We start from the raw sequence: 54,899 nt of genomic DNA, 5'->3' as shown, positions 1-54,899 counted from the left end.
GTGTCTGGCTGGATCGTCGAGCTGACACTGGGCGGCGTGGTGGTGGGTACCACCACCTCTGGCGCCAATGGTGCTTACAGCTTCCCCAGCGTGGCACCTGGCTCTGGCTACCAGATCCGTTTCCGCGAACCCACCAGCGGCCGTATCTATGGGCGCCCGGTGCCCAACGAGACCGGATTGCCCTATACCAATGGACAGGTCAATTCGACCTCCAATCCGGCAGGCGCCACCAATGCGGATGGAACACTGCGTGAACTGACATTGACTGCCGGCACCACGACCTTGGCCCAGAGCCTGCCGCTGGATCCGAGCGGGGTGATCTATGACGCGGTGAGCCGTCAGCCTGTGCCCAACGCCATCGTCACACTTTCAGCCCCCGGCCTGACAGCTGCCGATGTGATTGGTGGCAGCCTGAGCCAGACCACAGGCGCAGACGGCGCTTACCAGTTCCTGCTGCTGGGTGGTGCGCCTGTGGGAGGCACGCTGTACACGCTCACCGTGACCTCGCCGCCCGGTTACCTGCCCGGCCCCTCGGGGATGATTCCTGCCTGCACAGCGACCTTGGGTGTTGGCCTCGCACCGCCCAGCCCCGATCCGGCGCTGGTACAGAACAGCAACTTCGCGCCGGGTTCCGGCGTGCCGCTGCACAACCCCGCAGCCTGTCCCAACAGCACGCTGGCCCTTGCAGGAGGCGCGGCCACGACGCAGTACTTCTTCACATTCACCTTTGCCGCGATTCCCGGTTCCGCCAACGTGCTGAACAACCACATTCCGCTGGACCCGGTGCTGGGCGGTGCGATTGTGATGACCAAGAGCACGCCGCTGGTCAACGTGGTTCGCGGCGACCTGGTGCCCTACACCATCACGGCGACCAACACGCTGAATGCGGTGCTTGGAAACATCAATATCGTGGATGTGATCCCGGCGGGCTTCCGGTACCGCACCGGCTCGGCATCACTCAACGGTGTGGCACTTGAGCCCACGGTAAGCGGGCGCAACCTCACCTGGGCCGGGCAGACATTTGCCGCAGGTGAACGTAAAACCTTGCGCATGCTGCTGGTGGTCGGTAGCGGTGTGTCGGAAGGCACGTACATAAACCAGGTCGCTGCCCGCAATGCACTTGTCAATGCACAGGTGTCCAACACGGCCACCGCGACGGTGCGCGTGGTTCCCGACCCCACCTTTGATTGCTCCGACATCATCGGCAAGGTCTTTGACGACAAGAACGCCAACGGATACCAGGACGAAGGGGAACCAGGTATCGCGAATGTCCGCATCGCAACGGCGCGCGGTTTGCTGGTCACCAGCGACCACGATGGACGCTTCCATGTGGCTTGCGCGGCGATCCCGAACGCCGATCGGGGCTCCAACTTCGTGATGAAGGTGGATGAGAGAACCCTACCCTCGGGTTATCGCTTGACCACGGAGAACCCGCGCGACGTCCGGGTCACACGCGGCAAGATGGTGAAGCTCAACTTCGGTGCGACGGTTCACCGTGTGGTCCGGCTCGAGCTCACCGGCGCTGCATTCCTGAGCGACAGCACGCAGTTGCAGCCCGCGTATCTTGCGACGCTGGAAAAACTGCCTTCACAACTGGTGGCGCGTCCATCCATCCTGCGCATTGCCTATCGCCGCGGCGCGGAGGCGGCCGGGCTTGCGGAAAAACGCGTGTCGGCGATCAGTGACCGGATACAGGCCTTGTGGAAGGAAAGACGAAAGAAGGAGCGTGCGGAAACAGACAGTGAACCCCTCCATCCCTTGATGATTGAAACCGAGCTGGAGGCGGCGAAATGAACTTCCGTACACACACCATTGCCGTAGCCGTCAGCGTCCTCTGTGCGGGGTCTCCTGCTTTGGCCGCCACTGAAGTCAGCGGAAAACGGATTGACAATGGCCGCATCGACCTGTTCTCGGTTCCGCCTCCTGCGGAAGTGCAGCCGGCTATCCACTATCCACTGCCTTCGGGCATTACGCGGGAAGAGGCGGCAGGCATGCGCAGCCGCGCAGCGCAGGTGCCGCAGAGCATTGCTTCCGTCAACAAGGCACTGGAAGAAGCCAGCGGCCTGAGCCTTTTTGTGTCGGGCAAGGCCGAATTGATGCCTGCCGCCAAAGCATCTATCGAAGCACTGGCTGCCGAGATACGTGCCAAAGGTGCAACGTCTCCGGGCATGCGCATTGCCGTTGTCGGGCACACAGACAACCAGCGGCTGGCGCCGGAGACCAGACGGATTTTCAAGGACAACCAGGGGCTCTCCGAGGCCCGTGCCCTGGCGGTTGCAGCCTATCTGAAGCAACAGCTGAACAATCCCGCCGTCACCTATTCGATCGAAGGTGCGGGCGAGAACAAACCGCTTGCATCAAACGCAACATCCGAAGGAATGGCGCGCAATCGCCGTGTTGAATTGCGCGTGTGGTTCGGAGCCGCAGCGCCGACCGCCGTTCCCGTTCCGCTGGCGGCCGCCAAGCCTTGCGCACCGCAGTCCGTCGGGCAGTCCACTGTGCCGTTTCGCATCACGATTGATGGCGAGCCCATCAATGCCTCCGAGATCCCCAATGAGGCAGACGGCCAGCGGTGCGCTGACATTGCGCTTGAGAAGGCTGACATCCAGGTGCGCTACGACAGCCTGGCCATTGCGCCGGTGATGAATGCCTGGGCCACACCCAATGCAGCCGTCAAGGGCGAGGCGGTGGAGTTTCGGGCCTGGTCGAACTACATTCCCTGGATCAAAAAAGCCGAGCTGCGGTTTTTCCGTGCAGGGCAGAAGACACAGGAGCAACCTTTTGAGATCGTGCCCATCACATGGTCAGGCGCGCTCAACTGGACCGTTCCGGCCAACACGGCAGGCGACCAGGTGTTCTACCTTTTGCGTGTTTATGACGCCCAGGGGCGTTTCGACGAGACCAGTCTGAAATCGCTGAACCTTTTGACGCGCGCCATGCCGGTCAATGCAGACGCGGAGAAGCTGGAGCGCGAGCGGCTGACAGGCTATGGCGAAAATAGCCTGGCCCTGCGCAACATTCCGGTGACAGGCGGCACCGTTACCGTCAACGGCACCAACCTCAAGCCGGGCCAGCGCATTGAAGCGCTGGGGCTGGAACTGCCGATCGACGCGCAAGGCAAGTTCGCCATGAAGCAGATCATGCCGGCAGGCCCGCAATCTGTGGAGGTAACGCTGAAACAACCTGATGGGCGCGCAAGCACTTTCCGCCGCAACCTCAACATCGCAGCAGATGACTGGTTCTACCTGGCACTGGGAGATTTGACGGTCGGGAAAAACAATGTCTCCGGCCCCGCCAAACTGGTGACCGGTGACCTGAATCACTACGAAGACAAGGTGTATGTCGATGGCCGCGCCGCTTTTTACCTTAAGGGAAAAATCAAGGGCGAGTGGTTGTTGACGGCTTCGGCGGACACTCGCGAAGGGCCCATCGAAGACCTGTTTTCCAACTTTTCCAGCAAGGACCCCAAGTACCTTCTGCGCAGCATTGACCCCAACCTCTATTACCCCGTCTACGGCGATGACAGCACGACGGTGGACGATGCGCCAACGCAGGGCAAGTTTTTTGTCAAGCTGCAAAAAGGCGATTCGTACGTCATGTGGGGCAACTTCCAGACCTCGTGGAGCGGAACGGAGCTGATGCAGTACTCGCGCGGCCTCTATGGTGCGCAAGTGCGCTACCGCTCCGAAGATGCCACGACTTATGGTGAGAAGCAGACCCAGATTGATGCCTTTGCCGCTGATCCGGGAACGCTGGCTTCGCGTGAGGAATTCCGCGGTACGGGCGGCTCGCTGTATTACTTGCGCCATCTGGACATCACGCAGGGCTCAGAGCGCGTCTGGATTGAAGTTCGCGACAAGGACTCCGGTATGGTGATTGAACGCCGCGAACTCGCGCCCACGCAGGACTACGAGATCAACTACCTGCAAGGCCGCATCCTGCTGCAGTCGCCCTTGTCCGCAACGGGCACAGGCGCAGGCTTGATCATGGCGTCGGCGGTGGGCGGCCAGCCGGTCTACCTCGTGACGACATACGAATTTGCGCCGGGGGTCACCGCCATCAGCAACCTGTCGACCGGTCTTCGCGCCAGCCAATGGTTGAGCGACCATGTGCAGCTGGGTGCCAGCAGCTATCACCAGGGCGAAACCGGATCCAGCCAGACGCTCAAGGGAATTGACGGGACGCTGCGCTACAAGCCAGGTACCTGGCTGAAATTTGAAGCGGCCCACTCCAAAGGCCCGGGCAATGGTGCTCAGACCTCTATTGATGGTGGTTTCGGATTCAACACGCTGAGTAACGGCGGCATCCAGTCCGCGGGTGCGGAACGCGTGGAAGGCTCGGTGGACCTGGCCGAAGTCACGGACAGCATGAAGGGGAAAATCACTTCTTATGTCCAGAACAGGGACCGCGGGTACTCGGCCCCGGGGCAGATCGGCATAGGCGGCGAGGCGGTTCGGCAAGCGGGTGCCGCCGCTGATGTAGAGGTTGCCGTCGGTACACGCGTCGTGGCCAAGGCAGACAAACGCGAAGGCGATCTGCAGAACAGCGAGAACGCCGAGCTTGCTGTGCGGCAGGCGCTGAACAGCGAATGGGAAGTCGCTGTCGGTGTCCGCGCGGATGACCGTTCCAATGTCACACCGAATGCCAGCCCGCTGCTCTCCCAGACTGGATCCCGGACGGACGCGCAGGTGAGGGCGGATTACCGGCCCGACCGCACGGACGGGAAACCTGGCGAAAAGGAAAACTGGGAAGCTTACGGTTATGTCCAGGGCACGCTGGAGCGCGACGCTACGCGCGACCCCAACAATCGCGTGGGCCTGGGTGGTGCATTGCAAGTCAGCGAACGCGTGAAGCTCAGCGGCGAAGCATCCAGCGGCAGCATGGGCGTTGGCGGCAAGCTGGGCGCCGACTACCGCATCTCCGACCGGAGCAATGCCTACCTTGCCTACACGATGGAAACCGAAAGCCCGGACGTGGCATGGCGCGGCCGCCAGGGAACGTTGGTCTCTGGCGCCAGTACACGTGTGTCGGATCAGCTGCGTGTCTTCGGCGAAGGCCGCGCAGTTAATGGTGCCGGCCCGCAAAGCCTGACGCAGGCTTTCGGCATGGACTGGTCACCCAATGACCGCTGGAACTGGGGCGGCAAGGTCGAGTTCGGAACTGTGTCTGACCCGTTGGCCGGTGACCTCAAGCGCCGTGCACTTGGCGGCTCGGTCGGCTATAAAAAAGGCGGCCTGAAGTACGGCGGCAACCTCGAGTGGCGCAATGACCGGAGCAAAGTGTCCGGGGAGCGCACAACCTGGCTGATGCGCAACACGGTAGGGATGCAGGTAGACCCTGCCTGGCGTGTTCTGGGCAAGCTCAATGTCTCGCGCTCAAGCAACAGCCAGGGCGCATTTGTGGATGGCAACTACCATGAGTTTGTCCTGGGCAGTGCCTACCGGCCGGTAGACAACGATCGCTGGAACACCTTGTTCAAGTACACCCATCTGCACAACGTGCCGACCTCGGGCCAGCTGACTCCTTCGGGCCAGGCGGCCGACTACGCGCAGCGAAGCCAGGTGTTTTCTGTGGACACGATTTACGATGTGAAGCCATGGCTCTCCGTCGGCGCAAAATACGCCTTCCGTATTGGCGAGCTGAAAACGCCGGTGGCCAGCGGGCAATGGTTCTCCAGCCACGCTGATCTCCTGATCTTCCGGGCGGACCTTCACCTGGTCAAGGAGTGGGACGCATTGATGGAGTGGCGCAATCTGCGAGCCACAGAGGCGCAGGATGCGAAGGCCGGCATGCTCCTGGGCGTCTACCGCCACCTTGGCAAGGGGGTGAAAGTGGGCGTGGGGTACAACTTCACCAGATATTCGGATGACCTGACCGATCTGTCTTACCGCAGCCGGGGCTGGTTCCTGAATGTGCTTGCCAGCTATTGAACGGAACGGCCGGCTTCGCACGTGTCATCTGCCCTGCCGTCAGTGCGCTGCCTTGAGCGCACGGCGGTACTGCACGGCTTCCGCAACATGGGTCACCTGGACAGCTTCAGCACCCGCGAGGTCAGCAATGGTCCTCGCCACTTTCAGGCAGCGATGGATGCTGCGGCCTGACCAGCCTAGCCGCGCTGCCGCGGTGTTCAGGAATTTTGCGGCCGCGTCATCGAGTTGGCATTGCGCGTCAATGGCCTGGCCTTCCAGTGCCTGGTTGGCAATGCCCTGCCGCGCGATTGCGCGATCACGTGCCGTGGCAACCCGGATCCTGATGACGGCGGTGCCCTCACCCGGTGGCGCGTTGACCAGTTCGTCCGCTGCAAGCGCTCCCACCTCCACATGCAGGTCGATGCGATCCAGCAGCGGGCCACTGAGCTTGCCCTGGTAGCGCGACACCTGGTCGGGCGAACAGCGGCAGGCCCCCAAGCTGGAGCCCAGATACCCGCAGGGGCAGGGGTTCATGGCCGCAATCAGCTGAAAGCGCGCCGGAAATTCAGCACGCTGGGCGGCCCGCGAAATGGTGATGGTGCCGGACTCCAGCGGTTCACGCAGCGCTTCCAGCGCCGCCCGTGGAAATTCGGGCAGCTCATCAAGAAACAACACGCCGCGGTGTGCCAGGGAAATTTCACCAGGCCGCGGCGGGGAACCGCCCCCGACAAGGGCCACGGCGCTGGCAGTATGGTGCGGTGCGCAAGTGGGGCGTATCGCCCATTTGTCGAGCGTGAACCGGCCACCCAGTGATGCCACCGCTGCGCTTTCCAGCGCTTCTTCGGTGGTCATGGCGGGCAGCAGGCCTGCAAAGCGTTGCGCCAGCATGGATTTTCCGGAGCCGGGAGCCCCCATCATCAAAATGCTGTGTCCGCCGGTCGCGGCAATTTCCAGGGCACGCCGGGCTGCCGCCTGGCCTTTGACATCAGCCAGGTCAGGGTAGGGGGCCTGCCCCGAAGACACGACAGGCTTGACGAGAGACCAGCCTTCTCCCGCTTCAACCGGAGTGTCCCCCGGCAAAAACTGCCTCACCACATCCAGCAAATGGTGCGCCATAAAGATTTCGGCCCCGGGGACAAGCGCAGCTTCCTGGGCGCTGGCATCGGGCAAGACCAGTTTCGGCAGTTTCTCGGCGGCCAGCCGCTGCGGGCGCGCCAAGGCAAGGCTCATGGCAAGCGCTCCCCGAATGGGCCGCAGATCACCGCCCAGCGACAACTCCCCGGCAAACTCATAGCCTTCCAGCTTTCGGGGGTCTATCTGGCCGCTGGCCGCCAGGATTCCCAGGGCGATGGGTAAATCAAACCGGCCGGAATCCTTGGGAAGGTCGGCGGGCGCCAGATTCACGGTGTTCCACTGTGTAGCATCAGGCATGAAAAGAGTAGCACTTCCCCAATAATGGTTAGAAGTTAGTTACCTTTCTCGAACAAGGCAAATGAAAACACTTATTCAAACCAGTGCGAAAGTTCATAAGACTACTTATTTGAAGACATTTGAAGTGCCATACGACAAATTGTCAGAAAAGACAGCTGCTTGGCTTGCGCCTGCCTTCGAGGCGTTGGCGGAAAAAGCTAGCTTGCGACCAATTGGTAAAACTAAGTGGAACCTCATAAGTGCCGGAATATTGCTTCTGGACTCGAATGTGTGGTGGGGCGCGATCTGCGACGCGCCAGTAAAGGCTCTCAGCCTCGAAAAGATGATTCGCTTCTTCTCAGAAATGGAGCAACAACTATCTGAAGTCTATGCAGAGAAACCTCAAGTCGCGTCAAGAACGTCCAGTGAGTTGCGTAAATTTTTAAAAGCCTACTTTTCTGAACATAGCGACGATCAGCGCTTAAAGAATAAATCCTCTTATAGGACCGTATTGCCGATAGTTATTGGGGGACGACAGCTAATTAGTGATCTCACAAGTGTTTCGGAGCATCAAGAGAACAGCCTACCGATTGGTGCAATTGAGCACACTGATGCGGTAGATCTCAAAAATCAAACTCGCGAAAAAATGAGGAGGGATGTCGATGAGATCAAGCGCGTATGCATGGATGTGCTGACACGTTATCTTGCATCTTGCGAAAGTCTCCGAACATGCAGACAAAGAATCATTGATACAGAGGTTGAAGAGGCGCTTAGAGCAAAAATTCGTCACCTTAGCAATCACAAGCTTCAAGCGAATTTCACTGAGGCTGAGAAGATCGACTTGATCACGCTATACCTGCGCATTGATTCGAATCTGAGACCTCCAATCGAGTTAGGTCGCGGTGGCTATCCTTATTGCAAAGCCATAGCAGATAACTTTCTCGAGAGGATCGCGCTTAAAAAAACGACATTTCGAGCTGCCATGCGTATAGAAATTTCGCCACCGGTTGAAGTCTTGGTGGCTTGCACCTTGCTAATTCAAATTCATACAGCGTGGAATATCAGTTCTGTCCTGGACTTGAATAATCGGGATATTCGCTCGACTGTTGCTCCGTACGAAATTCAGTCGCGTAAGTGGAAAGTTTTGGAAGAAACACCGGTTTCTTTCGTGGAAAAAGTTGATGTTGAGATCGCATTGGCTATTTCGGTTTTGAAAGGGAGACTGGAGGCATTAAAGGCACGGGGCTGGGTTAACTCTAATGAGGATTCCCTGTGGCTTAGTTGCGGCGACACTCGCAGGAAAAAACTCAAACCAATTGTTGGCTGGAGTGCTGCTTTGCGGAAATTCCAGGAACAGTACAAGTTGGCTCATTTCAGCCATGAGGAGGTGAGGAATCAGATGCTCGGCTTGGAGAGTTTGGAAAAAGGAAGCGTGTTTGCGGCTATGCACTCAGCGGGGCATAAGTCCATCGCAACCACGGGAGGATACATAGACAAAATACTCTTGCAACGGGTCAACTCTGCCGTCAATTTGGAGTTTCAGCGTAGGTGGGAAACGTCTATCACTTACGAGTTTTCAAATTCCGCCGCACGGTTGAAAAGAGTTCCCATAGGTGACGGCTCGTCTTGCGCCGACATGAAGGCCCCACCTAAAGCCGATTGGATGGAGTTCGGAATTTGCACAGCCAAACGGTGCCATTCTGAGGGAGGGTGCTCAAACCGGCAGATTGTTATTGACTTGCTGCGGATTGAAGAGGTTGCAAAGACAAAGAGATACTTCGAGAAGAATTGGGAACGACTGCTCAATGCAAACCCTCAAGCATTTGAGGCATATCAACTGCCGGCGATGCTATTCAATATTGGTTTGTTTGGAGCGTTAAAAAATGGACCATACCGGCACCTCTTGAAGGAATCCGAATGAGGGCCGCTGCCATCTCCATGGCCAACCAACCGGTGGCTCTGCAGGAGACAATTTCGCCAGGAACCTACTTACCTCTAAGCGCTGCACTTAAGGTGAGCGAAACTTGGGTTCTCAAGGTAAAAAAGACTTACGTGGAGCGAGATCAAGAGCCGTGGAAGTCATTTGACCTCAGTTGCTTTTGTCTTCCCCCCTCCCCATTTAACAGCCAAACTATTCAATTAACGCAAAGACCCAAATTTTGCATGACTATCGTCATGGCAATTGACACCTATCTGATCCGAAACGAGCGCTCAAAGTCGATTCATGTTCAATGCTCACACATTGTTCGGGCTCTGGTCAAGCTCTTCGAGTACAGCTGGTTAATTGGTTTGTATGATCTTTCTGATTGGAGTCAATTTCATTGGGATGAACTCAAACAGAAGCTCGCAGTAGGGTTGTGGGACGAAGCCTTGGATTTAGAGGCTCGATCCTTCAGCGCAGTCAAGAACCTAACGGCGACGCAGATTTCGGCCTTCCTTTCTTTGAAAAAGGCGCGTGGCCAAGAAAAAAACTGGGGTCTTTCAGCCTCGTTCCTTAAGACCATCGGCACGAACACAAGATTGAGTGCCAGTGCAACGATTCTTCGTGCTGTCCTAGTTGCGAAAAGCATGAATGGCGATCAAGACCTTAACGGTTCAGCTACCGTAGAAAAAACGTTTTCATCCAGCACGCTACAAGGCATCCTTACGCATCTTGCGATTGTCAGTGAGCTTTCACCGCCTTACGGCTGGAGCCACATCGACACTTCTGGATCCTATCAATTCGCGGAAAGGAACCCTAGCGCTACAAGCCGCCCGGCTCAGAGAACTCCCAGCATGAGCCCAGAGTCAGTCTCGGCCATTCTCACAGAGGCATTTCGTTGGGTCTTAGAGTACGGCCCAATTGCGATTCAATTGCTAAAAAACCTTTGCAGAGAATGTGCACCGCATGCAAGCCGCTCAGTCGCCGAAAAGTGGCGAAAGCAGGCTAAGGTTTTACTCAACTGCAAGGAAGCTCGAGAGTTAGACGCTCTTCTTGGAATCAAGCTGACTACGTATTCGGTTCCGAAAGGGGACGGCGCATCTGTGAGTCAACTGATTAACAAGTTGCAAACCTCATGCTTTGCCATTATTGCGATCATGAATGCTAGGCGAAAGGATGAGATCGGTGGAAAAGCTGTTGGTCTCCATACTACTAGCATGACTGTGCTTGATCGTGAGTTAGGGCTGTATGAATGCCTGTTCTACATAGAAAAAACTACGAAAGACTATGTTCCGTTCCTGATAAATAACATTACCATGCGGGCGATTTCACTTCTTGAGGAAGTATCAGAGATTGCTTGGGAATATCATGAGCTGTGTGGTGGGAAAAGAATTCCAGAAGCCAGCTATCGGGACAGAAAACTATTCTTCTATCCTAGCTTCTCAAACAAACAAGGGATCCCGAGTTGGTATGAATTTTCAACCAATAAGGGAGGAATGGCACGGGCGTTCTTTGTGGATGTGAGGGAAGAGGATTGGGACGTTCTTCCACGCGCGCACATGTTTCGGCGCGCATATGCACTGCACTTTCACTATCGCTTTTCCTTGGGTACGCTGCAAGCGCTCTCGCAACAGATGGGCCATCGGGATACGCTGTGCACGCTGCACTATATCCATGATGCCGAGGCGACGGCACTACACCGGACAGGCGCTTCAATGTGGTCTATTGCCCCAGCGTTAGCTCAGAAAGCTCAACAAGAGCATTTCCGTGAAATTTCGGAAGAAGTAGCTGCTGTGGGGCAGGAAAAACTCCGCCAGCTTATTGCGGAGATAGTTGGAAGCGCAAAATCGTTCTCCGGCGGATATGCGAAGCTCGTCAGGCGTTTTCACAGCAAAATGTCCCGCAGTATTTCCTATCAACAACTTGAGTTAGATCAGCAAATCGGCAAGCTTCAGGATGCGCTGGTAGCTCGTGGTCATAGGTCCTCGCCTTACAAGCACGGAGACTGCAACTCGCCTGGTGTTAATCGACTTGCACGCTGCTATTCTTCCGACGAGCGGCGACTTCGAAAAGAAGATGCATCTCCCGCTCTTTGCGATGCTTGCTCCTTTCACGATCGCACGCTAGGTCATGTACGCGGTCTTCAAGAAGACCTTTCTTTTCTAGAGACTGAGGTTGGAACGACCGCCGCATCAACTGTCTTGGGCATGGCTAAAGTCAACGAAATAGCCAACTTGAGACGAATCATCTACTTAAGCAAGATGCGCCTGGGAGGTGATTTGTAATGGCGAAGAAAAGTTCTGACGGGGTAAGAGGTGCTGCATCCTCAACCTTGATGGGAAATAAGCCGAAGGTGGCTTATGCGAACGCCGATGCGGCAAAAACAAATATCGTCAACAAAATTCGCGCTTTGAAGAGCGCTCTTGAAGATGATACGGTTGAGAAGAGCTCTCTTCCCCATACCCCACGGCAGTTCAACGCATGGACTTCTTTAAAGTTCCCTATGAATTTGGGTTATGCCGAACCTTTCGGCACTAATGCACAAGCCACTCTCAAGAAGCATCCGGAGCTTTTTATATCGCTTGACCAGTTGCTCCAATTAATAAAATCGGCGACGGAAAGTACAAAGAAAAAGCCTCGAGACAGAAGCGAAGTGGTTGCGAGGCTAAAAAGCGACATTAGGCTGCACTTAGTCATTCGTCAGATTGCGGAACGTGAACTTGTCATGGAGCGCCGGCAGACTATTCGGTCCAACGCAAAATATGAGGGCCTGCAATCCAAAATGAGGTCGCTTGAGAAGGAAAGCCAATCTCGGATCTCAGGGCTGACCGAAGCGGTTGCGCAACTAGAGCGGGAGAAAGCTGTATTAATAGCTGCCGCTCGAAAGATCACTCCACTGCGGGGTGTAAATAATGGAAAGGTTTAAAAAGAGCGTTGTGGATTGTGGAGATTCGGTAGAGGTGCTCGTTTACGACTTGACGCAACGATGCGTCGTCAAGCCGTTGAGCAACTACTCCGCTGCAATGTCCCAGGCGCAGCTTGTTAGCACAACAGTTAGCAATGAGATGGATCATTTGCGCCTCTTTTGGGGATACCTGTCTGCGACCAACACGCCTGTCGCAGATGTAAACAATGAGGTAATCCGACTTTTTAGAGATCAGGCTTTGGACGAGGTGCTGAAAAGCCCTTCCTACCGCGGAGATGAAGAAAGCGCTAAAGCCACTGTCAACGTGAAGTTACGTCGCATATATAAGTGGCTTCACTGGCTACAGGCCGAGGGGTTTATCAGGGATGGTACGGTGGGGGATCGATGTGCGGTGTCGAGTTCCGTGGTTGTGCTTGAAGGTTCCCGTATAACCAGGACCACCCCGCAAGCGAGATGGAATATCAGAAGTAGTTGCACATATCCATTGGAATACAAGATTATCCCGAATGGCTCCAGGCACCATGTTTCTCAGGATATTCCCACCGAGGAGACGGTAGATAAGCTTCATGAGATTTTTTTCTCAAGTACAAATGACCCATATATAGCGCATCGGAATTGCCTGATTGTGGATATCGCGTCTGTCATGGGTTTACGACGCGGATCAATTCACTCGTTAATGTCCACTGAGTTCAAACAAGCCGCTATTGACGCAGTTGGAGAGAATGAGTTTCACGTGCGTCCGAAGAGTCAAAAATTTGGCTACGCAAATACCTTTGTAGTGCCAACGTGGCTTGCTCAGCGGATTTGTGATTTCAGCGAATCTCATTTAAGAGATTTCATTTTGCGCAAGAAAATTTCACCCAATCGACATAAGCACAGAATATTCTTGTCCAGTCGAGATGGTGCCCCTCTTGCTGATCGATCCATCACGAAAGCTGTATCTGCTGCAATGCGGTTGACGGGAGCACGCAAAGGTTCTGCAATCCACGTGTTCCGGTCAAAGTTTGCGTCAGAGGAAGTTGAGTTGGAAACTGAAATGCGCAAAGAGGCGGGTTTAGATACCAGCACTTCAAGCATTGCTGATGTCATGGCGATGAAGATGGGACACCGAGACAAGACGCAGTTCTTGGGGTACGCTTCGCGCGCACAATCTAAGCTCGCTCGCAAGAAGCGAGCTGCTCAGACCGAAGATATTCAGAAATTGAAGAGCGAAAATGCTCGGTTAAAACTTGAACTGGCAGGCCTCCGGAACAAGCCGGTAGGACGGAGCAAGTAGGCCCTTCGGCTAACGTATAAGAACAAGCGTTCGGCACTGCGATGCGCCGCCTCTAGTGGCACCACTTGATATTGCCACTTCGCAGAATGAAATGGCTTCGGCAACCCACCGTTCTATTAACGGAAGGATATAGCGATGGTTTTTCAGCAGTTCCGCTGAATTGCCAGCAGGGGCGACTGCCTAGCGACATGGGCAGTTGAATAACGGAGCCGCATCCACAAGGGCACCGCAACACTGCGACCCAGTAGTAATTTTCGGTACCAATAAGGTATAACTTTTTCTGTTTGATTTCGTCAGGGATATCAATATCCAGTAAGACCGTGAAGTCGCTTTGGGTCTTAAACAGGCCCCAGAAGTACTGTGCGATCTTTCTCAGGAAGCTTCGCATCGCATCAGTCTCCGAGGGAAAGCATGCCCAAGAATGGACTTTGATCACCGCGCCCTACCTGCTTCAGTAGCTCCGGACAAGGTTCTCCGTCGGATTCATTGGAGCTGGCATCATCGTCATGCAGAGCAATGCGGCGAACGGCATATGCGCTATTCGGCGCGCTTCTAAAGCCATGGAGGCGTGCAAGCAACTCGTTTATGGCCATGGCCGAGACCTGCATATTCACAGATATAACCGCAGGTCGCTCTACCGTGACATTTCTGACGTAGCCTTGCTTCTTCATTCGTTCGTATTCATCTGGGCTGCCGTGCAACATAAAAGCCGCCTCCATACCAGCCTGGTCGTATACGCGTCGACTCTTAAGGCTAGAGCCACCAGGCTGGAGGGTATGCACCGCCAACCAAATGCTTTCAACATTGCCGCGCCCATCAGCGTCCAGGCGCACCCCGAGGTCGATATAGGGAATGAGATAACTTGTAGCAAGCTTGTTCAGAATATGGCGACCATCAATGCTGTCCATGCAGCCGAACAGCACATCGCAGGTTGACAGATCAAGGAGCGCGCGTCGGTCTCGAAGGTCATAAGGGTGAACGGTGACTTCGCAGCCAAACTCCATTGCATTGATGGCTTGCTGTTGCACCAACGTCTTATTCGCCTGATCTCTTGCGTCACGGGCGGTACTGTTCAGAATACGGTTGAGGTTTTTCTTCTCGATATGATCGGGATCGACCAGAACCAGCTTGCCTACGCCGTTGCGCGCAAGCTGCTCAACGACAATGCTACCCGTCCCCGAGCAGCCGACAACGCCAACCTTTAAGTTGCGAAGACGCGCGTAAGTTCCGTCACCGAATGCCTGGGCCACCCGGACTGCGTGCTCTGGCACGGTCAGCTCGGAAGGATCGGGCCAGAACAGAAAGTCGTCACCCGCCACACGGATGCTTCTTAACGGCTCACCAATACCCGTCTCTCTGATGACGCGGCCAACAATTTTTCCGTCGGGCAGCATGATGGCGCTGGCCATCGGGCCGCTATCGCCAAGCCAACCATATACCGATGGAAATAGATCGGCCTCTGCTTGATCGTCGGTCTCAGAGAACCATGGGTATCCAGTCGGGTGGCTATGGATCTTCACCACGCCCAGCCCTTCCGCCAGGGCGCGCGTGAGTACTTTATCTAAAAGGGTCCCTGGCCAGGTAACGCGATAAGGGCTACGGGTGCACAGATCGTGCGCTGGGCACACGATCTCTCGTACCAGCAACAGTTCGGAATCCGGGCGGCGCGCCCGGCCGAGAAATGCGAACGCCACAGCCTCTTTGCCGTCCCCCGGATAGAGGTGTTTCCGAAGCGCCGTGTAATGCTTGCCGGAAATCGCCAACGTGACTGGAGCGTTGGTTCCGTTCACTTGAGCAACTCCGCGGCGAGCCAGTCGTCCACCAATGCCATATGGGTGCTCAAATCATCAATGCCGGGCCGCCACGCACTTGAAGGCGTGCGGTGACGCGACCATTGTTGCCACTGTTGACTGTCGAATACCACACCCGAAAGATTATTGATGCCGCGTCCGTCGGCCCGATTCAGAGCTGGAGAAAAATAGGCCATGTCAATCTGGGCGTCGGGGTAGCCGTCCGTCATACGCACGTGCACTTGGGCATGCGAGACGTTGTAGCCCGGCGGAAGCGGCCAGTCATGCACGGCCACCGCTTTTACCCCACCCTCCATGATCGTTTCCCAGCGCAGGCCCGTACCGTCGAGGAACTGCATATCCTGATCGAGCAGTTTGAACTGCCGGCGAACGGTCGGCCCCTCCCCTTCGGTAACTTCCTTGGGAATTGTCATAAACCGCTCAACCCCGGGCTTCAGGAAGCTCACCGACTGATCCGGCTTGACCTCCTCCACGCCGCCTTTGGTTTTCTGCCGCAGCAGGAACTTCTCGGGTGTTTTTCCAGCCAAAGCCAGGATTTCCCGGCCGGTCATGTCCGTCACCTGGACGACGTACTTTTCCTTGTCGATCCGGATGCGATATTTCTTGGCCTTCGGCACCGGACGGCCCGAAGAGGAGTACTCTTCCAGATCGATGATTTCATCGCTGAGTTCACCGTTTTGAGCCTGGTGAGCGGCATTGGATTGTGGTTCCATGAGATTTGGTCCAAAAAGTTAATGTGGCTGTATCGTAACATCAAGTTCGGTATATCGAACTTTCAACCACGACAATAGTGTGGTTATTTGGGTATTTTTTGTTCGGTATGGCCATACAATCGCGCACCTTATAGGTGGCACATCACGGAAAAATGGCAACAAAACTTGGCGACAAAATTCGCAGCCTCAGAAATCAAAATGGCTTGACACTCGAAGGCCTGGCCAAGAGTGCAGGCCTGAGCAAAAGCTATCTGTGGGAACTGGAAAATCGAGAATCGTTAAAACCGTCGGCTGAGAAACTCCAGAGCATTGCGGGAATTCTTGGAGTGGACGTATCGTTCTTTCTGGACGATTCCGTGGATCAGCCCCTGGACGATCACAAAGACAAGCAGTTCTTTCGAAGCTATTCAAAGCTAGAGCCGGAAGATAAAGAGCAATTGCGCCGAATTCTTGAGACGTTCAAAAAATCAAGCTAGTCGCAGGTGCAGCAGTTCTCTTCCCCTTTTCTCGCTGCGGCCAAGCTCACTCACTGGCTTGACGCCCTTGCATCCGCCGGACATCTACAGCGCTTTCCGGTCATAGTGGACGATCTGGCTCTATGGGTCGGAAGTGAAATGAAATGGGCCGACCCCGTTTTGGAAGTCAAGGGCGCCAACATCTCCAGTTTTGAAGGAGGCCTGTTCCACAGCGCGGAGAGAGAAGGTTGGCTACTGCTTTACAACGAATCAATGCGATCGCCAGGGCGCATTCGTTTTACCAAGGCGCATGAACTCGGTCACTACATGCTTCATAGAAGCAGGCAGCCCGTGTTCGAATGCACCCAGGAGGACATGGTCCACTGGGGAGCATCTGCCAGGCAAATGGAGTCCGAAGCAGATGACTTCGCCTCAAACCTTCTGATGCCATTAACGCATTTCCGCTCCGCAACGGAGGGCACGACCGTCGACTTCGACGTACTTGGTGCGTGCGCGGATAAGTTTGGTGTTTCACTTACTGCGGCTGCGCTACGTTGGGTGAAGTCGACATCGGAAAGCGCAGTACTTATTCTTTCCAGAGATGGCTTCATTGACTGGAGCGTATCTTCTGACCGTGCTTTTAAGAATGGGGCGTACTTTAAAACCCGAAATGTCGTCACTGAGCTTCCACAAAGTTCACTTACCGCGGCATCATTGACGGAGTCAGCAAGAATGGCTCAAGCCGTATCCGCGAAAGTCTGGTTTCCCCACGCACATGCCAGTGCTGAGCTGCGTGAAATGAATGTGGTTTGCGACAACTACGGCTACACACTGACTCTTTTGCTTCTGTCTCCGAGTGAGAGAGTATGGCCCGCTGAATCAGAATAGTGGGGCGCCCGGCGTGAGCAGGCCCTTATGGGGTATTTGCCAATTTGGACAGTATCTTGAGATCTTCATCACGCTCGGCTTTGGAGACTGTCGGGCGGATGCTTCCAAAATATTTACGCGCGGATCCAGAGTTGACGTAAGTTTCCTCACCGTCGATCTGAAAGAACTTTGCCTGGCAGATGCAGCTTCCCACAATGAGTTCGACGGGCGTATTGCCGTGGTTGAAAAGTTCTAGCGGAACACATCCCCGCCATCCCGGCTGCATCGACGTGGAGACGCCGATTCCCAACCGTGCGTAGCTGCTGCGCACCACGATGTCTGTGTAAATATTCTTGGGAAGCGAAAGATACTCAACAGTCGCGCTAAGCACTAGTTGATGAGGGTAAAGAACAAATCTTTCGCCCAGAGAGCGACGGGTTTCCTGAAAGTACGATTGAATCCCCCGACGCCGCGCCTCCTCCTCATGTACCAGCTCAACTGCAGGACTTCGTGTTAGAACCGAAACCAAAAAATCGTAGCCCAAGCGGAGATCAATGGATACCGCGCCCACCTGATTCTCCCGCAGAAGTGGGTCAAGGAAAATGCTGTCCTCAGCCGTGTCATTAAGGGATTGGGTGAGCTCAGCTCGCGTTAGTAGTCGCATCCCAGCTCTCCCTGATCATTCGGTTCCGAATGGATTTTTCGACAAGATCGTTGGCGACCTCAATCCGCTGATGCTCTGCAAGATGCTCCCATGATCCTGAGCCGCCTGGCCACTGGGTACTCAAGAAGCGCCACCCAGATTCAAAAAGTCCGAACAATTCACGGTCCGACTTTGGTGCAAATGGCCTCACCGCGCCAATAGTGCTTCCGAGTTCGATTGAATCAAAACGTGGGTGCAAAGATGGGAGCTGTCGCGCGGCAAGAGCTCGTTGAAACATGTCCACGATGGGATTCGGGACGCCGGCGACAAAATCATCGAGTACCTTGTACCTGGCTGCTGAGCTTGGGTGCGTCGGCTTAACTTTTTGCTCAGGACAGAACTCTTTCATGAATCCTTTTGCGGCCTCTCCTACATAGGCCGCCGAAAAGATATCCGCGAAATACTCTTGCCTGTGAGCCTTGCAGATTGTTATCAAGCCCGATTTCTGGTTTGCGGGTGCGTTATGGATTTCTTTCGCGGTGGGTAGCTCTGGTAGGTCCGGGCCGATCTCTATGGGATCTAGAAGGAGAGAAATACCGACGATGTCATTTGCAGAGTCCACATAATGTCCGAGCTCGTGAAACAACGGAATGCAAAAAAGAGGCTTATGGCGATAAATATAGGGAAGCGCAATCTGAACCGGTCGGCTTTCCATCTTGATGCCTAGTTCAGCTTCAGCAAGCTGAAAGAACTGCTCATTCCCACCGTGGAAATAAAAGTTGGCCTCCTGCACAATTGCCGTAGTTACAAGCAATCGAAGTGAGGTCCATTCGCTGGCAGCGCGCTCAATTGCATAAACAACCTCATAGGGGATCTGCTTAGTCGTGCTCCCTGTAAGAAATTGCGTGAGCATCCAAATATTCGATGCTGCGAAACGCGCGATGCCCTGGTTGATGCCCGGGGTTGTAGTCTCTAGTCGAGCCAAAAGCTCCCGCGTAACCTTGCACAGGTCGTCGATGTACGAATCAAGCTTGGGAGAAAAGTATGGAGTCTCCGCGAGCCTTTCCAGCTGCGAAAGTAAAAGCCGAAGATTGGTTTTAAGCAGCAAGAGGATCGAAAGAAGTCAGCAACTCTTTCACATCCTGCGCTGGGATTGAATCCAGCGCCTGCAGCGCACTTACGCGCCGCCGCAACTCGTCATCCACTGTCAACCGTAATGCCAACTCAATCGACTCGGGGGGAGTGGACCGGCTGATCATGGAAGGGTCGGCAGATATTTGACACGCTATCTTCAGAATTGAGAGAGCGTGCTCTTTGAGGGGAGTCCCGACCACAGCGGTGTCCGCTGAGGTCAATGAACTTAGAACTACATGAAAGAGGCCCAGGGGACTGTCTACGTTGGAAGCAGCTGCAAGCATCTGGTTCTCCTTAATACTTGAATTGGAACTCGACCTCGGCAAGCGGTAGCTCAGGCAACTTTTGCTACAGGCTCTGACGCCCGGGAATTCTGTTCTTTTACTCTGGCAACTAATTCTTTATGCAACGGCGCGAGCTCAATCACAAACGCAAACGCAAATTGACCGTCTAATACTCTCTCCATCGACTCGCCACTCCGACGCAAATGAAGATCATGTCCGTCAGTGACTATATGGCTTCCGGGAAGAGACGTCAGCGTTATTTCTGGGTGAATTTTACGTAGACGCTGCATGGCCTTTCGTAGGCGTAACACTGATACGCCTGCCGCCGAAAGCCTCGTAACCAACCGAAGAGCGACCACATCGCCAAAAGAATACCGTCGCGCAGACCCATGCCCGCGGTGTTGGTTGCCAGACGGCACAACTATTTCCTCTCGACAGAGATAGTTGACCATGGCCATTGATAAGCCCGCAAGCTTTGCCGACTGGCCAGCCGTAAAAAACTCGGCCAATTTGGGCGCTTTGGCGCTCATAAATAAACAGAGTTTAGCGTCATACTATATTTATACACTGGTTTTGCCCAGCTTATCAACAGGAAATCCCCAAGGGGCGACCAGCGGTAGTGGGTCTATCTGTCCGCCGCTCGTGCCGAAAAGGCAGCCATGAGCGACCTGCTTCCAGTGAGGCATCGCTCCAAAAATGAAAATAGCTCATCCCGGCCCTCCGTGCTTGCCGCCAGGTACGTGGCCGTTCCCGCGACGGCCGCGTCATCTGCAAGGTTGGCGGAAAGCAACATCGGGGCGGTAAGCGGGACGGTCCGCCCAGCTGGTCCCGGTATCCGCAAGGATCGCGTGCCGTCATCTTGCTTTTGCATCTGCACTTCGACAGTGTGAGGCGAAATCAATACTTCCCGCCCGCCGCCGTCAGTGAGGGCGTAGAGATCTGCAAGCCAAGATTCAGCAGCCATGTCCAATGGTTGGGCTAAACCTTCCCTCACCGAGACCTCATTCTTTAAGCAATCGAGCCCGGCTCTTAATTCCATGAGGGCTTCACGCACCTGGCTGGCCAGCTCGGCATCCACAACACCGGATTGAAGAGAAATCTCATGTTCATCGAAGGCGTCTATCCGCAGCTTAAGAACTGCAGCCGCCTCGATATGAAGCAAAGCTTCCGATTCCAGCGATTTCATATCTTCCCTTTCACAATCGTTCTCCATAGCGTGGTGCCGACGATATGAGCAACGATCAAAATAGTAAATGCTCGTTTGCACCACCGCTCGCAGAAATAACACTCCCAGTCCCGCACATGCCCGATAAACGAAGCGAGTTCGATGTGAGCTGGGTCACCAACTGTCAGTCGGACGATCCCTGTGCTTCACCTAATAAAGTCCTTGAGATTAGGGTCGCCGACGGTGTTGCGCTTACTCTATTTGTAGGAGGCAACTCAGGTCGTTAAACGATAGCCTCCACCCAACACATAGGAGCGTAATCATGCGGAGTGCTGAGGCAGACCGGGAGTTGTCGAAAAAACTGACAAGTACCACCAAAAAACATATCGCACCGATATTTCAAGTGAACCCAGTGCACGCGGCATTCGCCGGAACCGGCGGGCCCATGTTGGGCCAGGGAACAATGACCTTTATCTCGTACCAGGGGCGCTGTTTTGGGATCACAAATCAGCATGTGATCGGTGATTTCGAACGTGTCACCGCCGATCGCGCGTTCGTGCTTGCATTGAATAAACATCAACCTCTTCCGGGGCGCCTAATATTCTCGTCAACGACCAGAAACCACGAGTTTCCACACGACGTTGCGGTATTCATATTGGATCAGCCCACTCTGGAAGCCGGTGGAAAAACGCCGGTCATGCTGGTGCATGAGGCAAACCCAGTTAAAGAAGGTGAACGATATTTGGGTGTGGGCTATCCTGGCGCGCTTCGAACCGAAGATGACGGGGAGTCCAATCATCCGATTTATCACATCGTAATGACAGATGTTTTGGCCTCAGAGAGGCAGCTGATTTTCAATGACGAGCTTACTGCGTCGTCCGATGTGATGAAATTTGGCGGGATATCTGGGGGCGCTATTTTTGATGTGGCAGAGGACGATAGCTACACCCTGGCCGGCATTATCTTTGAAGGTCGAGGTCAGCACGATGAAGTGGATTCGAAAGTGAGCGCCACAGATATCTGGGTCTACGGAATACCTATCTCGACGCACTGGATGGATTACGTGCTCAACGACGCTAGCTCTCGGCAAGTCGAGTTGAACCTAAAGCCCCTCAAATTCAAAGTAAACATTGCAATAAGCGATGACCTCGATCACACCGACACCTGAATTCACCGTCAATTTGCAACGGCCGGCCGAATGCGACCTGGAGCGCCTTGCAATCTTTCAGGCGCTTGTACTCGAGGGCGGTGAAGTTAACCCTGCCACATTACCTCAAATGATTGGTAGAGCGCCGGTTCTCGCGTTTTTGCAGTCGGACCAATTAGTTGTTGGTGTCGGCGGTATCAAACGCCCCTATGACTCTCATCGCAGCAAAGTATTCGCACAGTCAAAAGCTAATTCCGACCCTGCCATATTTGAGTTCGAGCTCGGCTGGATATACCTCCGGCCGGTCGCGAGAAGCAGGCATCAAGTAAGTCCGCTAATCCGAGCGCTTATGGTGGAGTTAAAGGCCGCACCGGTCTACGCTACATCGCGCGTGAATAATGATCGAATGCATACGGCGCTTAAGAACTGTGGCTTCACTCCCGATGGAAATCCGTATCCATCCAAACTGAACGAGCCCTTCATTCAACTTTTTGTACGCAAGTAGCGCCGAGCTCGGTCGCCGAGAAGTGAAACACACCACTGTTTGGGGCATACACACAGCCACAGCGCTGGGCGCGAACGCTGGCAACCCTCCGAGTACCCCAATTCATAGCGCTCATTACCGAATGTCTTATAAGTGCCTGTTAAGCTAGTGCTTTAAAGCGGGGAGGCCCACGTCAATGAGCGCGTCTGAGATGGAGTTGATCGAAAGGTTTGGCTATGGACCAGCGGTCCTGGCCACGCTCGGCATTAGCTCGATCCCTGGGGTGGGCGATACGACGTTGCGGCGATTGGGTGATCCGGAAAACGTAATCAAGCTGTTTGCGGAAGAAGATTTAGGTAAATTCTCCGAAGGCCTTAGGGCAAGTGGTGGGAAGCTTGTAGCTCTTGGGGGATTTGGAACCTTCAAAGAACTGAAGGAACATGTTTGGCGTGTTGGTCTATCCATGGCCTCCGACCTTGCTCGCGCAAATGTTCATTGCGTAACGTCTTCATCTCCACATTACCCAAAGAAGCTCTACGATCTGGGACTTCAACGTCCTAGTTGGCTTTTTCTTAAAGGAAACCTTGATCTAATTTCTGCCAGGAGCGTCGCAATTGTTGGCACTCGCTCCCCAACAGCAGCGGGCGATTTCTTGACGAAATACAGCGTTAGTATTTTGCGGGAACTAGATACGCCCGTTGTTAGCGGGCTAGCAATTGGCATAGATAGCATCGCTCACGAGTGGTCGTTGGAACTCGATCTTCCAACAATCTCAGTTCTCGGGTCCGGGATGCTCGTTCCGTATCCGGCACGCAATATTGATCTGGCACAGCGAATCGTAGACCGAGGTGGCTTGCTGATCTCAGAGTACTTGCCCAGGCAGGCCCCAGCAGCAGAGATGTTTGTTTGGCGAAACCGCCTGCAGGCCTGCATTTCAGATTGTGTTGTAGCCACGGAGTGGAAACGGAATTCTGGAACCGCGCACACGGTGAGATTTGCGCAATCGATGGAGCGCAATGCCATTAGTTTGGAAATCTCTGGTGGCTTAAGCCCTAGTGACGCGGGAAGGGGTACGGAACATTTCAGGCTGCCATTGGAGCAAGTGGAATTTACGGCCGCATTGTCAAGCGCCCGCCCGAGTACTGCTTTGCCGCCTAGCACCCAAAAAGCATTGTTCTAAGGATGGTATGCCACTCAAGCTTGTCTTAGTCAGCCCGTCTGGAACTATCGAACGCGATGGTCACTTACCTACAGAGGACATCAACAAGTGGGCCGAGGTCATATCGAGATTACATAAACAAGGGATTCGGGTCGCAGTGTGGTCAAACAGGAAGTGGACCGTAAACAACTCGACGCCACTGCACGAATATTTAGGTGCGAAAGCAGGTTGTCTAGTTTCTGCCGTAGGCCATGCGACTTCTAATTCCCCTTACCGGCAAATGGCCGGCTCTGTCGATCCAATTCTTGCTCAGTTCAATGTTCAGAGACATGAGACGATCCTGATCGGTGCGAGAGATGAGGACCTCAGGGCTGGTGTAAACAATAAGCTTTTTCTACTCCGTCCGTCTTGGTACGGTGGCAACTTGGAGTATGGATTTGAACTGAAGTCCATATCTGAGCTTGAAAGATTTTGCTCGCTTTTTGGAACTCGTCAGCATCCTTTCTACTGGAACGTGAGCGATCCTCATGCCGATCTACAGGTCAGCGCCCTCGGCCCGTTTTCAACATACATTGAGCAGTACGCAAGCTTTAGTGAAGACGCGCGGCGGGCAGCGAAATTCGATGCCGGAACACTCGAGTTTTGGCATCAGCTTATCGTGTCAACATTGTATTTTTCGGGAATTATGCACAAGGTCGACTACATCACTGTCTACCCCAGTCATACATCCGGCGCTAAAAGTAAAGCGTTTTACGATGACTTGAGCTTGCTCGGAAAATGCTTCGGAAAGACTTTTTTTCCGGACCTATTATTGCGTCACTCAGATGCGCCGAAGAGCTCAAAATCGCGAGCTGCTGATAGATTATTTTCAAACCAAGTTAACTCGATTAAGTTGAACCGGTATCCAGCAAAGTATGGAGGAAAGCCACGCAAAACAGCGCTCTCTCTTGCTGGCAAGACCATCCTTGTAATTGACGATATTTGCACATCTGGCCGGAGTATTGATTGCGCTCGCTCTTATCTCGGAGCTGCAGGCGCTAGCTCAATTCTCTTCGCCTGGTTGAAGACTATCAACACCGACTTCCTGTCAATGACGCCCACTCCTGGGCTGAGTCCGTATCAGCAAAATATATTGACCGCTGAGCCAGCGCATAGAGCATATGGCTACAGCCAACATATTGTGGACGCCCAAGCGCCTGCGGAAATCGAGACGCTGTTGGAGGCCTATAAAAAATGGGTTGCTTGATAAGAGGGTTCTGTTTTGGTAGTAGCCAGCGTTAGGCCTTTGCAATTGGGAGGTCGCTCCAGCAGGTTGTGTATTGCGGCGTGAGCAGGTTCTGTTTCATCTCGAAACCCCGCTGCGGCCCTTTCATACCTGCGCTAGCCACCACCACAGTCCCTCGACCATAGCGGTTGTTTAACTTGTCCAGCGCATCCATCAGATGACCGCGTGTCGGAGCCTCAGGTTCCAGATCCAGCTCCCCTTGTTCCAGGTTGCCGTCCTGCAGATCAAGGAGCATCACTCCCGCTTTGGAAAAATTAAAACCCGGGCGATAGATGGCTTCAATGCCGCGCACCGCCGCATTGACTAACGCCACGGTGTCATCTGTCGGGCGGCGCAACGGTAGGATGAGGCTGCGACTGTACTTCGGCCCCGGTCGGAAAGCGCTGGTGTGTGCGAACACCTGTAGCTGGCCGGCCTTACTGCCTTGGGCGCGCAGCTTCACCGCCGCACCGCTTGCGAATCGTGTCACCGCGGCGATGAGGTCCACCAACTCAGTGACCGCTCCGCCAAAGCTTCGAGTGAACGCAATTTCTTTCTTGGGCGCTGGCTGGTCTTCCAGGGTGATGCACTGCTGGCCCTGCAACTCCCGCACGGTGCGCTCCAGCACCACGCTCCAGCGCCTGCGCACGGTTGCGGGGTCCAGGCGCACCAGGTCCAGCACGGTATGCACCCCACCTTCATTTAGCTGCTCCGCGATACGGCGCCCAACACCCCACACTTCGGATACGTCTGTGGCTTGAAGCACGGCATCGAGGTCCGCCGCTGGCAAGCTGGCCAGATTGCAGACACGGGCGAGCTCTGCGGGGTAGCTGCCAGCCTTGCGGTCAGCGCTCTTGGCGATGTGATTTGCCAGCTTGGCCAGGGTTTTTGTGCGCGCTATGCCGATGCCGGTGGGGATGCCGGTCCATTGCAAAACGCGCTCCCGCACCCGCTGCGCCCGCACCGTCAGATCACCTTTGACCCCAGCCATGTCAATAAACGATTCGTCAATGCTGTATATCTCCTGCCCTGGGCCTAACCCACCAGCCACCGACATCATGCGGTCGCTCATATCACCATAGAGCACAAAGTTAGCCGAGAGCGCAACTACGCCATACTCTTCTGCCAAATGCCGGCATTCAAACCACGGTGCGCCCATGCGAATGCCAAGGGCCTTTGCTTCGTTGCTCCGCGCAATGGCGCAACCATCGTTATTGCTAAGGACAACAACCGGACGATTCTTCAAGTCAGGACGAAAAGCCCGCTCACAGCTCACATAGAAGTTATTGCCATCGACCAGTGCAAACATGGCATCACTTGAAGCGCTTAATGGTGGCTGTAACCACACCGCAAATGGTCATGGTCTGACCATCTCGGAAAAGAATGGGGGGGAAGGTGGCATTGGCGGCACGTAGCTGGACCATTCCATTGCGGCGGTAGAACTGCTTAACGGTGAAATCGCCATCGATTTCCGCCACAACAATGTCGCCGTGCTTCGGAGTGAGTGCTCTGTTGACCACCAAAATATCACTGTCCGCAATGCCCAGTTCGATCATAGATAGGCCGCGGGCCTGCCACATGAATGTTGCGGCCGGATGAGTGATTAACAACTCGTTCAAGTCGTGACGTTTGACCGCGAAGTCTGCCGCTGGCGAGGGAAATCCAGCCGGAACCGTGCCATCCACCCAAGCTACGAGCAAGCTGGGGCCCTGCGTGAAGCAGACGGCATCTTGCGGCATAATACTGTACATGCATCCAGTATATGGCGAAGGTTAAAGTTTGACCATGTGCAGCAACTTTGAAGCTCTGCGAAACGCGGAAAAATACCGCACGGCCTTTAATGTTGAGCCGCCCCACGACCAGGGAAAGTTCGATATGTGGCCGGGGTACAAGGGTGTTTTCATACGTCGGCCGAAAGAAGCTGGCAGCGGTGACGAGGCCGTCCCCGAACGCGAGGCGATTGCGGGAGTATTCGGGTTGCTGCCCCACTGGGCCAAGGATGAAAAGCTGGCCAGAAACACGTACAACGCCCGCAGCGAGACTGTGACCGAAAAGCCGAGCTTCCGGGATGCCTGGCGCTGGGCCAAGCATTGCATCATCCCGGCCGATGCCATCTACGAACCGGACCACCGAGGCGACAAACCGGTCTCGACCCGCATTGCCAGAGCGGACGGTGAACCCATGGGGATCGCAGGCTTGTGGTCGGTCTGGAAATCGCCAACAGGGGACCTGCACAGCTTCACCATGTTGACGGTCAACGCCGATGACCACGCGCTGATGAAGAACTTTCACCGAGCTGAAGATGAAAAGCGCATGGTGGTGATCCTGCCGGTCGGTGCCTACGATGACTGGCTACAGGCCGAGCCGAGCCAAAGCATGGACTTCATGCGACAGTACCCCGCCGACCGCCTAGTTGCCGCTCCCAAGGTTGTCGCTCCTAAAGCAGGCACCATGCCGTTGCTCTTGTAGACAGAGATCAAGAAAGAGAAAGTATGTCTGAATACGTCATAGGCCAAAGCCTGTATCAAAACGGAAAGTTGATCGAGGTCACGATTCAGTGCCTCGATGCGCCTGAACCACCGGATTACCACCTGTACGAAGCCCACTGTATGGAGCCTGAAGATGTGGCTGGGCTCATAAAAAGGGGCAACCGCGTTGTGGCTTACCTGACGGAAGAACCGCTCGAGGTAGAAGTAGTCCAGCTGGAGGACGGCAGTGAGTCAGTGGAGGTAGTCCAGCAGGAGCAACCAGGTGGGCGCAGGTCACTGGCGGAGCTTCCGGAATGTGAGTCCTAGAGGCGAATGGTTGGCCATCCTTCAAGGAGCTAAAAGTTCATGTTGCCCACCAATGAGGCCATTACAACCAAATATCTCGGGCTGTACCGGCAGCTCTTGCCATGCTACGCATGTGCCGCCACACTTCGGTGCGATTGACGCCGATTTCGTGATGTAGCTGCTCAACCACGTCTGCAATCTGAGAAACATGCGCTTCATCCAAGAATGCACGCACATGAGGCGCGAAGTTCTTTGGGTACGTTGCCGTTAGAAGGGCTGTCCGCAGGTCCTCAGTACTGAGATTTTCTTTATAGCTGGTGCTCGCAGAGCGTGCGGCCACCTCCAGCGCGGGGATCCTTCCTTCTTGTTGGCGCCGTGTGGGCCGCGGATTTGAAACGTGGACACTCAACCCGAGCATTGAGAGCAGGCGTACAGCATGCGCCCAATTGAGTTCGCCAATCGATCCATTCTCCAGTTTCTCCACGATAACGGGTGACAAGCCGCACAGGTCCGCAACGCGATCCTGGGTTAAGCCTATGTCGGACCGCCGGGTACGCGCAGCTAATCCGATCGCCGCAAATTCATGCATGGTTTCGTCAGCAGTAAGGGTTGACCAATGACTCCCGTCTCAGACCTCTCCAGTGCATCTTCCGGATCGTCATGTTGCCGTCACGGAGTGATTTTTGGTTTCTGTACCAAAGCCCATCCCTAAAATAGTGCCTGGCGTTGCATTCTTTGCAGTCGTACCATCCCTCGCGGGACGGAGAATGTAACTTGGCATCAAACCAAGGTGTCAACTTTTCCATGGCAATTACTTTCTGGTAGATGAAATCCGTAGCTGGACCTGACCCGTTTCAATGGGTAGGCTACCAGCGCACGCGGGAAATCTCTTCGTCCACCACGTCGAGGAATATGTCGGCCCTTTCCTCGGGCGTCAGCGTGTCATATTGAGGCGGCATACCGCCCAGCAGCATTTCAATAGCGGTCAGGCCGGCGTATATCTTTTGCGGGCTCCGCAAGAAACTCCAGAGCAAGGTCGAATTGATGTCGGCTTCTAGGTATTTCTGGATGGTTTGCTTCAGCAGCGACTTGTCCAAACGTTCATTGAGCTGAAACGCAGGGTAGCGCCGGTCATCGACTCGGTCTGGCGACGAAAGGAAAATGAATTCGCCGGCGACCGCGCGCTCATAAACCGCCTTGGGTAAGCACTTCAGTTGAGCCGCCATTTCCTGAACTGTCAGCACACCGTATAGGTGCGCAAAGCGGCCGGGGTCCTGGCTGTCGATGGTTGGTGGAGGACGCTCGGCACCGGCCGAAATTTCCCCCTGAGGCATTTGATCGATGCTCCAGGGAGACCGCACTCTAAGCCAAGTACCCAGGGTGGCACGTAAGCATGGCTCGCACAAATCGATTTCCACTCTATTCCCATCACCAAAAATCGAACCATAGCCCGCGTCAAAGCCAATGGACGTCATTTGTTCGAAGCCGGACTCTTTGCTATGGACTTCATTGCCGCATCGATCGCACCTGATCTGATCGACCACGCTGACTGCCTCAATACCTTTGAGCTGCATTGAATACTCCTGGCGAAATTGCAGGTGGTTAACCTGCCGCGCCGGCGCGGTAAGAATCAATCAGGCGGATAACGTCGTCCACCTGGCCAGCAGAAACCATTTGCTCTGCGGTTCTCTGGCCGAACATTGGAAGTGGTTCTGTTCGAAACCAATGCAACGATTTCGCCAGATCACCACCCGAGACGTCATATGCCGCCTTAATGACGCGGAGATTGTTCCTCAGATACCGTTGGATATTGGCGGCATCCGGAGTCTTGGTGACGGTGCTCACTGGTACACGTGCATTTCGAGCCAGTGTTTTGGCGTCTATGCCGAGCATGCTGATGTACCGAGTTGGCGAAAGCATAGGGGCAAGTCCTACCTCCTGCAGGGCTTCAATAAATTTGGCGTCGTGTTGGCTATCCATTGCGCATGTCTCCGGCTAGTTCCTGCTGAACGCGTGGACCTTTACCATGCCGAACCCCCGAAGAGCTTCGTAATCGCGCGGTCTGAGATCACGTTCATCTGTCAGCTTCTTCCTCGCACTGAATTCCGTCGAGTTCGGCGAGAAAGAAGTCGTCCTCATCAAGTTCGCTGCTTATTCCGACTATGCGGCTGACTATCTCTCTCTCGACAGCACACTGCAGCGCCTTGATCGCTCGGGCAAGGCCGGTTTCTGTCATTTGGAATTGACCGCTTGCGTGGTACTTGGTACCGGGCCGCATCAAAAGTTCGCAGACCACAAAGAGCGAAGGTGCAAGTGGCGCATCGAGCTCACCCCCCTCAAATGAGAGGCGCTCAATCATCCTTAGATCTCTGGCTAGGCAAAGAAGAACTGGCTCTTTGAGAGCTGAGGGGTACAGCAGGTGTTGGGAGTCAGCCGCCGTCAGGCGCGTCAACTCTTTTAGGCTTGTTGAGGCTTTAGGGCGAAGAGCTTCAAGCATGAGCAGTCCTTGTATACCCAATGCGACGTCGATAGCTGTCTATAGACACGTGTCAAAAGTATACAGCTTTGCAATAGTCGCGCTAGATGCGGCCAAGCAAAAACGAACCTTTGATGCGAGCTTTAGCGATCGAGATTAAGGCTCGACGACTGGCGCTAGAGATGAGCCAGGAGGATCTGGCGGGCAAATGTGACTTGGACCGACCCTATATCTCACTTATTGAGGTCGCCCGTAAGCAACCAACAATTAGTGTGCTGCTCAAACTTTCTGAGGGATTGGGCTATGGACTCCCAGAAATGATGGAGAGAGTCATGAGCAGGTATTTAGTCGAGTCCAAATAGGTCCACCGCGCACCGGTTTAGCAACTTTTTGCCCTTTTGGACCAATAGCTAAGGGCAATTTACCAAAGTGCCGACCCTTCAAACTCGATTTGCTTCTTTCGTCTCTTCGCCACCGCGACCTTCCTGGCACCGATTCCAACCACGATGAGTGCCGTAATCAGGCAGGCGGCAAAAGCTAGTACCTTCGGGCCGTCGAGGCCGAAGACAGTGCAGTTAGCAAGGACGCTGATAAACCAGCAGTTAAGGGCGGCGTCCCATTGCATTGATAGAAATTGCATATCAGGTCGAATCAGAAAGCTTCGGCAAATTGGACGGTGTGGGAGCTACTGAGCTTTCGCCCTCTAGGCCCTACGTTAAAACAACTGAGGGCAAAAAACGATAGCTCCCTACCTTATTCATTTGGTGAATAAAGTGCTTGACTACCTTTAATGCGTTTATTGGCCGGGAACTCCAGTCCGGTGTTCTGGATGGCTGAGCGCACGCGTTCACGCGCTTCCTTGACTTCCGTTTCCGCAAGCCCAACCAGCGTAAAGCTGGGCAACCCGTTGGCAAGATGCACTTCTACCTGCACGGGCTTCGCTTCCAGGCCCAGCAAGGCGCGGCTATGCACTAAAGACAAGCTCATTTCGAAAATTCCTCCCTCGGAGACAGTGTCACCACTCAGTCCGGGGCCATCCCGGGGCAGGTGCACCAATCTTTCACGAAAGACGAGTATCGCTTAGCCATGGATGCCGGCCGTCCATTCGCCTGCAAGGACTCTGCCTCTGAACTTCAAGATCGCCATCCCCAAGCGGACGCTTCCGCAGAAGAGCGTCGTGCACTAAAGTCAGGCTTGGCGGCGCCTTTTTGGCTTTGTGCTCCAAAATTGTGCGCTCATTCGCCCTTTATTGGTGCGTTGCGTTCGGAGTGATTTACAGCAGCTCGCCCGAAGTTCAGAGGCAGACCGGTCACCCACGCAAAGCGTCTTTGGCACGTTACCTGCTAAGAAGTTCGCTCAAGTTGCCAGCCTTCGGGGCTTTTACGGAAGCTCTGATTCGCAATGACTCGTACAAAAGCCCTGTAATCCGGCTGAGGTGGTGCTTGACGATGCTGCTTCCCTATTCATCCCTGGAGGAACCCTGAAAATGAAACTCGTAACGGCCATCATTAAACCGTTCAAGCTGGACGAAGTGCGTGAAGCGCTTTCCGGCATTGGCGTGCAAGGCATTACCGTGACTGAAGTCAAAGGCTTCGGCCGCCAGAAAGGTCACACCGAGCTGTACCGCGGCGCCGAGTATGTCGTCGATTTTCTGCCCAAGGTCAAGATTGAAGCAGCGGTTTCCGACGAACTGGTGGATCGCGTGATTGAAGCGGTCGAGGGCGCCGCCCGCACCGGCAAGATCGGCGACGGCAAGGTTTTTGTTTACAACCTCGAGCAGGTCGTGCGTATCCGTACCGGTGAGACCGGCAAGGAAGCGCTGTAAGGCACGCCCTAACTACCAGTCAAACGAAGAGAACATAGACATGAAAAAAATACTTGCTTCCCTAGTGCTGGGATTGAGCCTGCTGACGACCGGCGCCGTGATGGCGCAGGCTCCGGCAGCTGCACCAGCTGCTTCCGCCGCAGAAGCCAAGCCGGCTGAAGCCGCCGCGCCTGCTGCAGCTGCGGCAGCACCCGCCGCCGCTGCAGCGGCGGCCCCTGCAGCGGCTGCAGCAGCCGCGCCAGCGCCTGTTCCCAACAAAGGCGACACCGCCTGGATGATGGTTTCCACCTTGCTGGTCATCCTGATGACCGTGCCCGGCCTGGCCTTGTTCTACGGCGGCCTGGTTCGCAGCAAGAACATGTTGTCGGTCCTGATGCAGGTCATGGTGACTTTCTCGATGATCGTCGTGCTGTGGTTCATCTACGGCTACAGCCTTGCATTTACCGAGGGCAACGCGTTCTTCGGCGGCTTCGACCGGCTCTTCATGAAGGGCACCTGGGACAACGTCGCGGGCACCTTTGCCAACGCCGCGACCTTCAGCAAAGGTATCGTGATTCCCGAAATCGTGTTTGCCGCCTTCCAGGCCACCTTCGCCGGCATTACCTGCGCGCTGATCGTCGGCGCCTTCGCAGAACGCATCAAGTTCTCCGCAGTGCTGCTGTTCATGGCCATCTGGTTTACCTTCAGCTATGCACCTATCGCGCACATGGTCTGGTTCTGGATGGGTCCTGACGCCTACACCGGCAAGGAAGTTGTCGATGCGATGAACGGCAAGGCCGGCTACATCTGGCAGATGGGCGCTCTGGATTTCGCGGGCGGTACCGTGGTGCACATCAACGCCGCCGTTGCTGGCCTGGTGGGTGCCTTCTGCATCGGCAAACGTGTCGGCTACGGCAAGGAAGCCATGGCGCCTCACAGCCTGACCCTGACCATGGTCGGCGCCGCATTGCTGTGGGTGGGCTGGTTCGGCTTCAATGCCGGCTCCGCCCTGGAAGCCAACGGCTTCGCTGCCCTGGCCTTCATCAACACGCTGGGTGCAACAGCTGCCGCTGTGCTGGCATGGTGCGTCGGTGAAGCACTGATGCGCGGCAAGGCTTCGATGTTGGGTGCTGCTTCCGGCGCTGTCGCTGGCCTCGTGGCCATCACGCCTGCGGCCGGTAACGTCGGCATCGGCGGCGGCCTGATCATCGGCCTGGTCGCCGGCTTCGCCTGCCTCTGGGGTGTGAACGGCCTGAAGAAGCTGCTGGGCGCCGACGACTCGCTGGACGTGTTCGGCGTGCACGGCGTGGGCGGTATCCTGGGCGCGCTGCTGACCGGCGTGTTCAATTCGCCAAGCCTGGGTGGCCCCAGCGCCGTTGGCGACTGGACTACCGTGGCCATGGTGGCACCTGAAGCCTATTCCATCGCCAGCCAGGTCTGGATCCAGGCCAAAGCCGTGTTGATCACCATCATCTGGTCCGGTGTGGTTTCCTTCATCGCCTTCAAGGTGGTTGACCTCACGATCGGCCTGCGCGTCAGCGAAGAAGACGAACGTGAAGGCCTGGACATCACCTCGCACGGTGAAACTGCCTACAACCGCTAATTGGTATGAATTCGGGCTGCCTCAGGGCGGCCCTGCTGATTGAGAATCTCCTTTGGATGTTCAGCCCGCTGGCGCAAGCCGGTGGGCTGTTTTTTTTCCTGCTTGAGTTGCAGGCCCCCTCAATATCGGCCAATGCCGAATTGTTGCGTTGTTGCCGGCGGTGCAGCCGCCAGTGCTAACCTTGCGTGCCTACCCCACTTTTCAGCCTTTCAAGGAACGCCGCATGACATGGCAAACCGTTGTTGCACAACCCAGCGGACTCGGTGAGTCGCCGTTCTGGCATCCCGATGAACAAATGCTGTACTGGATTGACATTCCAGGCCGGCAGATTCACCGCTGCAACGTCTTCATGGGGACGGTTCAAAGCTGGGCCATGCCGTCGGAGCCCGGCAGCATCGCGCCGGCCTGTACACAGGGACAGGGTAGCGGGCTGGTGATTGCATTGCGCGATGGCATCTACCGCGCCCGTGAATGGGGCGCCGAGCTCCAGCAGCTCGTGCGCGCCGGCCATGACACCGCGACGACGCGGTTCAATGACGGCAAGGCCGACCCGCGCGGCCGTTTCTGGGCCGGCACGATGTACGAACCACGGGACAAGTCCGTGGCAGAGCTTTTTTCCATTGACTGCCGCAACAGCCTGGCGCCAGCGGTGGAGCGCAAGGCAGGGGGCGCCATCATTGCCAATGGCCTGGCTTGGTCACCTGACGCCTCTACTGTGTACTGGACGGATACCCCTACGCACACCACGCATGCCTGGGACTGGGATGCCGACAGCAACGCCATGGCGAACCGCCGCGTTTTCCACCAGTGGCCAGGTAAACCTGCGGGCTGGCAGTTCGGCATGTCCGGTTATGGCGGGCGGCCCGACGGCGCCGCGGTGGACGTCCAGGGCAACTACTGGGTCGCCATGTTTGAAGGTGCGCGCCTCCTGAAACTCTCACCTGCAGGCGAACTGCTGGCCGAAATTCCTGTGCCTGCGCAGTGCCCCACCATGCCTTGTTTTGGCGGGGACGACCTGCAAACGCTGTATATCACCACAGCGCGCTACAACCGGTCCGCTGCTGAACTGCAGGCCTATCCCGAATCTGGCTGCGTGTTCTCGATGCGGGTGGATGTGCCCGGTTTACCCGTCAATTTTTTCGAAGATTGAGTTTGACGTCGTAAAAAAAGCGAACAGGCCGCGTGCAAAAAGATCAATCTACCCGGTGCAAGACCCACGTACCATTCCGGTCATGCCTCCAGACAATGACGTGATTGACTCCGTGAGCGAGCGGATACGGGCTGCCGCTGCCGCCGGGACGCCGCTGCGTATTCGCGGCGGCGGTACCAAGGACTTTTACGGCCAGTCGCTTGAGGGCGGGATTCTCGACATGACGCCGTATGCGGGCGTCACCAGCTACGAACCCAGCGAACTGGTGGTGACCGCGCGCGCCGGCACGCCGCTGGCCGAACTTGAAGCTTTGCTGGCAGCGCAGGGCCAATGCTTGCCCTTCGAGCCGCCGTACTTTGATGCCCCAGGGCTGAGGGCCACCGTGGGAGGCATGGTCGCCAGCGGCCTGAGCGGACCGGCCCGTGCCAGCGTGGGCGCAGTGCGCGACTACGTGCTCGGCCTCAAATTGATCAATGGGCGCGGCGAGCTGCTGACGTTTGGCGGACAGGTCATGAAAAATGTGGCCGGCTACGACGTCTCACGGCTGATGGCCGGCGCCTTGGGCACTTTGGGCGTGCTCACCGAAGTCAGCCTCAAGGTGCTGCCGGTGGCACCTGCCGAGGCGACCCTGCGGTTTGAATGCGGCCAGGCGCAGGCGCTTGACTGGTTGAACGCCTGGGGCGGGCTGCCGCTACCACTCAATGCGAGCTGCTGGGTCGAAGAAGCCGGCTCGGGCACGCTTCATGTGCGGCTGCGCGGCGCTGTTGCCGCAGTGGACGCGGCCTGCAAGACCTTGGGCGGCGAGAAAAAAGACAACCGTGAAAGCACCGGTTACTGGCAGGCCTGCCGAGACCAGCAGCATCCGTGGTTCCAGGCCCGTCAGGCCGGGCAGGATTTGTGGCGCCTGTCCGTGCCGCAAACGGCCGCCGTTCTGGACTTGCCTGACTCGCCGCTGGTGGAATGGCACGGCGCCCAGCGATGGGTGCGGGCAGACGCCGGGCAGGCACAGGCGCTGCGTGCGGCCGCTTTGCAAGCCGGCGGGCATGCTACTCTTTTTATAGCTGCTGGCGCCCATTCGACCGGGGCTACAGCCCGTTTTGATGCCTTAAAGCCGCCCCTGGACCGGATCCACCGGGAGCTCAAGCGCGAATTCGATCCCGCCGGCATCCTGAACCGAGGCCGCATGGCGGCAGGCTGGTAGTCCATGCGCCGCCTGCGCCATCTCACCGGGCAGCACCGTACGCCCACCATCAACCGCCTGCTCGGCGGCGTGCTTGCGTTCAATGCCGGGGCAGTCAATGCCGGCGGCTTTCTGCTTGTCAGCATGTACACCTCCCACATGACCGGGTTTGTCTCCATCGTGGCCGACAACCTCATCCTCGGCAACCTGACGCTGGTGCTGGGGGCCGTGGGCGCACTGCTGGCCTTCACCATGGGCGCGGCTGTGACGGCCGTGCTGGTCAACTGGGCACGTCATCGCCATCTCCGCAGTGAGTATGCGCTGCCGCTGTTGCTGGAGGCGGTGCTTCTGCTGGTCTTCGGCCTGCTGGGCGCAACGCTGAACCGGCAGACGCCGTTTGCAGTGCCTTTGACCGTGCTGGTGCTAGCCTTCACCATGGGCCTGCAAAACGCGCTGGTCAGCAAAATCTCGTCCTCCCAGATCCGCACCACACACATGACGGGCGTCATCACCGACCTTGGCATCGAACTCGGCAAGATGTTTTACTGGAACCGCAGCGCCCGCTCCGTGGATTCGCGGGTACGCGCCAACCGCATCAAGGTGAGGCTTTTTGGCACCCTGCTGGCCATGTTCGTCGCCGGCGGCCTGGTCGGCGCGGCCGGCTTCAAGTACGTTGGCTTCGTCTGGGTCGTGCCCCTGGCCCTCATGCTGCTGACCTTGTCCCTGCCTCCCCTGTATGCAGATTTCCGGCGCGCCGCCCGGCGCAAGGCCCTCGCGTTGGCCCTGAAAGAGGGGGCCTGACCTTCATGCAAACACACCTCGCGACTGAGTTCAAAAACACCCCCGACGGCCTGGAGGCCGAAGCCATCCTGCGCAAATGTGTGCATTGCGGTTTTTGCACGGCGACCTGCCCCACCTACCAATTGCTGGGGGACGAACTCGACGGCCCGCGCGGGCGCATCTACCTCATCAAGCAGGTGCTGGAGGGTGAAGCACCCACACGCAAGACACAGCTGCACCTGGACCGGTGCCTCACCTGCCGTAACTGCGAAAGCACCTGCCCCAGCGGTGTGGAATACGGGCACCTGGTGGACATCGGCCGCAAGCTGGTTGACGAACGCGTGCCGCGCCCGGCCGGAGAAAAGGCCTTGCGCTGGGCGCTCAAGGAAGGCCTGCCGTCACCGCTCTTTGCACCCGCCATGAAAGTCGGGCAGGCCGTGCGCGGCCTGCTGCCAGCAGCGCTGCAAAACAAGGTCCCGCCAAAGCAGGCTGCAGGTGCGTGGCCCCAGCGCACCCACGCACGCAAGATGCTGATGCTTGAAGGCTGTGTGCAGCCCGCGATGATGCCCAACATCAATGCCGCCACGGCGCGCGTGCTCGACGCGGCGGGCATACAAACCCTGGTGGCGCAAAAGGCCGGATGCTGCGGTGCCGTGAAATTCCACCTCAACGACCAGGAAGGCGGCAAGGACGAGATGCGCCGCAACATCGACGCCTGGTGGCCGCATGTTGAGGCCAGCGAGGGCGCAGGTGTTGAGGCAATTGTCATGAATGCCTCGGGCTGCGGCGTCACCGTCAAGGAATACGGCCACATTCTGAAAGACGACCCGGCGTATGCAGCCAAGGCTGCGCGCATCAGTGGATTGACCCGCGACCTCAGCGAACTCATGCCCGAACTCGTCGGCGAGCTGCAGGGCAAGATCAGGGCCCACACCGGTGCGCTGGCGTTTCACCCGCCCTGCACGCTGCAGCATGGCCAGCAGCTTCGCGGCGGTGTCGAAACACTCATGGGCGCGCTCGGTTTCAACGTCAAGCTGGCCAGTTGTGAATCACACCTGTGCTGCGGCTCGGCGGGCACCTACTCTGTGCTGCAGCCCGACATCGCGTATCAACTGCGCGACCGCAAGCTCGGCAACCTGCAAGCCGCTGCACCCGAAGTCATCATCTCGGCCAACATCGGCTGCATCACGCACCTGCAAAGCGGCACGGCCACGCCGGTGCGGCATTGGATTGAAGTGCTGGATGCTGCCCTGACGTCCTGAAGGGGAGCAAATGCCTAAGCCAGCCGGGGCCGCGGAACCGGCTTTGCCGGGCCGCAGGCACAGCGCCCCCTCGGGGGGCAGCGCATTACACGAAGTGAAAAGCGTGGGGGCGAACATCCTTACTGACACTGCGTTGTCAGTAGCAGGTCCGCATCATCAAGGCTTCTTCAACACAAGGAGCCTTCCAATGAAAAACGCGATCAGCTGGTTTGAAATTCCCAGCGCCCAGCTGGACAAAGCCCAGGCCTTTTACGAAGCAGTACTGACCTGCAAATTGCGCCGCGAGCCTATGGGTCCGTCTGAAGGCGCGGTTTTTCCGTATCAGGAGGGCCAGGGCGAGGAAGCCGGCGTTGGCGGCGCGCTCATTTCCGGGCCTACTGCCGGAACGCCCGCCGCGGCCGGAACGCTGGTCTACCTGGATGCCTCGCCGTCGCTCGATGCGGCGCTGGCGCGCGCCGTAAAAGCCGGCGGCAAGATCGCCTTGCCGCGCCAGGCGCTGCCGCCCGGCCTGGGCTTCTTCGCCCACATCCTCGATCTGGACGGCAACCGCGTTGGGTTGCATGCGCTGGCATGAGCCGCAGGAACTGGATCGCGGTGGCAAGTGCTGAGCATGCACGGCGCGGGTGTGCTGAACCACTGTCTGGCTATATGCAGGTCTGTCATGGCAAATGCGCACCGCTTCGGCGGGTGTCGCCTGGCGACCTGGTGGCTTACTACGCACCCACGCTTCGCATGGGTGGCGGCGACAGGCTGCAGAAATTTGTCTCACTGGGCATCGTGCAGCCGGGCGAGGCTTATGCATTCGACGCGGGTGGTGGCTTCACGCCATTTCGCCGCGACGTGGCCTACGTCGAAGCAGAGGAAGCCTCTATCCTGCCGCTGCTGGATCAGCTTGACTTCGTTGAAAACCCCCAGCGCTGGGGCTACAAATTTCGCTTTGGACTTTTTGACATCAGCGACCACGATATGCGCCTGGTCGCAAGTGCGATGGGGGTCGACCTGAGGGTGCCCGGTTTGGAGGCCCGCTCCAGGTTGCTCAGAACGCCCTCGGCTCAAGCCGTGAGCGCAGCTTCAAGGCAAGCGAGCCTTGTTGCGTGTCGCTATCAATTTTATAGCGATTGACCAGGGTAATTATTGGGCTGAGGGGCTATTTTGTCAAAATTTTGATGCGGGCCGACGCGCGGTTCAGGCCAGCCGGCGGTAAAACACCGTCGTACCGCGCAAGCCACCCTGCGGCATCAGCGCGTAGTCCGGAATTTCACCCACGCGCTCCCAGCCCAGGCGCTCGTAAAGGCGGTCGGCCGTGCTGCCGGTGATGGTGTCCAGCACCAGCAGCGTCTTGCCGGCATCCCGCGCCGCGTGTTCAGCAGCCCGCATCAACGCCTCCCCCAAGCCCTGGCTTCGCGCGCGGCGGTGCACCAGCATCTTGGCCAGGTCGGCGCGGTGCGGCTGGTTTTCTGGCTGGGCGAGTATCAGTTGCACCGTACCGCAAATGCCTTGTGCGTCTTCGGCGGCCAGCAACACCCGTTCACCCGCAGCCACGCCTTGCGCCACGCCGCGCCAGAAGGCGGCAGCGCGCTCGTATGCTAGCGGGTGCATGAAGCTCACCGAAGCGCCGCCTTCCACGCAGTCGATCAGCACGCCGGCGAGTTGGTCAATCTGCGCATCGCTCACGATGTCAAGGCGCCGCAAGCGCCAGGGGGCGGTAGAAGTCATCATCGTCTGGCGAGAGGTTCAGAGGCGATCACCACCGCATAGCGCGCAGGTTGTCGCGTGGGGTTGTGAAACATGGTGGGCCGGTCCAGCTGCATCGCCAAACAGTCGCCTTCGCGCAACGGGTGGCGCATGTCGCCCACCGTGATGTCGATGGCGCCCTCGAGCACCCAGACCTGCTGGTGCACGCGCGCGTCGCGCACGCCGGTCTCAAACGCCACACGCCCACCGGGCGGAAAGTGCACCTCAACAATCTGCATCGGCTGCGGCACGCCTGGTGGTGAGATGTTGCGGCGCAGATAGCCCGAAGCCGGGTCTTGCCATTGCACTTGGTCCGCGCGCCGCGCAACCGGGCTGATGGGCATGGCGGGCTTTTGGGTGGCGGGCGTATCAAAGAGCGAAGCCAGCATCACACCCAGCGCCGTGGCCAGCTTTTCCAGCACCACGGCGGTGGGACTGCTTTCACCGCGCTCGATCAGCGAGATCATCGAGCGGCTCACACCGCTGCGGGCCGCAAGTGCTTCGAGTGACAGGCCTTTGGCCGCGCGCAGTTCGCGCACGCGTTCGGCAATGCGTTGGTTGAGGTCGAGAACAGGTTCTTTCATGATGGGATTGATTTTCCATCATATTGGAATTGATGTCCAGTGCCTTGAACTGGTGCTCCATTCAGGCGGGCTTGAGGCGTACCACAGGGCGCTGCGGTTTGCGGCGCGCCACTTCTTCAAAGCCGGCATCGTCATACATGGACTTGGCGCCGAACCACATGGCGTCGTCATGCGACCGGCCGGGTTTGTCTACCGGGTAAGCCTCCAGCAACGTGGCGCCTTGCTTCCTGGCATAGGTGACGGCCCCTTCAAGCAACGCACGCGCAACGCCCTGGCCGCGATATTCAGACGGCACCACAAAACAGATAATCGACCACACAGGTTTATCGTCAACCGGCTTCATGACGGGCGAGCGCTTGAGCTTGGCGTAATCTTCGCGCGGCCCCAGCGACACCCAGCCGACCGGAACCTTCCCGCGATAGCCGATGAGGCCTGGCGGCTTGCCAGCGTTGACGAGTTTCTTGAGGTCTGCGCGATTGGCCCTGGCTTGCGTGGTGCCAGAGGGCAGCGGCCCGCGAGCGCCGCTTTGCCGGTAAAACATGCACCAGCAGCCACGCGCCACCGAACATCCTTTGGCGTTGAACAGCGCTTCCAGATCAGGCCAGCGTTCGGGTGTGAGGGGGCGGACGGTGAGCTTCATGGGGCTTGGAGGTGAGCCGACGTTTGTCACTATAGCGAGATAGCCGAAATACCGCGCCACCTTTTAATGAAAGGGTAACCTCAGGCGAGCCCACGGAGGCGCTCGATAAATGCAGGCAGCTGGGCCTCGATCCTCGTGCATGCATTGTCGATGGCCTGGCTCACCGCGGTTGCGCGGTCTTCGTCGCTGAGCGCCAACGCCTCGGAAAACGCCTTGTTCTGGAGTTCCTGCTGCAGGCGTGCGGGTGCACTCGCCTTCACCTTAAGGAGTTGGTCCCAGGGACTCGCAATGGTGATACCGCCAATGGCCGGCTTGCCTTCGATCTGCTCCAGTTCAAGTGACGCTGCCTCGAACTCCGGGCTTGGGCCTGTGAGGCTGTAGATCCGGGCATCATGACCGTGGTGCTGGGGAAGGCGGTCCAGTGCAGGACTCCACCCGAGACGCACATTGAAGCGCCGCTCGACACCGGGGGCGGGCTCCCAAACCAGCCACGCGGCTGCGCGTGCGGAAACGGCGATGCGGTAGATCAGGGCGCTGCTGAAAATTTCCCGCATCGGATGATCGCGAGGCACCGCATGGGTCGAGAACTCCGGGAACCGGAACGCCATGGCATGTTTCACCTGCCGAAGAAAATGTGGCTTGTAGAGTTTGTCCATGAGGGGTTTCAGCGCTACTTCAAGGAGGCGCTGGATGCGCCTGCGTCGCTCTTGCACGGTACGGCGAAGTCCACGTGGTAGTGCTCGTCATGGCGAATCCAGGGCTTGCCTTTCATGAAATTGAGATTGGCCTTCAGGTAGGCGCCACGCGGCGTGGCAAACAGGCGGGGCAGGAAGGGAGCGTCAAGAATGATCAGCGCGATGCCGGCGCCTCGTGCCTTGGCGGCTACATGCAACTGGTACAGGTGCTCGGCAAGCGCGGGGAAGTCGATGCTGTACTCGCCGTACTTTGCATCGGCATCAAATTCAAGGTCGTAACCAAAGCGGCTGGTGAGGCTGGTGGGCAACGGCACTGATTTGCCCTGTGCGTCACGGACCGGCACAAAGAAGTCGACCGAAAGGCCATTCTGATGTGTGCGATGCGGCCGGAAGCGCCCGCCCGAAGGCCAGCCGGTCTCACCATAGACATAGATGGTGTCGGGGCTTGCGATGTGGAGCGCCGAGTAGGAAGCGGCCATGATTTCCGCGACTTTGGCATGCGTATGCGTGCGGCCTGCCGTGGCCGCAAGCGTGCTGTAGGCCGTGAAGTTGGGGCCGCTGGCGGGTAGCTTGACGCTGCCCTCGATGCGGCCTTTGCTGACCGTGCCGAAACATTGGCTGTCGGCGGCGAAGGCCTGTGCGGGCAGGCTGGCCAGCACAACAGCGATCAGGCAAGTGAGTTTATGCATGGAGAGCCGGCTACAAAGCCCCGGGACCATACGAAACGGCAAGCGCTCCAAGAGCCAATGAGCCGGCCGCAAGACCACCCAGCGTCAGCCACTCCGCGGTGTTGAAATCCTTGAATGGAGGATCAAATGGGTTCAGGGCCTGCCACCACTTCTTCCCGAGCCGTCGGCGGTGCCGGTAGAGCAACACATTTCCACCCCCGACCCAGAGCGCCGCTGCCAGTGAAAGCAGGATCAATTGACCAGTTGGTATGCCGGCCAGGACATCCTCAACCTCTGGTATCTCGGATGGCGGAGGCGAGGCTTCCGGCATAAGGCCGGCGGCGTCGGCCAGGAGGAAGGTCAGCAGTATGGGCGCCGCAAAAAACACCATGTTCTTCCAGTAGGCCGACCTCGTCTGGGCTCTCACCATGCAGAACCACGCGATGGGCGCGATCACCAAGGTTGCCACGAGTGTGATGCAAACGAGGGTTTGAAGAAGCAGTTGCATGGTGGTCACGGTTTGCACTATAGCTGGGCGGGCGCTCCCCTATGATCCACCCACATGCGCCGCGCCGACCGACTCTTCCATCTTGTCCAGCTGATCCGCGGCCGGCGTCTCAGCACCGCCGAATTCCTCGCCAAGCGGCTCGAGGTGTCGGAGCGAACCATCTACCGCGACGTGGCTGACCTGCAGCACCAGGGTGTGCCGATTGAGGGTGAGACCGGCGTGGGTTACCGGCTGGGCGCCGGCTTTGACTTGCCGCCGTTGATGTTCACGCAAAAGGAAGCCAATGCGCTGGCCGCGTCGGTGCGCCTGGCGCAGGCCTGGCTGGATCCGGCCATGGCCGGTGATGCGGAAGCTGCCTGGGGCAAGATCTTTTCGGTGTTGCCGCCCGCGGCGCGCACGGCGGCCGAAGGTGTGCCGCTGTATGCGGTCAATCCCGATGAGGCCACGCAGCGAAGCCTGCAGCGCTTGCGCGAGGCGGTGCATGCGCGCCTCAAGGTGGAGATTCGCTACCGTGATGGGGCAGGGCGAGAAAGCCGTCGCGTGCTCTGGCCGCTGGGCTGCTTTTACTGGGGCAGTGTCTGGACGCTGGGCGCCTGGTGCGAAGCCCGGCGGGACTTCCGCAACTTTCGCGTGGACCGCATGGCCGAGATCGAGGTGCTGGACGACCGCGTGGGCCACGAGGCCGGCCGCACGCTGGCGGATTATTTGCGCGCCGTCAAAGCCGGCCCCAAGCCGCCCTGAGCAGGGCGCCAGCGGCTCAGGCCGCCAGCGCGGCTTCGATGTCTTTGGCCAGGTCAGCGGGTTTGTCGGAAGGCGCATAACGCCGGATGACTTTCCCATCCTTGCTGACCAGGAACTTGGTGAAGTTCCACTTGATGGACTTGATGCCGAGCAGCCCGGGCGCCTCGGCCGACAGCCACTGGTACAGCGGGTGTGCGCTGGGCCCGTTGACGTCGATCTTGGACATCATCGGGAAACTCACGCCATAGTTGACCTGGCAGAACTCGGCGATCTGGTCATCGCTGCCTGGATCCTGCGACAGGAACTGGTTGCTGGGAAAGCCCACGACCGCCAGGCCCTTGGCCGCATATTGTTTGTACAACTCTTCCAGTCCGGCAAACTGCGGGGTGAAGCCGCACTTGCTGGCGGTGTTGACGATCAGCATGACTTTGCCCCTGAAGGCATCCAGCGCGACGTCTTTGCCCGTGATGTCCCTGGCCTGAAAGTCGTAAACCGTTTTTCCTGCGCCCATGGTGTGTCTCCTTGTAAGTCGCTATTTAAACAGTGCAATTTCCGCCCTCGCGAGGGCAGCGAATCAAGCAAAGCGCGCGGCTTTATCTGTTCAATGCGATTTTGCGCTTTCCGGAGACGAGGGGGCTGTCGCCGCCAGCACAGCCGCCAGCACAATCAGGCTGCCACCCAGCAGCACGCGCGGCGTGAGCTCGGCGGCTCCCATCGCAGCCGAGGACGCGCTGGCAAACAAAATTTCGGTCAGCATCACAATGGCGGTGGTGCCGGCAGCCAGGCGCGCTGCGCCGTACTGCAGGCCGGCGTTGCTGGCCATGAAGGCGAGCGCCAGCGCTACCACCACCGGAATACCGGCTGCGGCCAATGCCGGCCCCGGCACTGTGGCCTGTGCCATGCCGATGAGCGCCGCTGCTGCCGCCATCAGGCCGCTGCCGCCAAACATGGCCAGCATGCGCGACTCGCTGGGCGTCTGGTTGTACTTGCGCAGCACAGCGTTGGTCACGGCAAAACTGAAGCCACCCATAATCGCCAGCCAATCGGCGGCGCCCTGCGGCACCGGCCAGGGCGACGCGGGCGCCTTCAGCACGATCAGCACGCCCGCCATAGCCAGCAGGAGGCGCAGCAATGAGGCGGCTGAGGGCTTTTCTCCCAGCATGATCCAGGCCACCAGCACGGACCACGCAGGCATGAGATAAAACAACAGCACGACGCGCACCACATCGCCCACGGTGACTGCCCAGTTGAAGCCGACATTGGTCATGCCCGAGGCGAAGGCCAGAAACCACAGCTGGGGGTGCGCCACAAAACCGCGCCAGGCGCCGGAGCGCAACGTGAGCAGGCCGGTGACCACGACCGCGTAGACCAATGCTGTCGCCCAAAGCGGATGCAGCCCGTGGCCTTGTAGCTGGCGCAGCGGCCACCAGGACACGCCCCAGACGAAGGCGTTCAAAACCAATGCAAGAACGGCTTTGGAGGTGCCTTTCGCAGCGGCACCCGTTTTCACCCCACTCGCATTTGGAATCACAGTGTTAACAGACCCTAGTGCGAGTTATCGCTGCGGGCGATATTCAGCAGGTGATCGACCTGTTCTTTGTGCTTGATGCAATTGCTTTTGTGCCAGTACTGGATCACCCACATGAAGCCCGCCACCACGATGCCGAAGGCGGTGATGGCGCCGAAGGCCGACAGGCCCAGGCCTGTGGACAGGCTGTAGAAAGCGCCCAGGCTCAGGATGCAGGCTTGCTCATTGAAGTTCTGCACCGCAATCGAGCGGCCCGCGCCCATGAGGTTGTGCCCGCGATGCTGCAGCAGCGCATTCATGGGCACCACCAGGAAGCCGCCCAGGCCGCCCAGCAGGATCAGGAAAGGCGCGGCCACCCAGACGTTGCCGATGAAATTCATCAGGATGACCAGGAGGCCCATCGCAATGCCCAGCGGCATCACGCTGGTGGCCTGGTCCAGCCGCATGCGCATGGACGCCAGCACGGCACCCACGGCCGTGCCTATGGCGACCACGCCGACCAGCGAGGAGGCCTGCGAGGTGCTGTAACCCAGGGCCGCGGCGCTCCAGGCCAGCACGATGTAGCGTAAATTGCCCGAAACGCCCCAGAACAGGGTGGTGGTGGCCAGCGATATCTGACCCAGCTTGTCGCGCCACAGCGCCGAGTTGCACTTCCAGAAGTCGGGCAGCAGTTCGAGCTTGTTGCGCGGCATGGGCCGCATTTCCACGCCCGTGTCGGGGATGCGGGTGTTGAACCAGGCAGCAATGGCATACAGCAGGATCAGCACGGTAATCGCCGCTTCAGGGGGAGTATCAATTCCGGTGCTGAAGATGGGAAGATCAAATGACAACAGCATGGTGGACATGGTGTGCCCCACCAGCTGGCCGCCCAATAAAACCCCGAGGATGATGGACGAAATCGTCAGCCCTTCGATCCAGCCGTTGGCCTTGACCAGCTGCGAAGCCGGCAGGAGCTCGGTGAGGATGCCGTATTTGGCAGGGGAATAGGCGGCTGCCCCAAGCCCGACGATGGCATAGGCCAGCAGGGGATGGGAGCCAAACAGCATCATCAGGCAGCCGATCACCTTGATGGCGTTGCTCACGAACATGACGTTGCCCTTGGGGCGGGCGTCGGCAAAAGCCCCCACAAAAGGCGCCAACACCACGTAAAAGAGCGCAAACATGGGCACCAGCGCCGCTGGTTGCCACTTGGGCGCACCGCTGGTTTTCAGCAGCTCCACGGCGGCCACAAACAGCGCGTTATCAGCCAGCGAGCTGAAAAACTGGGCCGCCATGATGGTGTAAAAACCGCGCTTCATTAAACTGTTGTTGTCACTGGCATCAGTACATCAGCAAATCTGATGCGGCAAGATATGGGTGAATGTCTCCGGACGATTCCGGTTTATAGCATGGGGGCCGGTGCCAAAATCCCTAAAGACCCTCGATATGTCTGCTGGGCGGCTTTTGAACCCATCGTAATCAAAGCCGCCGACAACCAACCTTTTGCGCCATGCCACGTCCCATTCTTGCCACCGTACACACTGCCGCGCTTGCACATAACCTTGCCCGCGCCCGCACAGCGGCGCCCGATGCGCGAGTCTGGGCCGTCGTCAAGGCCAATGCCTACGGTCACGGCATCGAGCGTGTTTTTGACCCCCTGCGCAGCGCCGACGGCTTTGCCTTGCTGGACCTGGCCGAAGCCCAGCGCCTGCGCGCGCTTGACTGGCGCGGCCCCATCCTGCTGCTGGAAGGCTGCTTCGAGGCACGCGACCTGGAGCTGTGTTCCCGGCTGGGCCTGTGGCACACCATTCATTGCAACGAGCAAATTGACATGCTGGCCGCCCACAAGACGCAGCTGCCGCACCGCGTCTTCCTCAAGATGAACTCGGGCATGAATCGTTTGGGTTTTCCGCCTGAACGCTATCGCGCCGCCTGGACACGCCTCAATGCCCTGCCCCAGGTTGAAGAGATCACGCTGATGACACATTTCTCCGATGCGGACGGACCCAAAGGCATTGCCGAGGCTCTCAAGGCCTTTGATGCCGTGACACATGACCTTCCGGGTGAGCGCACCCTCAGCAACAGCGCCGCCACCTTGCGCCATGGCGACGTGTTGGCCGGGCGCTCGGACTGGGTGCGGCCCGGCATCCTGGTTTACGGCAGTGCGCCCGATTTCCCCGAGCACAGTGCGGCCCAGTGGGATTTGCAGCCCACCATGACACTGTCGTCAAAAATCATCGGCCTGCAGGAACTCAAAGCCGGCGACACGGTGGGCTACGGCTCCAGCTTCACGGCCGACGCCCCGCTGCGCATTGGCGTCGTGGCCTGTGGCTATGCCGACGGCTACCCCCGCCACTGCAGCACCGGCACGCCGGTGCTGGTGGGCGGTGTGCGCACCCGCATGGTGGGGCGAGTCAGCATGGACATGATTACTGTCGACCTCACCCCGGTGCCCGCCGCGGGCATAGGCACCGAGGTGACGCTGTGGGGCAAAGCCTCAAGCGGTGCATTGATACCGATCGACGAGGTGGCACAGGCTGGCGGCACAGTGGGCTATGAGTTGATGTGCGCCGTTGCCGCGCGCGTGCCGATGCAGGCTGAATGAAGAACCTGTCGAACTGGCGTTCGGTCCGGGTGCTTGAAGGCCGGATCGAGCGCGAGCTGCGCCAGCGCCACAGCCTGGCGTTGCACGGCGGCTGCATTGGCTTGTTCACCCTCGCGCTGATGTGGGGTGTTTCGCACCTGCAAATGCTGGCGGGTGTGGACTCGCTGGCGCTGCGCTATTTCATCACGCTGGGCGCGGGCTACCTGGGTTACCTGCTGGTGCTGCGGTTCTGGGCCGCTGCGTTGATAAGCCGTGAGAATGACGGCCCCGATGAGGGTGCGCTGGATGTGATGGCCGATATCGTGGATGGGACCGATGTACTGTCCCATCTGCCGGACGGCCGCGTGCAGATGCCTTCCCTGCGCTCGGGCCAGGGCGGTGACTTCGGCGGCGGTGGCGCCACGGGTGATTTCGGCAGTGCCTCAGAATCTTCCACCGGGTTAGGTGATGCGGCCAGCGGTGCGCTGGATGCCTTGGGCAGCGCCGACGAAGGTGCGGTGGTGGTGATCCCGGTCGTGGCCATCTTCGCGATCGGTGCCGCGCTGTTTCTTGGTGCCGGCTCCTTGCTGCTGCTGTTTTTTGGCTGGGAAGTGCTGCTCGCAGTCGCGGTCGAGCTGGCGTTTTCGTATGTCACGGCCCGCGCCACCGTGCGCATGGCCCGTGAAGGCTGGATGTTCGCGGCTGTGCGGCTGACCTGGAAACCGCTGATCGGTGCGATTGCCTGTGCCGTGGCCCTGGGCGCTGCGATTGACCACTTCATCCCCTCTGCCAATTCCCTGCCGCAGGCAGTCAAACTCATCCGGACGCAGGGCGAACCCGGCGTACATTAAAACTTCTTGAATTTTTCACCAAGGGAGGATGCGCACATGGATTCATCTCGACTGGAATACGCCGGCTTCTGGATACGGGTTTGGGCGTCCATCATCGACACGATCGTGCTGGGTGTGCTGATCTACCCGGCGCTGACGGCGATATACGGCAGTGAGTATTGGGAGAGCACGGACTTCATCCAGGGGCCGGCCGATTTCCTGATTTCCTGGGTGCTGCCCGCCATCGCGGTGGTGTGGTTCTGGATGGCGCGTCAGGCCACCCCCGGGAAGATGGCGGTCGGAGCCCGTATCGTCGATGCCAACACCGGCAACAACCCCGGTACCGCGCAGCTGATCGTCAGGTACCTTGGTTATTTTGTCTCGGCGATTCCGCTGGGCCTGGGCATCTTCTGGGTGGCTTTCGATTCACGCAAGCAGGGGTGGCACGACAAGCTTGCTCGTACCGTGGTGGTGCGCAAAAAGCGTGTTCCCTCAGAGCCCGCCAACCCCGACGAGCAATGGCCTGAATGACCGTTCGGGCATCCGCACGCACCACATCATCCAAGGCCACATGACAGCACCACTTTCCGTCACCACACGACCTGTCCGCGCGGACGACTTCGACGCCTGACTTCCGCTCTGGACGGCCTACAACCAGTTTTACGGCCGCTTCGGCCCTACAGCCCTGGCTGAGGAGATCACAGCCATGACCTGGTCGCGTTTTTTTGATGCGTATGAGCCGGTACATGCACTGGTGGCGGAATCCGGCGGCGCACTGGTGGGCTTGACCCACTACCTCTATCACCGCAGCAGCACCCGCATCGTGCCGGTTTGCTACCTGCAGGACTTGTTTACCACCGAATCGGTGCGCGGCCGCGGTGTGGGCAAGGCGCTGATCGAGGCCGTCTATGAAAAGGCCGGGGCAGCGGGTTGCGACCGGGTCTATTGGCAAACCCACGAAACCAATACCACGGCTATGCGGCTGTACGACCAGGTGGCCGAGAAATCCGGCTTTGTGGTTTATGCCAAGGCGCTGTAGCGCCTGCTGTCTATGCCCATCGCGCCCGCCCACACGCTCAGTCGGTTTTGGCGGACGCTGTGCCGCCGCGGTTTTCGCTAGTTTTAAGGCAGGGTTGCCGGAATCTGCGTCGGCCCCGCTGCGGCGCCACGCCGGTGAAGCTTCGCAGTCGTCCTTCGATGCCGGCGCCAAGGAGTATCCATGGGTCAGTCCAATACCCAGAAAGAGCAGGGCCTCCAGTCCATGCTTGAAAACTTTGCCAGGGCCTTTACCCGGGGTGACGGCAAAACGGCTGCGACTTGTTGGGAAGTCCCCGCACTGATCGTCGCGGACCAGGGCACAAAGGTCGTCGCGACACTGGCGGAAGTTGAAGACTTTTACGGCGGCGCCGCCAAACAGTACAACGACATGGGCATCACTGATACGCGGCCCGAGGTCCAGTCCGTCACCTGGATGACGGACAGGCTGGCCTCGGTGCATGTGCGTTGGCCTTACCTGGATGCCAAAGGCCAGGCACGGCCGGATTCGGAAGCCTCGACTTATGTCGTGCGTTTCGGCGATGACGGCCAGCCCCGCATCAATGTCGTTGTCATGATGGGCGCCCAAAAGGGAGGCTGAAGCCACCCGGCGGTCTTTCACTGAGGCGCGACTTTTGCGCCTGTCAGTTTTTCCTGCGCCTTCACCAGCGCGGGAACGAATTCCTTGCCGTAGCCCAAGGCGCTGGCAGTCACCAGGCTTTGGTGCACGGCCTCGCCGACCAGGGACGGCACTTTGACCATCTCGGCCAGGTGGGTGTAGTAGCGCAAGTCCTTGCGCGCGTTGTCAAGCTCGAACTTGAGGCCGGCGAAGTCGCCGCCCAGGGTCTTGGCCATGGCCTGGAACAGGCCCGAGTTCACCGCACCGGCCGATACCACGTCGACCAGCTTTTGCGGTGCAATGCCGGCCAGCGCGCCCACGGCGAAGGCCTCAGCGGTGGCTGTGCAGATGGCCTGAGCGACGAAATTGTTGAGCAGCTTGACGACATGGCCTGCGCTGGGGCCGCCCACATGAAAGATGTTTTCGCAGTAGGCGGCCAGCACCGGCCGGATCTTGTCGAACACCGCCTGCTCGGCGCCCACCATGGTGTTGAGTTTGCCGAGCTCGGCTTCCACTGGCGTGCGCGCCAGCGGCGCGTCCACCAGCGTTGCGCCGCGCTCGGCGCAGAGGGCGGCCAGGCGGCGTGTGGATTCGGGTTCGCTGGTGGAGGTGTCGATCACGATCAACCCGGCGCGTGCTTTTGACAGCACGCCGCTGGCCCCCAGCAGGGTTTCTTCCACCTGCGGTGATCCCGTCACGCAGATGATCACTGCGTCGCAGGCGCCCAGTTCGCCGGGGCTTGCGGCCTGTTTCGCGCCGGCGGCCAGCAGGTCGGCCACGCGCTCTGTATTGCGGTGCACGGTCAGGCTCAGGTCAAAACCCTTGGCCTGCAGGTTGCGTGCAATGCCGTGTCCCATGAGTCCCGATGCACCGATAACGCCGATATGTTTCATGTTGTCTCCTGAAAAATGGCTGATTTGAGAAGAAGATCTGCGAAGGTCAATAAAGGCCTTTGACACGCGCCTGCAGCCGGGCGAGGCCCAGCAGTGCGTCGGTGTAGGGCGTGGGCACTGCCGTCAGTTGCCCCAGTTCGCGCACGGCTGTCACCAGTGCGTCCAGCTCGACCGGTTTGCCGGCTTCCACGTCCTGCAGCATGGAGGTCTTGAAGGCGCCCAGCTTGCGCGTGATGACATGCCGTTCCGCCGGAGTCTGGTTGATCGGAATGCCGATGCGTGCGCCAATCTCCTTGGCCTCCAGCATCACGCTGTGGGTGAAGCCGGTCACCAGCTCGTCATCGAGCACGCTGTCCATGGTCGCGCCTGTCAGGGCGCTGATCGGGTTGGCGGTCATGTTGCCCCAGAGCTTGAACCAGATGTCTTTCTGGATCTGTTCGGACACCGGTGCTTCAAAACCGGCTTTTTCCAGCAGGGCCGCGAGCTGCTGCACACGGCTGGTTTTTTCGCCGGAGGGTTCGCCGATGATGAGCTTGTTGCCGAAGTGATGGTGCACCTGGCCGGGCGCGTCCAGCGAACAGCTGGCGTGCACCACACAGCCGACGATGTGCTTTGCCGGGATGGCCCGCGCCAGTTCGCCGCCGGGGTCCACAGAAGTCAGCCGGGCGCCCTCAAGCGTGCCGCCAAAGCCCTGCAAAAACCACCAGGGCACGCCATTCATGGCGGTCAGGACCACCGTTTCCGGGCCGATCAGCGGTGCGATCTGCTTGACCACTTCGGGCAGCGAAGGCGCTTTGACGGCCAGCACCACCAGATCCTGCACACCGAAAGCGGCCGGCGAGGCGCTGGAAGCCACGACCTGCGATGTCACCTTGCCTGCCTGGTTCAGCCGCAGCCCGTGCAGCTGCAGCGCATCCAGCGTGGTGCCGCGCGCCACCACACTGACCCTGCAGCCGGTGTGTGCCAGCCCGTGGCCTATCCAGCCGCCAATGGCGCCAGCGCCGTAAATGCACACCTTCATGCGTCAACCCATCCTGATTTTTAAGAAAAACTGGGCTGTAGCCCTATGGAAATATGCGCGAGCAGCTCCTGATTTGATAGCAAGCGGAATGCTCTTGCCAGCGCCCCAGAGGCTAACCTTCAGGGGTAAAACCCACCGCCTTGACCAGCGGCCCCCACAACTCGGTGTCGGCCTTCAGCATGGCGGCCAGCTGTGCCGGCGAGGTCGGTGCCGCTTCCAGATAAGACACGGCCAGGCCGTCGATCACGTCCTGTGAGGCCAGCGCAGAGCGGATGCCGGCGTTCAGGCGCTGCACCACGTCCTGCGGCGCTTTTGCGGGCAGGAAGAAGCCAAACCATTCAGTGAACGCCATGTCCTTGAAACCCTGCTCCAGCAGCGTCGGCGTGCCCGGGGTGAAACGGCTGCGCCTCGGGCCACTGGTCGACAGCAGGCGGCATTTGCCCGACGCGACATGCTGGGTGAACTCGCCGGTCGGGCCTGATACGGCGGCAATCTGCCCGCCCACCAGGTCCAGCACGGCGGGCTGGGTGCCGCGAAACGCCACGTGGCGTAAATCCACGTTGCCGGCGCGTCCCAGCAGCGCGCCAATGAAATGCGGCGACGAACCTGCGGCCGGCGAACCGAAGTTGGCCTGGCCCGGGTTGGCCTTGCACCAAGCCAGGAAATCCGGCACGTTTTTGACGCTGGCGGGCACCATGGGGCCGACAGCAAAGCCGTAGTCGAAGATCGCCCCGGCAGACACCGGTGTCAGGTCGGCTACCGGGTCATAAGGCAGCTTCTTGTAGGTGTGCGGGTAGATGCCCAGCATGGACATGGGCGTGAGCAGCAGGGTCGCGCCGTCGGGCGCTGCGTTTTTCACGAACTGCACGGCGATCTGGCCACCCGCGCCGGTCCTGTTTTCCACCACAGCGCTTTTGGCATATCCGGGGTGCAGCTTGTCGGCCACGCGGCGCGACACAATATCGGCGGTGCCACCGGGCGCAAAGCCGACGACAACCTTGGTGCTTTCAAGGGCCTGGGCCCAGGCTTGCTGCCCCACTCCCGCGAGCAGCGCGGCAGCGCTGGATGACTGGATAAGCTGGCGGCGCGAAATATTCATGGTGTCCTCTTCAAGTAGGTGATGGCTAGGTCGCCGCGGGTTCGCGCGGAAAAAAGCCATTGTTGTGCAAGATGCGGTTTTGTGCAGGATCCGGCGGCATCCAGGTGCGCGGCGAAGTTGGTGCTAGCCAATTCGCATCATGGACAAACGTAAAAGCTGGTTATTTATACAGTAATATCGCGCATGGCCAAAGACAAAACGATTTACACCTGCACCGAATGCGGCGGCACCAGCCCCAAGTGGCTGGGTAAATGCCCGCATTGCAACGCCTGGAATACGCTGATTGAATCGGCCGCCGAAAGCAGCTCGCCGGTCAAGAACCGCTACAGCAGCCAGTTCCAGTCGCTGGCCAAAGCATCGGAAGTGACGACGCTGTCCGACATTGAAGCGGCCGACATGGAGCGCACGCCCACCGGGCATGAAGAGCTCGACCGCGTACTGGGCGGCGGCATTGTGGAAGGCGGTGTCGTGCTCATTGGCGGTGACCCCGGCATCGGCAAATCGACCCTGTTGCTGCAAGCGCTGGATTCGCTGCAGCGCGCGGGCCTCAATACCCTCTATGTCACCGGCGAGGAAAGCGGCGCCCAGGTTGCCTTGCGTTCGCGCCGGCTGGGCCTGGACGGCTCGCAGGTCAAAGTCCTGGCCGAAATCCAGCTGGAGAAAATCCTCGCCACGCTGGAGGCCACCCAGCCGGCGATTGCCGTGATCGACTCCATCCAGACGGTGTATTCCGACCAGCTCACATCCGCGCCCGGCTCAGTCGCGCAGGTGCGCGAATGCGCGGCGCACCTGACGCGCGCAGCCAAGTCCAGCGGCGTGTGCATCGTGCTGGTGGGTCACGTAACAAAAGAGGGCGCGCTCGCCGGCCCGCGCGTGCTCGAGCACATGGTCGACACCGTGCTGTATTTCGAGGGCGACACGCATTCGAGCTTTCGCCTGGTGCGCGCCATCAAGAACCGCTTCGGCGCGGTCAATGAGATCGGCGTGTTCGCCATGACGGAAAAAGGCCTCAAGGGCGTCGCCAACCCGAGCGCCATCTTTTTGAGCCAACACAGCGAGCCGGTGCCTGGCAGCTGCGTGCTGGTGACGCTGGAGGGCACGCGCCCCATGCTGGTTGAGATCCAAGCGCTGGTCGACAACGGCGGCCCCAGCCCCCGGCGCCTGTCCGTGGGCCTGGACCGCGACCGCCTGGCGATGCTGCTGGCCGTGCTGCACCGCCATGCAGGTGTGGCCTGCATGGACCAGGATGTGTTTGTCAACGCCGTGGGCGGCGTGCGCATCAGCGAGCCGGCAGCTGACCTGGCCGTGATGCTGGCCATCACTTCGTCCTTGCGTGGCAAGCCGCTGCCCAAGGGTTTTCTCGCTTTTGGCGAAGTGGGCCTGGCGGGCGAAGTGCGCCCAGCCCCGCGCGGCCAGGAGCGCCTGAAGGAAGCGGCCAAGCTGGGTTTTAGCGTCGCGGTGGTGCCCAAGGCCAATGCGCCCAAAAAGCCGATCGAAGGCCTGACCATCCACGCGGTTGAGCGGGTGGAAGAGGCGATGAACGTGGTCCGCAGCCTGAGCTGAAGCGCTGCACAATCAGAAGCATGAAACTCGCCGTTATCTCCGACATCCACGGCAACCTGCTGGCGCTTGAAGCCGTGCTGGCGGACATTGCCGGGCAGGGTGTTGACCAGACCGTGAACCTGGGCGACATCCTGAGCGGCCCGCTGCAACCCGCTGAGACAGCCGACCTCTTGATGGCCCGCAACTTTGTCACCATCCGTGGCAACCATGAGCGGCAAGTGCTGGACCTGCTGGACCAGGGCCGCCATCTCGACCCGCTCGGGACAGATGGCTATACCGCAGGCCAGCTGACGTCGACCCATGTGGCGTGGATCAGGTCGCTGCCCGCAAGTCTGGAACTGGCGGGCGGTGATGTACTGTTGTGCCACGGAACGCCCGGCAGTGATTTGGTTTACTGGATGGAAACCACTGTGCCCGGTTTTGGTGATGGGCATCCGACGGGCATTCGTCCCGCCACAGCGGAAGAGGTTCTGCTGCGGCTTGGTGAAATCGGCCCCCAGGCGCCTTCGTTGATTCTTTGCGGCCACACCCATGTGCCGCGCATGGTCCAGTGCGGGAGTTCCCTCATCGTGAATCCCGGC

At 58.3% G+C, this 54,899-nt stretch carries 57 protein-coding genes and 2 pseudogenes (2 of these 59 only partly in view); 31 read left to right on the top strand and 28 right to left on the bottom strand.

The window, feature by feature from the left end:
* On the top strand, nt 1–1,794 hold the 3' portion of the coding sequence (locus ACQ4MS_RS08595; RefSeq protein WP_431099031.1) for an SdrD B-like domain-containing protein. Its footprint begins 5,913 nt before the window's first position; only the last 1,794 of its 7,707 coding nucleotides appear in the window; its start codon lies beyond the left edge, outside the window; its stop codon occupies nt 1,792–1,794.
* Nucleotides 1,791–5,930 (top strand): OmpA family protein, encoded by a 4,140-nt coding sequence (locus ACQ4MS_RS08590; RefSeq protein ID WP_431099030.1) that lies wholly within the window; start codon nt 1,791–1,793, stop codon nt 5,928–5,930. Before ACQ4MS_RS08595 ends, ACQ4MS_RS08590 begins: the two co-directional genes overlap by 4 nt.
* A gap of 39 nt (nt 5,931–5,969) precedes the next feature.
* Here ACQ4MS_RS08590 and ACQ4MS_RS08585 read toward each other — a convergent pair whose 3' ends face one another.
* Nucleotides 5,970–7,340, bottom strand: coding sequence for a YifB family Mg chelatase-like AAA ATPase (locus ACQ4MS_RS08585; RefSeq protein ID WP_431099029.1), 1,371 nt, complete (start codon nt 7,338–7,340; stop codon nt 5,970–5,972).
* 61 nt (nt 7,341–7,401) lie between these two features.
* Between ACQ4MS_RS08585 and ACQ4MS_RS08580 the strand changes: the two genes are divergently transcribed.
* Genes ACQ4MS_RS08580 through ACQ4MS_RS08565 form a run of 4 tightly spaced genes read left to right on the top strand, consistent with a single transcriptional unit; the run spans nt 7,402 to nt 13,442 of the window.
* Nucleotides 7,402–9,240 (top strand): hypothetical protein, encoded by a 1,839-nt coding sequence (locus ACQ4MS_RS08580; protein ID WP_431099028.1) that lies wholly within the window; start codon nt 7,402–7,404, stop codon nt 9,238–9,240.
* Nucleotides 9,237–11,525, top strand: a complete 2,289-nt coding sequence (locus ACQ4MS_RS08575; RefSeq protein WP_431099027.1) for a hypothetical protein — start codon at nt 9,237–9,239, stop codon at nt 11,523–11,525. The genes ACQ4MS_RS08580 and ACQ4MS_RS08575 overlap by 4 nt, the downstream gene beginning before the upstream one ends.
* Nucleotides 11,525–12,166 carry a hypothetical protein gene (locus tag ACQ4MS_RS08570; protein WP_431099026.1) on the top strand — a complete coding sequence of 214 codons (642 nt, stop codon included), beginning with the start codon at nt 11,525–11,527 and terminating at the stop codon, nt 12,164–12,166. Before ACQ4MS_RS08575 ends, ACQ4MS_RS08570 begins: the two co-directional genes overlap by 1 nt.
* Nucleotides 12,153–13,442, top strand: coding sequence for a hypothetical protein (locus ACQ4MS_RS08565; protein ID WP_431099025.1), 1,290 nt, complete (start codon nt 12,153–12,155; stop codon nt 13,440–13,442). The genes ACQ4MS_RS08570 and ACQ4MS_RS08565 overlap by 14 nt, the downstream gene beginning before the upstream one ends.
* A 52-nt stretch (nt 13,443–13,494) precedes the next feature.
* Here ACQ4MS_RS08565 and ACQ4MS_RS08560 read toward each other — a convergent pair whose 3' ends face one another.
* From ACQ4MS_RS08560 to ACQ4MS_RS08550, 3 genes are read right to left on the bottom strand one after another with little or no spacing between them, the layout of a single operon-like run.
* Nucleotides 13,495–13,830, bottom strand: coding sequence for a DUF6527 family protein (locus tag ACQ4MS_RS08560; protein WP_431099024.1), 336 nt, complete (start codon nt 13,828–13,830; stop codon nt 13,495–13,497).
* A 4-nt stretch (nt 13,831–13,834) separates the two neighbouring features.
* Entirely contained in the window at nt 13,835–15,232 is a 1,398-nt protein-coding gene (locus ACQ4MS_RS08555) for a ThiF family adenylyltransferase (RefSeq protein ID WP_431099023.1), read from the bottom strand.
* Nucleotides 15,229–15,966: a multiubiquitin domain-containing protein gene (locus ACQ4MS_RS08550; RefSeq protein ID WP_431099022.1), complete on the bottom strand. Its 738-nt coding sequence runs from the start codon at nt 15,964–15,966 to the stop codon at nt 15,229–15,231. The genes ACQ4MS_RS08555 and ACQ4MS_RS08550 overlap by 4 nt, the downstream gene beginning before the upstream one ends.
* 152 nt (nt 15,967–16,118) lie before the next feature.
* On the opposite strand from ACQ4MS_RS08550, the gene ACQ4MS_RS08545 reads away from it, so the two are divergent.
* Entirely contained in the window at nt 16,119–16,442 is a 324-nt protein-coding gene (locus ACQ4MS_RS08545) for a helix-turn-helix domain-containing protein (RefSeq protein WP_431099021.1), read from the top strand.
* A 6-nt stretch (nt 16,443–16,448) separates the two neighbouring features.
* On the top strand, nt 16,449–17,309 hold the full coding sequence (locus tag ACQ4MS_RS08540) for an ImmA/IrrE family metallo-endopeptidase (protein ID WP_431099020.1): 861 nt from the start codon (nt 16,449–16,451) through the stop codon (nt 17,307–17,309).
* Nucleotides 17,310–17,334: 25 nt separating this feature from the next.
* Here the strand turns inward: ACQ4MS_RS08540 and dcd are convergent, their stop codons facing one another.
* The 4 genes from dcd to ACQ4MS_RS08520 form a co-directional block, all read right to left on the bottom strand.
* Complete coding sequence (gene dcd / locus ACQ4MS_RS08535) at nt 17,335–17,952, bottom strand: dCTP deaminase (protein WP_431099019.1); 618 nt, start codon at nt 17,950–17,952, stop codon at nt 17,335–17,337.
* Entirely contained in the window at nt 17,930–19,039 is a 1,110-nt protein-coding gene (locus ACQ4MS_RS08530) for a hypothetical protein (protein ID WP_431099018.1), read from the bottom strand. The genes dcd and ACQ4MS_RS08530 overlap by 23 nt, the downstream gene beginning before the upstream one ends.
* Before the next feature lie 360 nt (nt 19,040–19,399).
* Nucleotides 19,400–19,879: a MerR family transcriptional regulator gene (locus tag ACQ4MS_RS08525; RefSeq protein ID WP_431099017.1), complete on the bottom strand. Its 480-nt coding sequence runs from the start codon at nt 19,877–19,879 to the stop codon at nt 19,400–19,402.
* A gap of 95 nt (nt 19,880–19,974) precedes the next feature.
* Nucleotides 19,975–20,535, bottom strand: a complete 561-nt coding sequence (locus ACQ4MS_RS08520; protein ID WP_431099016.1) for a hypothetical protein — start codon at nt 20,533–20,535, stop codon at nt 19,975–19,977.
* Between the two features lie 301 nt (nt 20,536–20,836).
* Between ACQ4MS_RS08520 and ACQ4MS_RS08515 the strand changes: the two genes are divergently transcribed.
* The 4 genes from ACQ4MS_RS08515 to ACQ4MS_RS08500 all read left to right on the top strand — a co-directional run bounded on the left by ACQ4MS_RS08515 (nt 20,837) and on the right by ACQ4MS_RS08500 (nt 24,550).
* Nucleotides 20,837–21,682, top strand: coding sequence for a trypsin-like peptidase domain-containing protein (locus tag ACQ4MS_RS08515; RefSeq protein WP_431099015.1), 846 nt, complete (start codon nt 20,837–20,839; stop codon nt 21,680–21,682).
* Nucleotides 21,657–22,166 carry a hypothetical protein gene (locus tag ACQ4MS_RS08510; protein ID WP_431099014.1) on the top strand — a complete coding sequence of 170 codons (510 nt, stop codon included), beginning with the start codon at nt 21,657–21,659 and terminating at the stop codon, nt 22,164–22,166. The genes ACQ4MS_RS08515 and ACQ4MS_RS08510 overlap by 26 nt, the downstream gene beginning before the upstream one ends.
* Nucleotides 22,167–22,341: 175 nt before the next feature.
* Nucleotides 22,342–23,325: a DNA-processing protein DprA gene (locus ACQ4MS_RS08505; RefSeq protein WP_431099013.1), complete on the top strand. Its 984-nt coding sequence runs from the start codon at nt 22,342–22,344 to the stop codon at nt 23,323–23,325.
* 7 nt (nt 23,326–23,332) lie between these two features.
* On the top strand, nt 23,333–24,550 hold the full coding sequence (locus tag ACQ4MS_RS08500; protein ID WP_431099012.1) for a hypothetical protein: 1,218 nt from the start codon (nt 23,333–23,335) through the stop codon (nt 24,548–24,550).
* A 31-nt stretch (nt 24,551–24,581) separates the two neighbouring features.
* Here the strand turns inward: ACQ4MS_RS08500 and ACQ4MS_RS08495 are convergent, their stop codons facing one another.
* On the bottom strand, nt 24,582–25,877 hold the full coding sequence (locus tag ACQ4MS_RS08495; RefSeq protein WP_431099011.1) for a Y-family DNA polymerase: 1,296 nt from the start codon (nt 25,875–25,877) through the stop codon (nt 24,582–24,584).
* Nucleotides 25,878–25,881: 4 nt separating this feature from the next.
* The gene (locus tag ACQ4MS_RS08490) at nt 25,882–26,319 is read right to left on the bottom strand and encodes a LexA family protein (RefSeq protein ID WP_431099010.1); all 438 of its coding nucleotides are present in this window, start codon (nt 26,317–26,319) and stop codon (nt 25,882–25,884) included.
* Between the two features lie 34 nt (nt 26,320–26,353).
* Here ACQ4MS_RS08490 and ACQ4MS_RS08485 point away from each other — a divergent pair, with 34 nt between their 5' ends.
* Both ACQ4MS_RS08485 and ACQ4MS_RS08480 read left to right on the top strand, forming a co-directional pair.
* Entirely contained in the window at nt 26,354–27,037 is a 684-nt protein-coding gene (locus tag ACQ4MS_RS08485) for an SOS response-associated peptidase (protein WP_431099009.1), read from the top strand.
* 23 nt (nt 27,038–27,060) lie between these two features.
* The gene (locus ACQ4MS_RS08480) at nt 27,061–27,363 is read left to right on the top strand and encodes a hypothetical protein (RefSeq protein ID WP_431099008.1); all 303 of its coding nucleotides are present in this window, start codon (nt 27,061–27,063) and stop codon (nt 27,361–27,363) included.
* Between the two features lie 61 nt (nt 27,364–27,424).
* Here ACQ4MS_RS08480 and ACQ4MS_RS08475 read toward each other — a convergent pair whose 3' ends face one another.
* From ACQ4MS_RS08475 to ACQ4MS_RS08460, 4 genes are all read right to left on the bottom strand, one after another.
* On the bottom strand, nt 27,425–27,931 hold the full coding sequence (locus ACQ4MS_RS08475; RefSeq protein ID WP_431099007.1) for a helix-turn-helix domain-containing protein: 507 nt from the start codon (nt 27,929–27,931) through the stop codon (nt 27,425–27,427).
* 277 nt (nt 27,932–28,208) lie between these two features.
* Complete coding sequence (locus ACQ4MS_RS08470; RefSeq protein ID WP_431099006.1) at nt 28,209–28,916, bottom strand: hypothetical protein; 708 nt, start codon at nt 28,914–28,916, stop codon at nt 28,209–28,211.
* Between the two features lie 28 nt (nt 28,917–28,944).
* Nucleotides 28,945–29,322, bottom strand: coding sequence for a DUF2384 domain-containing protein (locus ACQ4MS_RS08465; RefSeq protein ID WP_431099005.1), 378 nt, complete (start codon nt 29,320–29,322; stop codon nt 28,945–28,947).
* 94 nt (nt 29,323–29,416) lie between these two features.
* Nucleotides 29,417–29,839 (bottom strand): hypothetical protein, encoded by a 423-nt coding sequence (locus ACQ4MS_RS08460; protein ID WP_431099004.1) that lies wholly within the window; start codon nt 29,837–29,839, stop codon nt 29,417–29,419.
* Nucleotides 29,840–29,925: 86 nt separating this feature from the next.
* Between ACQ4MS_RS08460 and ACQ4MS_RS08455 the strand changes: the two genes are divergently transcribed.
* Nucleotides 29,926–30,180, top strand: coding sequence for a helix-turn-helix domain-containing protein (locus tag ACQ4MS_RS08455; RefSeq protein WP_431099003.1), 255 nt, complete (start codon nt 29,926–29,928; stop codon nt 30,178–30,180).
* 59 nt (nt 30,181–30,239) lie between these two features.
* Here ACQ4MS_RS08455 and ACQ4MS_RS08450 read toward each other — a convergent pair whose 3' ends face one another.
* Both ACQ4MS_RS08450 and ACQ4MS_RS08445 read right to left on the bottom strand, forming a co-directional pair.
* Complete coding sequence (locus ACQ4MS_RS08450) at nt 30,240–30,458, bottom strand: hypothetical protein (protein ID WP_431099002.1); 219 nt, start codon at nt 30,456–30,458, stop codon at nt 30,240–30,242.
* A gap of 149 nt (nt 30,459–30,607) precedes the next feature.
* Nucleotides 30,608–30,805: pseudogene (locus ACQ4MS_RS08445) on the bottom strand (magnesium chelatase domain-containing protein); the annotation flags it as partial.
* A gap of 499 nt (nt 30,806–31,304) precedes the next feature.
* On the opposite strand from ACQ4MS_RS08445, the gene glnK reads away from it, so the two are divergent.
* The 8 genes from glnK to ACQ4MS_RS08405 all read left to right on the top strand — a co-directional run bounded on the left by glnK (nt 31,305) and on the right by ACQ4MS_RS08405 (nt 38,719).
* Nucleotides 31,305–31,643: a P-II family nitrogen regulator gene (gene glnK / locus ACQ4MS_RS08440; protein ID WP_077591625.1), complete on the top strand. Its 339-nt coding sequence runs from the start codon at nt 31,305–31,307 to the stop codon at nt 31,641–31,643.
* A 40-nt stretch (nt 31,644–31,683) separates the two neighbouring features.
* Nucleotides 31,684–33,225, top strand: coding sequence for an ammonium transporter (locus tag ACQ4MS_RS08435; RefSeq protein ID WP_431099001.1), 1,542 nt, complete (start codon nt 31,684–31,686; stop codon nt 33,223–33,225).
* A 223-nt stretch (nt 33,226–33,448) separates the two neighbouring features.
* A complete protein-coding gene (locus ACQ4MS_RS08430) occupies nt 33,449–34,375 on the top strand; it encodes an SMP-30/gluconolactonase/LRE family protein (protein ID WP_431099000.1) in 927 nt (308 codons plus the stop codon).
* A gap of 82 nt (nt 34,376–34,457) precedes the next feature.
* The gene (gene glcE, locus ACQ4MS_RS08425) at nt 34,458–35,576 is read left to right on the top strand and encodes a glycolate oxidase subunit GlcE (protein WP_431098999.1); all 1,119 of its coding nucleotides are present in this window, start codon (nt 34,458–34,460) and stop codon (nt 35,574–35,576) included.
* Nucleotides 35,577–35,579: 3 nt separating this feature from the next.
* Nucleotides 35,580–36,356, top strand: coding sequence for a YoaK family protein (locus tag ACQ4MS_RS08420; protein ID WP_431098998.1), 777 nt, complete (start codon nt 35,580–35,582; stop codon nt 36,354–36,356).
* A gap of 5 nt (nt 36,357–36,361) precedes the next feature.
* Nucleotides 36,362–37,597: a glycolate oxidase subunit GlcF gene (gene glcF, locus ACQ4MS_RS08415; RefSeq protein ID WP_431098997.1), complete on the top strand. Its 1,236-nt coding sequence runs from the start codon at nt 36,362–36,364 to the stop codon at nt 37,595–37,597.
* 187 nt (nt 37,598–37,784) lie between these two features.
* Complete coding sequence (locus ACQ4MS_RS08410) at nt 37,785–38,171, top strand: VOC family protein (RefSeq protein ID WP_431098996.1); 387 nt, start codon at nt 37,785–37,787, stop codon at nt 38,169–38,171.
* Nucleotides 38,168–38,719: an EVE domain-containing protein gene (locus ACQ4MS_RS08405; protein ID WP_431098995.1), complete on the top strand. Its 552-nt coding sequence runs from the start codon at nt 38,168–38,170 to the stop codon at nt 38,717–38,719. Before ACQ4MS_RS08410 ends, ACQ4MS_RS08405 begins: the two co-directional genes overlap by 4 nt.
* A 63-nt stretch (nt 38,720–38,782) precedes the next feature.
* Here ACQ4MS_RS08405 and ACQ4MS_RS08400 read toward each other — a convergent pair whose 3' ends face one another.
* The 6 genes from ACQ4MS_RS08400 to ACQ4MS_RS08375 form a co-directional block, all read right to left on the bottom strand.
* Nucleotides 38,783–39,313 carry a GNAT family N-acetyltransferase gene (locus ACQ4MS_RS08400; protein ID WP_431099558.1) on the bottom strand — a complete coding sequence of 177 codons (531 nt, stop codon included), beginning with the start codon at nt 39,311–39,313 and terminating at the stop codon, nt 38,783–38,785.
* On the bottom strand, nt 39,313–39,915 hold the full coding sequence (locus tag ACQ4MS_RS08395; protein WP_431098994.1) for a helix-turn-helix domain-containing protein: 603 nt from the start codon (nt 39,913–39,915) through the stop codon (nt 39,313–39,315). The genes ACQ4MS_RS08400 and ACQ4MS_RS08395 overlap by 1 nt, the downstream gene beginning before the upstream one ends.
* 61 nt (nt 39,916–39,976) lie before the next feature.
* Complete coding sequence (locus ACQ4MS_RS08390) at nt 39,977–40,555, bottom strand: GNAT family N-acetyltransferase (RefSeq protein WP_431098993.1); 579 nt, start codon at nt 40,553–40,555, stop codon at nt 39,977–39,979.
* An 80-nt stretch (nt 40,556–40,635) separates the two neighbouring features.
* Nucleotides 40,636–41,211: a hypothetical protein gene (locus ACQ4MS_RS08385; RefSeq protein WP_431098992.1), complete on the bottom strand. Its 576-nt coding sequence runs from the start codon at nt 41,209–41,211 to the stop codon at nt 40,636–40,638.
* A 14-nt stretch (nt 41,212–41,225) separates the two neighbouring features.
* Nucleotides 41,226–41,939, bottom strand: coding sequence for a penicillin-insensitive murein endopeptidase (locus tag ACQ4MS_RS08380; RefSeq protein WP_431098991.1), 714 nt, complete (start codon nt 41,937–41,939; stop codon nt 41,226–41,228).
* 10 nt (nt 41,940–41,949) lie between these two features.
* Entirely contained in the window at nt 41,950–42,435 is a 486-nt protein-coding gene (locus ACQ4MS_RS08375; protein WP_431098990.1) for a hypothetical protein, read from the bottom strand.
* A 45-nt stretch (nt 42,436–42,480) separates the two neighbouring features.
* Between ACQ4MS_RS08375 and ACQ4MS_RS08370 the strand changes: the two genes are divergently transcribed.
* Nucleotides 42,481–43,167, top strand: coding sequence for a helix-turn-helix transcriptional regulator (locus ACQ4MS_RS08370; protein ID WP_431098989.1), 687 nt, complete (start codon nt 42,481–42,483; stop codon nt 43,165–43,167).
* A gap of 16 nt (nt 43,168–43,183) precedes the next feature.
* Here ACQ4MS_RS08370 and ACQ4MS_RS08365 read toward each other — a convergent pair whose 3' ends face one another.
* The 3 genes from ACQ4MS_RS08365 to lplT form a co-directional block, all read right to left on the bottom strand.
* Nucleotides 43,184–43,678: a glutathione peroxidase gene (locus tag ACQ4MS_RS08365; protein ID WP_431098988.1), complete on the bottom strand. Its 495-nt coding sequence runs from the start codon at nt 43,676–43,678 to the stop codon at nt 43,184–43,186.
* Nucleotides 43,679–43,768: 90 nt separating this feature from the next.
* Nucleotides 43,769–44,677 carry an EamA family transporter gene (locus ACQ4MS_RS08360; protein WP_431098987.1) on the bottom strand — a complete coding sequence of 303 codons (909 nt, stop codon included), beginning with the start codon at nt 44,675–44,677 and terminating at the stop codon, nt 43,769–43,771.
* A 35-nt stretch (nt 44,678–44,712) separates the two neighbouring features.
* Nucleotides 44,713–45,993 carry a lysophospholipid transporter LplT gene (gene lplT / locus ACQ4MS_RS08355; protein ID WP_431098986.1) on the bottom strand — a complete coding sequence of 427 codons (1,281 nt, stop codon included), beginning with the start codon at nt 45,991–45,993 and terminating at the stop codon, nt 44,713–44,715.
* A gap of 191 nt (nt 45,994–46,184) precedes the next feature.
* On the opposite strand from lplT, the gene alr reads away from it, so the two are divergent.
* The 5 genes and pseudogenes from alr (at nt 46,185) to ACQ4MS_RS08330 (ending at nt 49,724) form a co-directional block, all read left to right on the top strand.
* The gene (alr, locus tag ACQ4MS_RS08350) at nt 46,185–47,279 is read left to right on the top strand and encodes an alanine racemase (RefSeq protein ID WP_431098985.1); all 1,095 of its coding nucleotides are present in this window, start codon (nt 46,185–46,187) and stop codon (nt 47,277–47,279) included.
* Nucleotides 47,276–48,109: a hypothetical protein gene (locus ACQ4MS_RS08345; RefSeq protein WP_431098984.1), complete on the top strand. Its 834-nt coding sequence runs from the start codon at nt 47,276–47,278 to the stop codon at nt 48,107–48,109. Before alr ends, ACQ4MS_RS08345 begins: the two co-directional genes overlap by 4 nt.
* Before the next feature lie 36 nt (nt 48,110–48,145).
* The gene (locus tag ACQ4MS_RS08340; RefSeq protein WP_431098983.1) at nt 48,146–48,619 is read left to right on the top strand and encodes an RDD family protein; all 474 of its coding nucleotides are present in this window, start codon (nt 48,146–48,148) and stop codon (nt 48,617–48,619) included.
* A gap of 40 nt (nt 48,620–48,659) precedes the next feature.
* A pseudogene (locus ACQ4MS_RS08335) lies at nt 48,660–49,127 on the top strand (GNAT family N-acetyltransferase).
* Nucleotides 49,128–49,307: 180 nt separating this feature from the next.
* Complete coding sequence (locus ACQ4MS_RS08330) at nt 49,308–49,724, top strand: hypothetical protein (RefSeq protein WP_431098982.1); 417 nt, start codon at nt 49,308–49,310, stop codon at nt 49,722–49,724.
* 17 nt (nt 49,725–49,741) lie between these two features.
* Here ACQ4MS_RS08330 and ACQ4MS_RS08325 read toward each other — a convergent pair whose 3' ends face one another.
* The 3 genes from ACQ4MS_RS08325 to ACQ4MS_RS08315 all read right to left on the bottom strand — a co-directional run bounded on the left by ACQ4MS_RS08325 (nt 49,742) and on the right by ACQ4MS_RS08315 (nt 52,755).
* Nucleotides 49,742–50,635: an NAD(P)-dependent oxidoreductase gene (locus ACQ4MS_RS08325; protein ID WP_431098981.1), complete on the bottom strand. Its 894-nt coding sequence runs from the start codon at nt 50,633–50,635 to the stop codon at nt 49,742–49,744.
* Between the two features lie 46 nt (nt 50,636–50,681).
* Nucleotides 50,682–51,656 carry a 2-dehydropantoate 2-reductase gene (locus ACQ4MS_RS08320; protein ID WP_431098980.1) on the bottom strand — a complete coding sequence of 325 codons (975 nt, stop codon included), beginning with the start codon at nt 51,654–51,656 and terminating at the stop codon, nt 50,682–50,684.
* Nucleotides 51,657–51,768: 112 nt separating this feature from the next.
* Nucleotides 51,769–52,755 (bottom strand): Bug family tripartite tricarboxylate transporter substrate binding protein, encoded by a 987-nt coding sequence (locus tag ACQ4MS_RS08315; RefSeq protein WP_431098979.1) that lies wholly within the window; start codon nt 52,753–52,755, stop codon nt 51,769–51,771.
* A gap of 183 nt (nt 52,756–52,938) precedes the next feature.
* Here ACQ4MS_RS08315 and radA point away from each other — a divergent pair, with 183 nt between their 5' ends.
* Both radA and ACQ4MS_RS08305 read left to right on the top strand, forming a co-directional pair.
* On the top strand, nt 52,939–54,318 hold the full coding sequence (radA, locus tag ACQ4MS_RS08310; protein ID WP_431098978.1) for a DNA repair protein RadA: 1,380 nt from the start codon (nt 52,939–52,941) through the stop codon (nt 54,316–54,318).
* 20 nt (nt 54,319–54,338) lie between these two features.
* Nucleotides 54,339–54,899, top strand: partial view of a metallophosphoesterase family protein gene (locus ACQ4MS_RS08305; protein ID WP_431098977.1) — the 5' portion only. The gene runs 249 nt beyond the window's last position; the window shows 561 of its 810 coding nt (coding positions 1–561); its start codon is at nt 54,339–54,341; its stop codon lies off the right edge, out of view.

The sequence above is a fragment of the Polaromonas aquatica genome (genome assembly GCF_050626995.1).
Taxonomy (GTDB): Bacteria; Pseudomonadota; Gammaproteobacteria; order Burkholderiales; family Burkholderiaceae_C; genus Polaromonas; species Polaromonas aquatica_A.
The sequence above is the reverse complement of the archived record's forward strand: the minus strand, read 5'-3'. Positions and strand labels throughout refer to the sequence as shown.

Bases quoted from the DNA above. Each gene is read 5' to 3' on its own strand.
- ACQ4MS_RS08590 (WP_431099030.1), top strand. From the start codon at position 1,791: ATGAACTTCCGTACACACACCATTGCCGTAGCCGTCAGCGTCCTCTGT.
- ACQ4MS_RS08585 (WP_431099029.1), bottom strand. From the start codon at position 7,340: ATGCCTGATGCTACACAGTGGAACACCGTGAATCTGGCGCCCGCCGAC.
- ACQ4MS_RS08580 (WP_431099028.1), top strand. From the start codon at position 7,402: ATGAAAACACTTATTCAAACCAGTGCGAAAGTTCATAAGACTACTTAT.
- ACQ4MS_RS08575 (WP_431099027.1), top strand. From the start codon at position 9,237: ATGAGGGCCGCTGCCATCTCCATGGCCAACCAACCGGTGGCTCTGCAG.
- ACQ4MS_RS08570 (WP_431099026.1), top strand. From the start codon at position 11,525: ATGGCGAAGAAAAGTTCTGACGGGGTAAGAGGTGCTGCATCCTCAACC.
- ACQ4MS_RS08565 (WP_431099025.1), top strand. From the start codon at position 12,153: ATGGAAAGGTTTAAAAAGAGCGTTGTGGATTGTGGAGATTCGGTAGAG.
- ACQ4MS_RS08560 (WP_431099024.1), bottom strand. From the start codon at position 13,830: ATGCGAAGCTTCCTGAGAAAGATCGCACAGTACTTCTGGGGCCTGTTT.
- ACQ4MS_RS08550 (WP_431099022.1), bottom strand. From the start codon at position 15,966: ATGGAACCACAATCCAATGCCGCTCACCAGGCTCAAAACGGTGAACTC.
- ACQ4MS_RS08545 (WP_431099021.1), top strand. From the start codon at position 16,119: ATGGCAACAAAACTTGGCGACAAAATTCGCAGCCTCAGAAATCAAAAT.
- dcd (WP_431099019.1), bottom strand. From the start codon at position 17,952: ATGCGACTACTAACGCGAGCTGAGCTCACCCAATCCCTTAATGACACG.
- ACQ4MS_RS08525 (WP_431099017.1), bottom strand. From the start codon at position 19,879: ATGAGCGCCAAAGCGCCCAAATTGGCCGAGTTTTTTACGGCTGGCCAG.
- ACQ4MS_RS08520 (WP_431099016.1), bottom strand. From the start codon at position 20,535: ATGAAATCGCTGGAATCGGAAGCTTTGCTTCATATCGAGGCGGCTGCA.
- ACQ4MS_RS08515 (WP_431099015.1), top strand. From the start codon at position 20,837: ATGCGGAGTGCTGAGGCAGACCGGGAGTTGTCGAAAAAACTGACAAGT.
- ACQ4MS_RS08510 (WP_431099014.1), top strand. From the start codon at position 21,657: ATGACCTCGATCACACCGACACCTGAATTCACCGTCAATTTGCAACGG.
- ACQ4MS_RS08505 (WP_431099013.1), top strand. From the start codon at position 22,342: ATGAGCGCGTCTGAGATGGAGTTGATCGAAAGGTTTGGCTATGGACCA.
- ACQ4MS_RS08500 (WP_431099012.1), top strand. From the start codon at position 23,333: ATGCCACTCAAGCTTGTCTTAGTCAGCCCGTCTGGAACTATCGAACGC.
- ACQ4MS_RS08495 (WP_431099011.1), bottom strand. From the start codon at position 25,877: ATGTTTGCACTGGTCGATGGCAATAACTTCTATGTGAGCTGTGAGCGG.
- ACQ4MS_RS08490 (WP_431099010.1), bottom strand. From the start codon at position 26,319: ATGTACAGTATTATGCCGCAAGATGCCGTCTGCTTCACGCAGGGCCCC.
- ACQ4MS_RS08485 (WP_431099009.1), top strand. From the start codon at position 26,354: ATGTGCAGCAACTTTGAAGCTCTGCGAAACGCGGAAAAATACCGCACG.
- ACQ4MS_RS08480 (WP_431099008.1), top strand. From the start codon at position 27,061: ATGTCTGAATACGTCATAGGCCAAAGCCTGTATCAAAACGGAAAGTTG.
- ACQ4MS_RS08475 (WP_431099007.1), bottom strand. From the start codon at position 27,931: ATGCATGAATTTGCGGCGATCGGATTAGCTGCGCGTACCCGGCGGTCC.
- ACQ4MS_RS08470 (WP_431099006.1), bottom strand. From the start codon at position 28,916: ATGCAGCTCAAAGGTATTGAGGCAGTCAGCGTGGTCGATCAGATCAGG.
- ACQ4MS_RS08465 (WP_431099005.1), bottom strand. From the start codon at position 29,322: ATGGATAGCCAACACGACGCCAAATTTATTGAAGCCCTGCAGGAGGTA.
- ACQ4MS_RS08460 (WP_431099004.1), bottom strand. From the start codon at position 29,839: ATGCTTGAAGCTCTTCGCCCTAAAGCCTCAACAAGCCTAAAAGAGTTG.
- ACQ4MS_RS08455 (WP_431099003.1), top strand. From the start codon at position 29,926: ATGCGGCCAAGCAAAAACGAACCTTTGATGCGAGCTTTAGCGATCGAG.
- ACQ4MS_RS08450 (WP_431099002.1), bottom strand. From the start codon at position 30,458: ATGCAATTTCTATCAATGCAATGGGACGCCGCCCTTAACTGCTGGTTT.
- glnK (WP_077591625.1), top strand. From the start codon at position 31,305: ATGAAACTCGTAACGGCCATCATTAAACCGTTCAAGCTGGACGAAGTG.
- ACQ4MS_RS08435 (WP_431099001.1), top strand. From the start codon at position 31,684: ATGAAAAAAATACTTGCTTCCCTAGTGCTGGGATTGAGCCTGCTGACG.
- ACQ4MS_RS08430 (WP_431099000.1), top strand. From the start codon at position 33,449: ATGACATGGCAAACCGTTGTTGCACAACCCAGCGGACTCGGTGAGTCG.
- glcE (WP_431098999.1), top strand. From the start codon at position 34,458: ATGCCTCCAGACAATGACGTGATTGACTCCGTGAGCGAGCGGATACGG.
- ACQ4MS_RS08420 (WP_431098998.1), top strand. From the start codon at position 35,580: ATGCGCCGCCTGCGCCATCTCACCGGGCAGCACCGTACGCCCACCATC.
- glcF (WP_431098997.1), top strand. From the start codon at position 36,362: ATGCAAACACACCTCGCGACTGAGTTCAAAAACACCCCCGACGGCCTG.
- ACQ4MS_RS08410 (WP_431098996.1), top strand. From the start codon at position 37,785: ATGAAAAACGCGATCAGCTGGTTTGAAATTCCCAGCGCCCAGCTGGAC.
- ACQ4MS_RS08405 (WP_431098995.1), top strand. From the start codon at position 38,168: ATGAGCCGCAGGAACTGGATCGCGGTGGCAAGTGCTGAGCATGCACGG.
- ACQ4MS_RS08400 (WP_431099558.1), bottom strand. From the start codon at position 39,313: ATGACTTCTACCGCCCCCTGGCGCTTGCGGCGCCTTGACATCGTGAGC.
- ACQ4MS_RS08395 (WP_431098994.1), bottom strand. From the start codon at position 39,915: ATGAAAGAACCTGTTCTCGACCTCAACCAACGCATTGCCGAACGCGTG.
- ACQ4MS_RS08390 (WP_431098993.1), bottom strand. From the start codon at position 40,555: ATGAAGCTCACCGTCCGCCCCCTCACACCCGAACGCTGGCCTGATCTG.
- ACQ4MS_RS08385 (WP_431098992.1), bottom strand. From the start codon at position 41,211: ATGGACAAACTCTACAAGCCACATTTTCTTCGGCAGGTGAAACATGCC.
- ACQ4MS_RS08380 (WP_431098991.1), bottom strand. From the start codon at position 41,939: ATGCATAAACTCACTTGCCTGATCGCTGTTGTGCTGGCCAGCCTGCCC.
- ACQ4MS_RS08370 (WP_431098989.1), top strand. From the start codon at position 42,481: ATGCGCCGCGCCGACCGACTCTTCCATCTTGTCCAGCTGATCCGCGGC.
- ACQ4MS_RS08365 (WP_431098988.1), bottom strand. From the start codon at position 43,678: ATGGGCGCAGGAAAAACGGTTTACGACTTTCAGGCCAGGGACATCACG.
- lplT (WP_431098986.1), bottom strand. From the start codon at position 45,993: ATGAAGCGCGGTTTTTACACCATCATGGCGGCCCAGTTTTTCAGCTCG.
- alr (WP_431098985.1), top strand. From the start codon at position 46,185: ATGCCACGTCCCATTCTTGCCACCGTACACACTGCCGCGCTTGCACAT.
- ACQ4MS_RS08345 (WP_431098984.1), top strand. From the start codon at position 47,276: ATGAAGAACCTGTCGAACTGGCGTTCGGTCCGGGTGCTTGAAGGCCGG.
- ACQ4MS_RS08340 (WP_431098983.1), top strand. From the start codon at position 48,146: ATGGATTCATCTCGACTGGAATACGCCGGCTTCTGGATACGGGTTTGG.
- ACQ4MS_RS08330 (WP_431098982.1), top strand. From the start codon at position 49,308: ATGGGTCAGTCCAATACCCAGAAAGAGCAGGGCCTCCAGTCCATGCTT.
- ACQ4MS_RS08325 (WP_431098981.1), bottom strand. From the start codon at position 50,635: ATGAAACATATCGGCGTTATCGGTGCATCGGGACTCATGGGACACGGC.
- ACQ4MS_RS08320 (WP_431098980.1), bottom strand. From the start codon at position 51,656: ATGAAGGTGTGCATTTACGGCGCTGGCGCCATTGGCGGCTGGATAGGC.
- ACQ4MS_RS08315 (WP_431098979.1), bottom strand. From the start codon at position 52,755: ATGAATATTTCGCGCCGCCAGCTTATCCAGTCATCCAGCGCTGCCGCG.
- radA (WP_431098978.1), top strand. From the start codon at position 52,939: ATGGCCAAAGACAAAACGATTTACACCTGCACCGAATGCGGCGGCACC.